This window comes from Microvirga sp. GCM10011540 (genome assembly GCF_042650665.1).
Taxonomy (GTDB): Bacteria; Pseudomonadota; Alphaproteobacteria; order Rhizobiales; family Beijerinckiaceae; genus Microvirga; species Microvirga lenta.
Map to the genome: position 1 here is coordinate 221780 of NZ_JBHSBQ010000005.1, position 55280 is coordinate 277059.

Annotated in this window: 54 protein-coding genes and 1 tRNA gene (2 of these 55 running past the window's edge); 42 read left to right on the forward strand and 13 right to left on the reverse strand. The window is 66.5% G+C overall.

The annotated features are described in order from the left end of the window. Positions 1–335, forward strand: the 3' portion of a protein-coding gene (locus tag ACFOYU_RS01700; RefSeq protein ID WP_377032202.1) for a carboxypeptidase M32. Its footprint begins 1189 nt before the window's first position; only the last 335 of its 1524 coding nucleotides appear in the window; the start codon falls outside the window, past its left edge; its stop codon occupies positions 333–335. 5 nt (positions 336–340) lie between these two features. Here the strand turns inward: ACFOYU_RS01700 and ACFOYU_RS01705 are convergent, their stop codons facing one another. From ACFOYU_RS01705 to ACFOYU_RS01720, 4 genes are read right to left on the reverse strand one after another with little or no spacing between them, the layout of a single operon-like run. Beyond that, entirely contained in the window at positions 341–1099 is a 759-nt protein-coding gene (locus ACFOYU_RS01705; RefSeq protein ID WP_377032203.1) for a HugZ family protein, read from the reverse strand. A 38-nt stretch (positions 1100–1137) separates the two neighbouring features. Then, entirely contained in the window at positions 1138–1614 is a 477-nt protein-coding gene (hutX, locus tag ACFOYU_RS01710; RefSeq protein WP_377032480.1) for a heme utilization cystosolic carrier protein HutX, read from the reverse strand. Positions 1615–1667: 53 nt separating this feature from the next. Further along, the gene (locus ACFOYU_RS01715) at positions 1668–2006 is read right to left on the reverse strand and encodes an antibiotic biosynthesis monooxygenase (RefSeq protein ID WP_226737850.1); all 339 of its coding nucleotides are present in this window, start codon (positions 2004–2006) and stop codon (positions 1668–1670) included. Positions 2007–2040: 34 nt separating this feature from the next. Continuing rightward, positions 2041–4194, reverse strand: coding sequence for a TonB-dependent hemoglobin/transferrin/lactoferrin family receptor (locus ACFOYU_RS01720; protein ID WP_377032204.1), 2154 nt, complete (start codon positions 4192–4194; stop codon positions 2041–2043). A 242-nt stretch (positions 4195–4436) separates the two neighbouring features. On the opposite strand from ACFOYU_RS01720, the gene hemP reads away from it, so the two are divergent. The 4 genes from hemP to ACFOYU_RS01740 are packed head-to-tail and all read left to right on the forward strand — an operon-like array spanning position 4437 to position 7362. Continuing rightward, positions 4437–4607: a hemin uptake protein HemP gene (hemP, locus tag ACFOYU_RS01725; protein WP_226737846.1), complete on the forward strand. Its 171-nt coding sequence runs from the start codon at positions 4437–4439 to the stop codon at positions 4605–4607. A 9-nt stretch (positions 4608–4616) separates the two neighbouring features. Beyond that, entirely contained in the window at positions 4617–5498 is an 882-nt protein-coding gene (locus tag ACFOYU_RS01730; protein ID WP_377032205.1) for a hemin ABC transporter substrate-binding protein, read from the forward strand. Then, on the forward strand, positions 5495–6574 hold the full coding sequence (locus ACFOYU_RS01735; protein WP_377032206.1) for a FecCD family ABC transporter permease: 1080 nt from the start codon (positions 5495–5497) through the stop codon (positions 6572–6574). The genes ACFOYU_RS01730 and ACFOYU_RS01735 overlap by 4 nt, the downstream gene beginning before the upstream one ends. Continuing rightward, the gene (locus tag ACFOYU_RS01740) at positions 6571–7362 is read left to right on the forward strand and encodes a heme ABC transporter ATP-binding protein (RefSeq protein ID WP_377032207.1); all 792 of its coding nucleotides are present in this window, start codon (positions 6571–6573) and stop codon (positions 7360–7362) included. The genes ACFOYU_RS01735 and ACFOYU_RS01740 overlap by 4 nt, the downstream gene beginning before the upstream one ends. Positions 7363–7368: 6 nt before the next feature. Here the strand turns inward: ACFOYU_RS01740 and ACFOYU_RS01745 are convergent, their stop codons facing one another. Further along, the gene (locus ACFOYU_RS01745; RefSeq protein ID WP_377032208.1) at positions 7369–7878 is read right to left on the reverse strand and encodes a GAF domain-containing protein; all 510 of its coding nucleotides are present in this window, start codon (positions 7876–7878) and stop codon (positions 7369–7371) included. 114 nt (positions 7879–7992) lie between these two features. After that, positions 7993–9057, reverse strand: coding sequence for an endo-1,4-beta-xylanase (locus ACFOYU_RS01750; protein WP_377032209.1), 1065 nt, complete (start codon positions 9055–9057; stop codon positions 7993–7995). Positions 9058–9130: 73 nt separating this feature from the next. Between ACFOYU_RS01750 and ACFOYU_RS01755 the strand changes: the two genes are divergently transcribed. From ACFOYU_RS01755 to ACFOYU_RS01765, 3 genes are read left to right on the forward strand one after another with little or no spacing between them, the layout of a single operon-like run. Then, positions 9131–11125, forward strand: a complete 1995-nt coding sequence (locus tag ACFOYU_RS01755; protein WP_377032210.1) for a SpoIIE family protein phosphatase — start codon at positions 9131–9133, stop codon at positions 11123–11125. Beyond that, on the forward strand, positions 11112–11447 hold the full coding sequence (locus ACFOYU_RS01760) for an STAS domain-containing protein (protein WP_226737831.1): 336 nt from the start codon (positions 11112–11114) through the stop codon (positions 11445–11447). The genes ACFOYU_RS01755 and ACFOYU_RS01760 overlap by 14 nt, the downstream gene beginning before the upstream one ends. Before the next feature lie 25 nt (positions 11448–11472). After that, positions 11473–11916: an ATP-binding protein gene (locus ACFOYU_RS01765; protein WP_226737829.1), complete on the forward strand. Its 444-nt coding sequence runs from the start codon at positions 11473–11475 to the stop codon at positions 11914–11916. 14 nt (positions 11917–11930) lie between these two features. Here ACFOYU_RS01765 and ACFOYU_RS01770 read toward each other — a convergent pair whose 3' ends face one another. After that, on the reverse strand, positions 11931–12395 hold the full coding sequence (locus ACFOYU_RS01770; RefSeq protein WP_377032211.1) for a hypothetical protein: 465 nt from the start codon (positions 12393–12395) through the stop codon (positions 11931–11933). Positions 12396–12540: 145 nt separating this feature from the next. Then, on the reverse strand, positions 12541–14385 hold the full coding sequence (locus ACFOYU_RS01775; protein ID WP_377032212.1) for a glycosyltransferase: 1845 nt from the start codon (positions 14383–14385) through the stop codon (positions 12541–12543). A 200-nt stretch (positions 14386–14585) separates the two neighbouring features. Here ACFOYU_RS01775 and ACFOYU_RS01780 point away from each other — a divergent pair, with 200 nt between their 5' ends. From ACFOYU_RS01780 to ACFOYU_RS01790, 3 genes are all read left to right on the forward strand, one after another. Further along, positions 14586–14939, forward strand: coding sequence for a hypothetical protein (locus ACFOYU_RS01780; RefSeq protein WP_377032213.1), 354 nt, complete (start codon positions 14586–14588; stop codon positions 14937–14939). 84 nt (positions 14940–15023) lie between these two features. Then, positions 15024–18098 (forward strand): tetratricopeptide repeat protein, encoded by a 3075-nt coding sequence (locus ACFOYU_RS01785; protein WP_377032481.1) that lies wholly within the window; start codon positions 15024–15026, stop codon positions 18096–18098. A 75-nt stretch (positions 18099–18173) separates the two neighbouring features. Beyond that, positions 18174–19466 (forward strand): amidase, encoded by a 1293-nt coding sequence (locus tag ACFOYU_RS01790; RefSeq protein ID WP_377032214.1) that lies wholly within the window; start codon positions 18174–18176, stop codon positions 19464–19466. Positions 19467–19511: 45 nt separating this feature from the next. On the opposite strand, the gene uxuA is transcribed toward ACFOYU_RS01790, so the two are convergent. Continuing rightward, on the reverse strand, positions 19512–20702 hold the full coding sequence (gene uxuA, locus ACFOYU_RS01795) for a mannonate dehydratase (RefSeq protein WP_377032215.1): 1191 nt from the start codon (positions 20700–20702) through the stop codon (positions 19512–19514). A gap of 91 nt (positions 20703–20793) precedes the next feature. Here uxuA and ACFOYU_RS01800 point away from each other — a divergent pair, with 91 nt between their 5' ends. The 8 genes from ACFOYU_RS01800 to ACFOYU_RS01835 all read left to right on the forward strand — a co-directional run bounded on the left by ACFOYU_RS01800 (position 20794) and on the right by ACFOYU_RS01835 (position 28553). After that, positions 20794–21801 carry a LacI family DNA-binding transcriptional regulator gene (locus ACFOYU_RS01800; RefSeq protein WP_226737814.1) on the forward strand — a complete coding sequence of 336 codons (1008 nt, stop codon included), beginning with the start codon at positions 20794–20796 and terminating at the stop codon, positions 21799–21801. Between the two features lie 68 nt (positions 21802–21869). Beyond that, entirely contained in the window at positions 21870–23153 is a 1284-nt protein-coding gene (locus tag ACFOYU_RS01805) for an extracellular solute-binding protein (RefSeq protein ID WP_377032216.1), read from the forward strand. 63 nt (positions 23154–23216) lie between these two features. Beyond that, positions 23217–24068 (forward strand): carbohydrate ABC transporter permease, encoded by an 852-nt coding sequence (locus ACFOYU_RS01810; RefSeq protein WP_377032217.1) that lies wholly within the window; start codon positions 23217–23219, stop codon positions 24066–24068. Next, the gene (locus ACFOYU_RS01815) at positions 24065–24925 is read left to right on the forward strand and encodes a carbohydrate ABC transporter permease (RefSeq protein ID WP_226737807.1); all 861 of its coding nucleotides are present in this window, start codon (positions 24065–24067) and stop codon (positions 24923–24925) included. Before ACFOYU_RS01810 ends, ACFOYU_RS01815 begins: the two co-directional genes overlap by 4 nt. Before the next feature lie 11 nt (positions 24926–24936). Further along, positions 24937–25986: an ABC transporter ATP-binding protein gene (locus tag ACFOYU_RS01820; protein ID WP_377032218.1), complete on the forward strand. Its 1050-nt coding sequence runs from the start codon at positions 24937–24939 to the stop codon at positions 25984–25986. Positions 25987–26006: 20 nt separating this feature from the next. After that, positions 26007–27311, forward strand: coding sequence for a trehalase family glycosidase (locus ACFOYU_RS01825; protein WP_377032482.1), 1305 nt, complete (start codon positions 26007–26009; stop codon positions 27309–27311). Then, a complete protein-coding gene (locus ACFOYU_RS01830) occupies positions 27308–28123 on the forward strand; it encodes an SDR family oxidoreductase (RefSeq protein WP_377032219.1) in 816 nt (271 codons plus the stop codon). Before ACFOYU_RS01825 ends, ACFOYU_RS01830 begins: the two co-directional genes overlap by 4 nt. A 154-nt stretch (positions 28124–28277) precedes the next feature. Beyond that, positions 28278–28553 carry a DUF4242 domain-containing protein gene (locus ACFOYU_RS01835; RefSeq protein ID WP_226737801.1) on the forward strand — a complete coding sequence of 92 codons (276 nt, stop codon included), beginning with the start codon at positions 28278–28280 and terminating at the stop codon, positions 28551–28553. A gap of 395 nt (positions 28554–28948) precedes the next feature. Here the strand turns inward: ACFOYU_RS01835 and ACFOYU_RS01840 are convergent. Further along, positions 28949–29024: transfer RNA gene (locus ACFOYU_RS01840), tRNA-Ala, on the reverse strand. Between the two features lie 177 nt (positions 29025–29201). On the opposite strand from ACFOYU_RS01840, the gene ACFOYU_RS01845 reads away from it, so the two are divergent. From ACFOYU_RS01845 to folD, 3 genes are read left to right on the forward strand one after another with little or no spacing between them, the layout of a single operon-like run. Beyond that, a complete protein-coding gene (locus tag ACFOYU_RS01845) occupies positions 29202–29492 on the forward strand; it encodes a YggT family protein (protein ID WP_226737792.1) in 291 nt (96 codons plus the stop codon). Between the two features lie 8 nt (positions 29493–29500). Beyond that, a complete protein-coding gene (locus ACFOYU_RS01850) occupies positions 29501–29815 on the forward strand; it encodes a DUF167 family protein (protein WP_377032220.1) in 315 nt (104 codons plus the stop codon). After that, positions 29812–30717 carry a bifunctional methylenetetrahydrofolate dehydrogenase/methenyltetrahydrofolate cyclohydrolase FolD gene (gene folD, locus ACFOYU_RS01855; RefSeq protein WP_377032221.1) on the forward strand — a complete coding sequence of 302 codons (906 nt, stop codon included), beginning with the start codon at positions 29812–29814 and terminating at the stop codon, positions 30715–30717. Before ACFOYU_RS01850 ends, folD begins: the two co-directional genes overlap by 4 nt. A gap of 3 nt (positions 30718–30720) precedes the next feature. Here folD and ACFOYU_RS01860 read toward each other — a convergent pair whose 3' ends face one another. Then, positions 30721–31608 (reverse strand): LysR family transcriptional regulator, encoded by an 888-nt coding sequence (locus tag ACFOYU_RS01860; protein WP_377032222.1) that lies wholly within the window; start codon positions 31606–31608, stop codon positions 30721–30723. A 202-nt stretch (positions 31609–31810) separates the two neighbouring features. Here ACFOYU_RS01860 and sdhC point away from each other — a divergent pair, with 202 nt between their 5' ends. From sdhC to ACFOYU_RS01880, 4 genes are all read left to right on the forward strand, one after another. Beyond that, complete coding sequence (gene sdhC / locus ACFOYU_RS01865; protein ID WP_226737782.1) at positions 31811–32206, forward strand: succinate dehydrogenase, cytochrome b556 subunit; 396 nt, start codon at positions 31811–31813, stop codon at positions 32204–32206. A gap of 12 nt (positions 32207–32218) precedes the next feature. Next, entirely contained in the window at positions 32219–32635 is a 417-nt protein-coding gene (gene sdhD, locus ACFOYU_RS01870) for a succinate dehydrogenase, hydrophobic membrane anchor protein (protein WP_226737780.1), read from the forward strand. Between the two features lie 62 nt (positions 32636–32697). After that, entirely contained in the window at positions 32698–34521 is a 1824-nt protein-coding gene (sdhA, locus tag ACFOYU_RS01875; protein ID WP_377032223.1) for a succinate dehydrogenase flavoprotein subunit, read from the forward strand. A 13-nt stretch (positions 34522–34534) separates the two neighbouring features. Next, positions 34535–35317, forward strand: a complete 783-nt coding sequence (locus ACFOYU_RS01880) for a succinate dehydrogenase iron-sulfur subunit (RefSeq protein ID WP_226737776.1) — start codon at positions 34535–34537, stop codon at positions 35315–35317. A gap of 145 nt (positions 35318–35462) precedes the next feature. Here the strand turns inward: ACFOYU_RS01880 and ACFOYU_RS01885 are convergent, their stop codons facing one another. Continuing rightward, the gene (locus tag ACFOYU_RS01885; RefSeq protein ID WP_319004811.1) at positions 35463–35618 is read right to left on the reverse strand and encodes a hypothetical protein; all 156 of its coding nucleotides are present in this window, start codon (positions 35616–35618) and stop codon (positions 35463–35465) included. Between ACFOYU_RS01885 and ACFOYU_RS01890 the strand changes: the two genes are divergently transcribed. The 10 genes from ACFOYU_RS01890 (at position 35617) to ACFOYU_RS01935 (ending at position 47759) form a co-directional block, all read left to right on the forward strand. After that, the gene (locus ACFOYU_RS01890; RefSeq protein WP_319004810.1) at positions 35617–36078 is read left to right on the forward strand and encodes an AprI/Inh family metalloprotease inhibitor; all 462 of its coding nucleotides are present in this window, start codon (positions 35617–35619) and stop codon (positions 36076–36078) included. The two genes, ACFOYU_RS01885 and ACFOYU_RS01890, sit on opposite strands and share 2 nt — an antisense overlap. 41 nt (positions 36079–36119) lie before the next feature. Next, positions 36120–37304: a cell division protein ZapE gene (gene zapE / locus ACFOYU_RS01895; protein ID WP_377032224.1), complete on the forward strand. Its 1185-nt coding sequence runs from the start codon at positions 36120–36122 to the stop codon at positions 37302–37304. Next, positions 37301–37933, forward strand: a complete 633-nt coding sequence (locus ACFOYU_RS01900; RefSeq protein WP_377032225.1) for a TetR/AcrR family transcriptional regulator — start codon at positions 37301–37303, stop codon at positions 37931–37933. Before zapE ends, ACFOYU_RS01900 begins: the two co-directional genes overlap by 4 nt. Positions 37934–38161: 228 nt before the next feature. Further along, positions 38162–39124 carry a malate dehydrogenase gene (gene mdh / locus ACFOYU_RS01905; protein WP_226737768.1) on the forward strand — a complete coding sequence of 321 codons (963 nt, stop codon included), beginning with the start codon at positions 38162–38164 and terminating at the stop codon, positions 39122–39124. Between the two features lie 66 nt (positions 39125–39190). After that, the gene (sucC, locus tag ACFOYU_RS01910; RefSeq protein WP_377032226.1) at positions 39191–40390 is read left to right on the forward strand and encodes an ADP-forming succinate--CoA ligase subunit beta; all 1200 of its coding nucleotides are present in this window, start codon (positions 39191–39193) and stop codon (positions 40388–40390) included. 12 nt (positions 40391–40402) lie between these two features. After that, positions 40403–41290: a succinate--CoA ligase subunit alpha gene (sucD, locus tag ACFOYU_RS01915; RefSeq protein WP_226737764.1), complete on the forward strand. Its 888-nt coding sequence runs from the start codon at positions 40403–40405 to the stop codon at positions 41288–41290. 62 nt (positions 41291–41352) lie between these two features. Continuing rightward, a complete protein-coding gene (locus tag ACFOYU_RS01920; protein WP_377032227.1) occupies positions 41353–44313 on the forward strand; it encodes a 2-oxoglutarate dehydrogenase E1 component in 2961 nt (986 codons plus the stop codon). Positions 44314–44374: 61 nt separating this feature from the next. Beyond that, positions 44375–45604 carry a 2-oxoglutarate dehydrogenase complex dihydrolipoyllysine-residue succinyltransferase gene (odhB, locus tag ACFOYU_RS01925; RefSeq protein WP_377032228.1) on the forward strand — a complete coding sequence of 410 codons (1230 nt, stop codon included), beginning with the start codon at positions 44375–44377 and terminating at the stop codon, positions 45602–45604. Between the two features lie 121 nt (positions 45605–45725). Continuing rightward, entirely contained in the window at positions 45726–47126 is a 1401-nt protein-coding gene (gene lpdA, locus ACFOYU_RS01930) for a dihydrolipoyl dehydrogenase (RefSeq protein WP_377032229.1), read from the forward strand. 9 nt (positions 47127–47135) lie between these two features. After that, a complete protein-coding gene (locus ACFOYU_RS01935) occupies positions 47136–47759 on the forward strand; it encodes a thymidine kinase (protein WP_226737755.1) in 624 nt (207 codons plus the stop codon). A 3-nt stretch (positions 47760–47762) separates the two neighbouring features. On the opposite strand, the gene ACFOYU_RS01940 is transcribed toward ACFOYU_RS01935, so the two are convergent. Next, positions 47763–48671, reverse strand: coding sequence for a tyrosine recombinase XerC (locus tag ACFOYU_RS01940; protein WP_377032483.1), 909 nt, complete (start codon positions 48669–48671; stop codon positions 47763–47765). A gap of 193 nt (positions 48672–48864) precedes the next feature. On the opposite strand from ACFOYU_RS01940, the gene ACFOYU_RS01945 reads away from it, so the two are divergent. The 6 genes from ACFOYU_RS01945 to ACFOYU_RS01970 all read left to right on the forward strand — a co-directional run. Then, on the forward strand, positions 48865–49524 hold the full coding sequence (locus ACFOYU_RS01945; RefSeq protein WP_377032230.1) for a class I SAM-dependent methyltransferase: 660 nt from the start codon (positions 48865–48867) through the stop codon (positions 49522–49524). Further along, a complete protein-coding gene (locus ACFOYU_RS01950) occupies positions 49524–51686 on the forward strand; it encodes a primosomal protein N' (protein WP_377032484.1) in 2163 nt (720 codons plus the stop codon). The genes ACFOYU_RS01945 and ACFOYU_RS01950 overlap by 1 nt, the downstream gene beginning before the upstream one ends. Then, positions 51683–52270 carry a histidine phosphatase family protein gene (locus ACFOYU_RS01955; protein WP_377032231.1) on the forward strand — a complete coding sequence of 196 codons (588 nt, stop codon included), beginning with the start codon at positions 51683–51685 and terminating at the stop codon, positions 52268–52270. Before ACFOYU_RS01950 ends, ACFOYU_RS01955 begins: the two co-directional genes overlap by 4 nt. A 216-nt stretch (positions 52271–52486) precedes the next feature. Next, positions 52487–53059 (forward strand): F0F1 ATP synthase subunit delta, encoded by a 573-nt coding sequence (locus ACFOYU_RS01960; protein ID WP_377032485.1) that lies wholly within the window; start codon positions 52487–52489, stop codon positions 53057–53059. Next, positions 53059–54588 carry a F0F1 ATP synthase subunit alpha gene (gene atpA / locus ACFOYU_RS01965; protein WP_226737748.1) on the forward strand — a complete coding sequence of 510 codons (1530 nt, stop codon included), beginning with the start codon at positions 53059–53061 and terminating at the stop codon, positions 54586–54588. Before ACFOYU_RS01960 ends, atpA begins: the two co-directional genes overlap by 1 nt. 37 nt (positions 54589–54625) lie before the next feature. Beyond that, a protein-coding gene (locus ACFOYU_RS01970; protein ID WP_377032232.1) for a F0F1 ATP synthase subunit gamma crosses the window boundary here: on the forward strand, positions 54626–55280 show its 5' portion. Its footprint extends 218 nt past the window's final position; the window shows 655 of its 873 coding nt (coding positions 1–655); its start codon is at positions 54626–54628; its stop codon lies off the right edge, out of view.

Here is a 55280-nt window from a genome sequence, read left to right on the forward strand (position 1 = left end):
CAATCAAGCGCGACCTCGATCTCGTCGTGCCCGACGATGCCCGCGGCGTGCTGCAGGATGTGCACTGGTCGACCGGCTATATCGGCTCATTCCCGACCTACACCATCGGCAACGTGATGGCGGCCCAGATCATGGAAACCCTGCGCCGGGAGGATACCTCCCTCGACGCGGCCATCGCGGCCGGCGACTATGCCGGATTGGCGGATGCGCTGCGCAGCAAGGTCTGGCAGCATGGCCGCCGCTTCATGCGGGACGAATTGCTCCAGCGGGAAACGGGACGCGGCCTCGATCCTGCGCCATACCTCGCCTATCTCGACGCGAAGTACGCCCGCTAGGGGCCTCAGTCGGCCGTGCTCCGGTTGCGCGCGTCCTGCGCCAGCCTCACGAGCATGGGGCGCAACTCTTCCGGGCCCGTCAGGGGTTCCGGAAAGGTGAGGCGCACGATTTCGTCCCCGAGGGCCAGCAGAAGTCCCTCGGGATCGATGCCGGTGAGCCTCCAGGCGCCGTCGCGAGCGCCGCACAGCCTCGTGGCATAGAGGGCTACGGCCTCGGAATGGTCGGCGTTCATGTGCTCCACCGCGTCCGCTTCCAGGTCGAGGAGACCGTCGAGGCCGTCCATGGGCGCCAGCACGTCGGCCCGGCCCATCCTGTAGGCCCGCCCGAAGCCGCCATTGAGGCTCGCAGACGCGATATCGAGGCGCCAGAACGCGAAGTCCGGAAAGTCCACATAGAGTGAAGCCTTCGGCTGATGCGCCAGATAGCGGCGCCGGATGCGTTCTCCTTCCGGCGAGCTCCGTTCCACGCGTCGGGCCTCCGCAAGCAGCGTGACGCGCGGATGGGCGAGCGGGTCGCCCTTGCCGGAGGAGGAGAGCAGCAGGGAGCAGCGGGCATCCGCCTCCAGAAGTTTGGTATGGGCCGAGAGCTGCGACGTGAGGATCAGCGGGGAGCCGTCCACGTCGGTCGCTACCGCCACGAGGCTGGCGAAGGGAACGCCGCCGGCCGCGTCGTTGGTGGCGAGCGCTCCCGATCGGGCCGTCCGCATCAGGTGCTTGGCGATCTGGCGGGCTTCACCATCCACCGGCAGGATCGGGTCCTTCATGCTCTCCATCCCTCGCGACGACGTTGAATCGACAGGCATCATATGATGCCTGCCGTCCGATCGCGCAAAGCCTCGAACCGGGCGACCTGATCCGCCTTGAGGCTTCGGTCTTCGTTCCGGCCGACGAAGACCTTGAACATGGCCTCGCCCGTCTTGTTGATGAACTGCACGGAGCAGGAACGCTTGCCGAAGAACGGGCGGTCCACGAAATAGATCCACCGGCAATTCTCGGCCCTGATGTGGCCGCCGATGGGGCTGTCCCCATGGATGTTGAAATAGCCCCGCCCGAAGGTTCCGGGCGGGATGCCGCCCTTGCATTCGAACACGCCGTCGCGGGTGTGGACCACGAAGGTGATGTCGCCCCAGGTCGTCAGGTCGCTCCAGACATCCTCGAAGGCGCCGCCATCGGCACGAAGGGCGGCGCCCGGGGGGAGGCAGTCGAGGACGTTCTGCAGCGAAACGTCGAGATCGGCCGCAATCGCTTCGAGAACGCCGTCGGGCTTTGCGGCGAGCATGTCCCGGATGCGGGTCTCCGAGGGTGCAGGTTCTGACAGTGCCGTCACCGCCTTCACTCCGCGGCCTTCGGCAGGCGTCCGATGGTCTGGATCACCTCGAAACCCTCGAATTCCGGGTGTCCGAGGGTCAGCGGCTTGTTGGCACCGGTGCTGGCGCGGGTGTGCGAGGCGCGAAACTGGTCGGAGCGGGTCCATGCCTCGAAATGAGCCTTCGAGGCCCATACTGTGTGCGAGGAGTAGAGCACGTGATCCTCGCGCTCCGGGCCGCGCAGCATGTGGAATTCGACGAAGCCGTCGAGTTCGTGAAGATAGCTTTCGCGTGAAAGCCAGCGCTCCTCGAACTCGGCCGTTGCGTCCTTCAGGACCTTGAAGCGGTTCATGGCGATGAACATGGAAACGAACTCCTTTCCGATCTGGCGCGGCAGGCTACCGGCTTGCGAACTTGACGGTGAGGCCGAACTTGGCTGTCAGGCCCGGGCTCGCATTGCTGTTCAGGTATTGGGTGTATTGCCTGTCGAACAGGTTCTGGATGCTGATGTCGCCGCTGATGTTCTCATCATAGCGGTATGAGGCGAAGAGATCGACCAGTCCGTACCCCCTGGTCGGATTGGTAACCGTCGGCTTGGTGTCGTCGACGAAGGTCAGGCGCGTGCCGATGGTGAGCTTGTCCTCGAGGAAGCGGAAGCCGAGCGTGGTGCTGATCCGGTTCGGGACGACGGAGTTGAGCGGATCTCCCGTGATCTCGTTCCGGCCGCTGATGATCGTGCCTGCGAGGCTGACGAAGCCTCCGCCCCAATCGTAGGCCGCTTCGAGCTCAGCTCCCTGCAGGCGCGCCTGGGCGATGTTCTGGTACTGCTGGTCCTGGACGCCGATCTGGCACAAATGTGGTGCGAACACGCACGCGCTGGCCGGCATGCCGGGAATGAACGGCACGTTGTAGACGGGCCCGACCGCGACGGTATCGATAAAGTCGTCGATCTCGTTGTGGAACGCCGCCACCTTGGCACGGAAGCTGTCGCCGGTCTTGAGGAGGTCGTCGTACTGGATGTTGACGCCGCCTTCCAGGTTATGGGCGACTTCGGGACGCAGCGTCGGGTTCGGCAGGATGTTGAAGATCGGGAAGGGGTGGACGCCCTGGATCAGGGTTTCGGTGATCGACGGCGCGCGATAACCTTCAGCGTAGGTGCCGTAGAACTCGATTCCCTTGAAGGGCTCCACGCCCACGGTGATCTTGGGAGAGACGCGCGATCCGTCCGAGCTGACGCCCCCGCCGTTCAGTTCGTAGCTGTCGAACCGAAGGGCGCCTATGGTGCGCAGCCATGGCGTGATCCGCACCTCGTCCTGAATGAAGCCGCCGAACAACCTGCGCTCGCCGGAGGGCGTGAAGGCCGCTCCATAGCCGCCGGCGCGGTCGCTGGTCTCGCCCTGGTCCTGCGCGCCGTCGATGCCGAGGGTCAGAGCGTGGCCGAGCCCGAAGGTGTCGAACCGCGCCGTGTTGTGGATGTCGAAGCCCGCCGTTTCCATGCTGTAGGTCAGGGGAGCGCCCGGCCGCACGCCAAGCGAGCCGTAGGTCGAGCTTGGCGTTACGACGCGCTTCCGGTCCTCTGTCGTGGTGTAGTAGCCCTTCACGCTCAGGTCGAACCACTGGATGTCGGGCCGGCTGAAGCGGTAGCCGAGCGTATAGGTATTGGCCGTGACGTCGTTCTTGAACCTCGTGCCTCTCCCGGTATCGCCGTTGTTCGTGAAATCGTAGTTCTGCAGCAGGGCGGATGCGCTCACCGTGTGCCCGTCGGCCGGGTAGAGGTTGAACTTGAACAGACCTGCGGTCAGCTCGGAATCGGAATCCAGGATCTTGTTGTCGTCGCCGTCGCGGTAATTGTTGGTGTTGCGATACAGAAACTGGCCGAACACGTCCGCAGCCGTTCCGATGCGCGCGCCGACCATGCTGTTGGTGAGCACGCCCGCTCCGTTCGTGCCGATGCCGAGCTTCTGCACGGCGCCGTACGTCTCGTCAGGGTTCAGGATGTCGTCGATATTCCTGGTCCGGAAGGACACGACGCCGCCGATGGCGCCCGAGCCGTAGACGGTGGAGACCGGTCCGCGCACCACGTCCACCTGGCCGATCAGCTCAGGGTCGAGGTAGAACGTGCCGTTCGCTCCATGGCCGCTCACCTGGTAATCCTGCCGCGCACCGTCCACGAGCACGTTCACGCGGCCGAAATCCTGAAGACCGCGAATGTTGACGGCCTGCCCCGGATCCGTTCCGGTTTCCTGCACCGCCACACCGGGCACGCCCTGAAGGACGTCGGACACGCGCGAGGATTGGAGAAGGTCGATCTGCCGGCGTGTGACGACGCTCGATCCCGCCAGATCGTTGATCACCCTGTCCTCGGTTTTGCCGGAGGTCACCGTGATCGTATCGAGCATCAGGGTATCACCCTCGCTCTGCACGACGGGCTCGGAAGAGGCGCTCTGCGCCTGGGCGACCGAGGCCAGAGGCGTGCCGGCGAGCGGCGCGAGGACGAGAAGGGCGAGAGGCGAGGTGGACGCGCGAAGGCCTTCGCGCAGGAAGGTAATCATCCTGACGATCCCAGTCTTTCATGATGTTCTTTTTCGTGACTGGCTGGCTCGCGGAGAAATCGAACTCACGCTGGCTGGCTAACGGCCCGCTTCCATCGAAGAGGGTTTGCATCCGATACTCAAATAGAGTAACCGCGTCAATATCAGCTGTCGAAATCGCAGTTTTACATGTTTCTAAACTGCGAATACATGAGACGGTTGCAATTGCTGCAATTTAGAAAAAGTAAAATCTGGAGATCATCGTGCAGAAAGCGCCTCCGTCGCCTGACCGCGCTGGGACATCCTCCACCGTCGCCAAGGAAATCGACGTGATGACCCTGATCGGAACCGGCCGTGAAGTGGTGCTCCTTCACCGCGGGGAGCGCTACCGGTTGCGGGTCACGGCGAACGGCAAGCTGATCCTCACGAAATAGGAGCCTCCCATGACGTCGATGTCCCGCCGCAGCCTCATCCTGGTCTCGGCTCTCATGCTTGCCTCCGTTCCTTCCAGGGCCGCATCCCCGCGCCGGATCGTCAGCATCGGCGGGGCCGTGACCGAAATCCTCTATCGCCTCGGCCGCGAGAGCGAGATCGTCGGTGTGGACACCACGAGCCTGTTTCCCGCCGAGGCGCTCAAGACGAAAGCCAATGTCGGCTATGTTCGCGCCCTGGGGGCGGAGGGCATTCTGTCCCTTGATCCGTCCCTCGTCCTGGCGACCGAGGGAGCCGGGCCGCCCGATGCCATGCGCCTGATCGAGCAGGCGGGCGTTCCGATCGTCCGTGTCAACGACGAGCCGAGCCCCGAGGGAATCGTGCGGAGAATCCGCGACATCGCGAAGGCCGTCGATGCCGGCGAGGCCGGAGACGCACTCGTCCGGGAGGTCGAGCGCGGCTTCGCCCAGCTGTCGCGAAACCGCGCCCAGGTGACGCGCCCCACGCGCGTCCTGTTCGTTCTGTCGCTGCAGAACGGCCGTCCCCTCGTGGGCGGCAAAGGCACGACGGCCGATGCGATGCTGGCCCTCGCAGGTGCCGAGAATGCGGCATCCTCGCTTCAGGGATGGAAGCCCTTGTCGGACGAGGGGCTGATCGCAGCCGCTCCGGAGGCCATCGTCATGATGAATCACGGTCCGGACGGTGCGGCGCACGATCCGTTCGCGCTTCCGGCCTTTGCCGCCACGCCGGCCGCCGCCAAGCGCAGGCTCGTCGTGATGGATTCCCTCTACCTTCTGGGCTTCGGCCCGCGCACGCCTTCCGCCGCCCAGGATCTGATGGTCGCGCTCCATCCCGATCTGCCGGCCTCGGCCCGGTGGGTGGCACAGCCATGACGGCCCTTGCGGTCCGCGCGATGTCCCACTCCCGTCCTGCCGGGCAGAAAGGAATGCTTCTGACGGGGCTCGCCGTTCTGCTCCTCGTCACGGGCCTTCTTGCCATGAGCAGCGGAGCAACCGGCATTCCCGTCGCGCGGGTCCTGGCGGTTCTCTCCGATGCCTTGGGCGAGTCGGATTCAATCCAAGGCGGGGATGCCCTCATCATCCTGCAGGTTCGCCTGCCGCGCCTTTGCCTCGGGGTCTTGGTCGGTGCGGCGCTCGCATCGTCGGGCGCCCTGATGCAAGGGCTGTTTCGCAACCCGCTTGCGGATCCCGGACTGGTGGGCGTTTCGGCCGGTGCGGCCCTCGCGGCCGCCGCGACGATCGTGCTGGGCGATGCCCTTCTTGCGCCGCTGATCGGCCCGCTTCCCTTCGGCGCCCTTCCCATCGGCGCCTTTGCGGGCGGGCTTCTCACGACATTCGGTCTCTATCTCGTCTCGACCCGCGGCGGGCGCACCTCCATCGCCACCATGCTGCTGGCAGGCGTCGCCTTCGGGGCTCTGGCCGGAGCGGTCATGGGGCTCTTCTCCTATCTCAGCGACGATCGGCAGCTGCGCGATCTCTCCTTCTGGTCCCTGGGCTCCCTGGGCGGCGCCAGCTGGACCAAGGTGATGACGGTCGCGCCTCTCGTCCTTCCCATGCTTCTCACATCGCCGTTTCTCGCGCGGGGCCTGAATGCTCTCGCGCTCGGCGAGGCGGAGGCCTTCCATCTCGGCATCCCCGTGCAGAGGGTGAAGGCTCTCGCCATTCTCCTGGTCGCCGTCGCGGTCGGCGCTTCGGTCGCGAGTGCGGGAATGATCGGCTTCGTCGGCATCGTGGTCCCCCACGTGCTGAGACTGATGGCGGGGCCCGATCATCGCTTCCTGTTGCCCGCCTCGGCCCTGCTCGGCGGCGCTCTGCTGCTGGCAGCCGACACCGTGGCGCGCACCGTTGTGGCTCCGGCCGAACTGCCGATCGGCATCCTGACCGCCGCCATCGGGGCGCCGTTCTTCCTGTGGCTTCTCCTGCGCCGGCCGGGCGGCTTCTCCCTATGACGGCCATTCTTGAAGCAAAAGGCATGAGCTATCGCGGCGGCGGGCGCCTGCTGGTGAACCGGGTCGACTTCACGGTCGACGCCGGCTGCTTCACCATCGTCGTCGGTCCGAACGGCGCCGGGAAATCGACCCTTCTGAAACTGCTGTGCGGCGAGCTCGCACCCACGGAGGGTGATATCGTGCTGGGCGGCCGCCCGCTCCGGTCGATCCCGCCGTGGCAGCTGGCGCATCTTCGCGCCGTCATGCCTCAGGCGTCGGAACTCGGTTTCCCGTTCTCGGTCCTCGAGGTGGCGAGCCTCGGGGTCGAGGGCATCGGGCGGGGACTGTCCCGCAGCGACCGCCGCCGCATCGCGGAGCAAGCCCTGGAGCGGGCCGATGTCGCCCATCTGGCCCATCGCAACTACCAGACCTTGTCGGGTGGCGAACGCCAGAGAGTTCATTTCGCCCGGGTCCTGGCCCAGCTGGGGGCAGGCCGAACTTTCGAGGACCGCCAGATCCTCTTCCTCGACGAGCCGATTTCAAGCCTCGATTTGAAGCATCAGCTGGCGCTGCTCGAAGAGGCACGCCGGTTGGTGCGGGAGGGGATCGCCGTCGTGGCGGTCCTGCACGATCTGCAGCTTGCCGCGGGACTGACGGATGACTTGGCTCTCATGGACGAGGGCCGGTTGGTCGCCAGGGGGGCGCCCGACCGGGTGCTGACCTCCGAGCGTCTTGCCGCCGTCTTCGGGGTCGGCCTGGTGATGGAAAGCCTGCCGCCCCATCCCTGGGTGCTCGCCGGCAGATCGTGACGGCTCTCACTCGTGCGAGGGATGCAGGGTGAACTCGCGGGCTGCGATTTCCGCCACTACCCTCTCGGCATAGATCTGAAGCTCAGCCCTGTCGCCCCGGGAGAACGTACGGGGCTTCGTGTCCAGAAGGCACAGGGCGCCCAGACGGATGTTCTTCATATAGATCAGGGGAGCCCCCGCGTAGAACCGGATGCCCATGTCGCCGGTCACAGCGGGATTGCTCTTGAAGCGATCGTCGGCCCTGGCGTCCTCGACCACGAAGACCTCGTCGCTGAGGATCGTATAGTTGCAGAAGGCGATGTCCCGCGGCGTTTCCGGAAGGCAGATCCCTTGAGCGGACTTGATCCACTGTCGGTCGCGGTCGAGCAGGGTCACCAGGCACATGGGCACGTCGAAATGACGCTGGGCCTCTCCGGTGATGGCGTCGAAGGCCGGATCCGACGCCGTATCGAGAATGCCGGTTTCCAGGAGCGCCGTCAGGCGCTCCTCCTCATGGGGACCGACGGGATAATCCATCGATGAATGTCCTTTGAAAAATTGTTCCGGGAAATAATCCGGCTCGCTATCACTATACGACCGTAAGGGCCGCATCACCTCGGAATATGGGCTTCGGACCCGGCGGCCACCACTTCAGTTAATTTTTCCCTTGGGGAAGGCGGGTTCAACCCCACCATCCGGGTTCCTCGCCGAGAGCAGGGCGCTTTTCACCGCGTGCCAGGCAGGCTTTCGTCTCAGGGCTCGATCCAGGAGCATCGGCCGCACGGCGGCCCCGTCGGGTCGCTTCCTCGCCGTCGCGAGCCAGGTCCTGTCGTCGGATAGACCCCACGTGCTCACGCCGAGGGAGCGGCTCTCCTCGAGCACCAGTTCGAGATAGGCCCGGTAGGTATCCGCGACCATTCCGTCCCGCAGGCGGCGATCCCGTGGGCAGTTCTGGTCGCTCACGTCCATCTCCGTGATCATGACCTTCAATCCCAAGCCGTCGATTTCCCGCAGGAACGCCCGGAGTTCCGGGTGGCGGCGGGGCTGGTCGGCCGCATCGAGGTGGGATTGGATCCCAAGGCAGTGGATCGGGGCTCCACGGGCGAGTGCCCGTTCGAGAAGGGCCAGCATGGCCCGGCGTTTCCGTTCGGCGCCGGGCGAGGCATATTCGAGGCCCATCTCGTTCAGGACCAGCACCGCCTCGGGGTCGATTTCGGCCGCCCGTCCGAACGCGACTTCCAGATAGGTCGGCCCGAAAGCCCGGAGAAAGCGCGAGTGGCGCAGGCCATCGCGGCGGCCATGGTCCGTCTCGAGCGGTTCGTTCACGACATCCCAGGAATACACGCGCCCGGCATAGCGCCGGACCACCCGCGTCAGGTGCTCCATCGCGGCTTCGGCAAAACGCGCATCCGAGGCCTCCCCCAGGTCCTGCGGCACCGATTCGTGCCACCAGAGCGTATGGCCATGAAAGGCGAGGCCGTTCTCGACCGCAAAGGCGACGAGCCGGTCCGACGCCCGGAAGTCGGGGGCATCCGCTCCCCCGATCCGGTCCCACTTCATCTCGTATTCGGGCGTGATGATGCTGCACTCGCGAAGAATTGTGTCGCAGCGCCGTTTCTCCGTCAGATCGGATGTGCAAAGAGCCGTCCCATAGAGTAAATGCCGGTGGGCGGCGGCATCACGGAGGCTGTCGGTTTCAAGCTTGAGCGGTTCCATCGTCCCATGCCGGTATGAGATATCGGCGGTTCTGTCACAATAAAGCGTTCGCTGCCGTCATATCTCGTCCCCCATGAAAATTCGCTACATCCTGCTGACCCTGACGATCTTTCTCGGCGTGGCTCTGCTCGTGGCGGTTTCGGTCCAGATCCGGACCGAGATCCTGCAGCATCAGGCGGCCCAGCGCATGGTCGCGTCCAATGCCGTCCGGGAGCACCTCCTGCTCAACGCCAACGCTCTTGCCCAGGAGCGAAGCCGAACCGTGAGGCTTCTCGTCTCGGGCGAGGCCGATGCCAGGCACCGGGAGGAACTGCAGGAGGCGCGCGCCCGCGTGGATGCCACGCAGGAGGCGGCCGAGCAGGAAATCGTCGAGCGGAGCTCCGACCTGCGTGACCCGGCCCGCAGCCTGGCTTCGCTCTCGGGCGTGGCCCGCGATCTCGACGCCCTGAGACAGCAGGCCGACGCCTATCTGTCGGCCGCCCCGCAGGACCCTGGCTCGGAACCCGTGCAAAGATGGTTCCGGGAGGCGACGCGCCTGATCGACGAGGTCCAGTCCTTCCGCCTCACATTGTTGCAGCAGGAGCGGCCCCAGGATCCTGCCCTGCGCGCCGAGGCGGTTCTGCGGACCTATGGCGGCGTCCTCAGCGAGAGCATCGCCCGAAATCAGGCCATCCTCACATGGGCCCTGTCTCGTCCCGGCGAGATCAACCCGGCCGAGCTCGAAGCCGTCGGCCGCAATGTCGGGCGGGCGGATCTCGCCTGGGAGCTGATCCAGAGCCAATTGACGGCACCCTTGAGCCCGAGCGTCAGGGAGGCCATTTCGGCCGCTCACGCGAAGTACGACACGACGCTGAGCCCTGTTCAGCAAACGTTGTCGAACGCACTTCAAAGCCAGACCCGCCCCGCCATCAGTGCCCAGGAATGGTACGAGATCGCCCGGCAGGGCTTGCGCAGCATCGCCAACATGCAGCAGGAACTGCTGCGCAGCTCGCGGGACCGTCTCGATCTGGAGCTCGCTCAGTCACGGCGTTCGGTGTTCCTGTGGAGCATTCTTCTGCTCTGCGGTTTCGGGGCCGTTCTCGCCAGTGCTCTCGTCGTGCGCCTGCGGGTCGTCCGGCCGCTGGAGGCCCTGAGCAGCGCCATGCTGCGGCTGGCGGAGAACGACCTGTCGGCTCCGCTGCCCCGCCAGACCCGGTCCGACGAGATCGGGGAGATGAGCGATGCCCTGCGCGTCTTCAAGGCCAATGCGATCCGGCGGCAGCGCTCTCAGCAGGACAAGCAGATGCTGCACGCCCGCCTGAAGGACGCCTACCGTCAGCTGCGAAAGGACCTCGAGGCGGCGGCCGTGATTCAGACCACGATGCTGCCGCCTCCTTCGACCCTGGGAGACGTTCGGTATTGCGGTCTGTTCCGGCCATCGAGCCTGGTTGCCGGCGACACCTACAATGTCGTGCGGCGCAGCGACGGCGGAATCGGCTTCTTCCAGATCGACGTGGCGGGGCATGGAGCGCCCGCGGCTCTCGTCTCCGTCGCGTCGCATCAGATCCTGTCCCAGGCGATCCTGACGAGGCCCGACGGAATGCGCTTGGAGACCCTGGTGGAGCGGATCAATGCCGACTGGCCGGAGGGGCTGCCGTATTTCACCATGGTCGTCGGCGAGATCGACGTTGGCGCGCAACGCGCGGCGATCATTCAGGCCGGACATCCGGCCCCGCTCCTCCTTCGGGCGGACGGGATCGTGGAACCGATCGGCGACGGCGGGTTTCCCGTCGGCATGATCTCTTCGGCCACATACGAGACGCTGGAATTCGACTTCCGGCCCGGCGACCGCCTCCTGGTCTATTCGGACGGTCTCGTGGAGGCCGAGAACCGGGAGGGGGAGCAGTTCTCGGAAGAGCGGCTGCGCGGGCTTGTTCACGAGCATGCCGAAGGGTCGACGGGCATTCTCCTCGACAGCCTCGACCGGGTCTTGCGGAAATGGCGCGGCTCTGAAAGGCTCGATGACGATCTGAGCGTTCTGATGCTGGAACGGTTAAGCGAAAGGGCAAATGTCGATGCTCACCTCTGAGCTCCGGAACAATGTGCTTGTCGTCCACGTCACCGAGAAGCGCGTCGACGCCAGCAAGGCACCGCTTTTCAAGGACGAGATGACGAGGTGCATCGACGACGGGCACCATCAACTCGTTCTCGATCTCAGCGGCGTCGACTTCGTCGACAGCTCCGGCCTCGGTGCCATCGTGTCCTGTCTCAAGCGCCTCGGTCCGAGGGGAAGTCTTGCCGTGGCCGGCGCCAAGGGGGCGGTCAGCCGCCTCTTCACCCTCACGCGCATGGACAAGGTCTTCGCCCTGCACGACACGGTCGATGCCGCCGTCGAGCAGCTTTCGGCCTGATGCCTATGTGAGCCGAGAAACCGGAATGGCCCCATCCATCAGCCTTCTGATCGACAGCGATCTCGACAAGGTGGCGCATATCGCTCGCGCCGTCCGCGGAGTCTGCACCGGCCTCCTTGCTGCGGAGGAGGCGGATGCGGTCGAACTCAGCGTCGTGGAGGCGATCAACAACGTCATCAAGCACGGCTACCATGGGCAGCCGGGCCAGGACGTCCAGGTGATCGTCGGCCTTCATCCGGACCGGGTCGTGATCGAGATCGTCGATCACGCGCCGCCGATGCAGGCGGGCCTCATCGAGCAGGCCTCGGAGGACCTGTTCTCGTTCGACGCAACCAATCTCGACGATGTTCCCGAGGGCGGCATGGGGCTGGCGCTCATCCGCATGAACATGGACGAGGTCGAATACAGCGCGGGCAGCGGCGAGAACCGGCTGCGCATGGTCAAGCGGGTCGAGGCGCCCGCAGGTTGAGGCGTTCCCGGGCGCTATGAGGCGGGCGAAAGACGCGCGATGCGGTCCTGCAACGACGGGAAGGTTGCAGCCGCTAGGCCCAGCGCCGAAATGAGCGAGGCGCTCAATTCGCCACGGTTCTGCTCCATCTCGTCGAGGATCTTCTGGACCTGGGAGAGGCCATCGCCCGGCTCCATCACGCCCAGTTGCACGGCGGCAGCGAAAGACGTGAGCAGTCCGGCCCTGGCCTCGTCGGCGCGGGGCTCCCGCGCGTAGACCTCTTCGGACCGGCGCAGGGCCGACCGGACCGCCGCCTGAAGAGCCGGAGGGGCGGATGCCGAAGCCGCATTGCGTTGCGCCAGTTCGGCGGCGACCCGCGCCTGGATCCGCTGTTCCGTGTCCAAAGCCTCGAGATAGATGATGATGCCAGTGGAAATCGCCAGCGCCAGAACGAAGGTGATCTGTCCGCGCGCCTTGAGAAGACCGTCCTTGAAAGTCACCGTATCGTCTCCACCGGAAGGAGGCTCCGGAAGCCAGGGCAGGGAATTCGGCTGGGATCCCGCAGGCCTTGCCGCCGCTGCGGGGTGGGTAGCATGGCGGAATCGATGTCTCCAGGGTCCGTGACTGGGAAAAGCTCCTGCCGGATCACGATGTTGCTCCCTCCACGATTGCGGCTTCGTAGACCAGGTCCGGCTGCCAGAAGGCGGCTTTGATCATTGGAACCATCGCCAGCGCGTTGCTGATGCCCCATACGGTGTTGGCGATCATGGCCCCGAGCGAATAGCCCTCCCGTCCGGCGGCGAACGCGCTCCAGCCCCAGATCAGGCCGGTCAGGGTCAGCACGACCACCGCGATCTGCCATTTCACGAGGCGGGGATAGCTTCCCACCTGCCGATCCTTGGGCGTGACCGGGAACGAGATCTTCTTGCCCCGGACTACCGTCCACAGAGCCTGGAGGTTCAGCGGGAACATGGCGAGATACCAGGCCCGCCCCTTGGCGTTGGAATTGCCCCACAGCGCCACGAGCTGGGAGAGCTCGTTCAACAGCAGGAACGGCGCGATGTGGATGAAGAAGTCGAGGGAGTAGCCGGAGACGGGCGGGACGCCGGAGAAAAGAAAGACGATCGGCGAGAACAGGAAGACCACGTTCCACAGCGGCGACAGGTACGAGTAGAACGTCGAACCGTACATGAGCCGCTGCGGAAGCGACAGGCCCCCGCGCCGGAACAGCGGGTTGTCGTGGGCCATGATGTCGAGGGTGCCGCCCGCATATTTGAAGCGCTGGATGGTCCAGCTCAGAAGGTCGTTGGGCGACAGCATCCTGGCCTGCACCTTCGGATGCAGGACCGACTTCCACCCGCGCTCGCGGTCGGCGTGGAGCACGATGGAGGTGTAGATGTCCTCCGATACGTGGAACTTGTAGGGCTGGAATTCCTCCTCCAGCGCACCCTGCCAGCGCATCGTGTCGCGGATGGAATCGGCGATGGCCTCCTCGCCGGTCAGGCGGCGGGCGGCGGCCTCGTTGCGGCCCGCGGCTGCGGTGACCTGATCCGACCACTGCCGGAGAGCCGCCTCCATGACGGCTTCGCGCCGATGGATCGATCCGGCCCCGCAGCAGAAGCTGGCATTGGCCCAGTTCCGCCGGCGCAGGATCACGTCGAAAAAGAGCTGAGGGTCGTTGGCGAAGGGATCCTCTCCGATCTGAACCGGACCGAAGATGCGCTCGAAACCCTTCCCCAGGACGCGTCCGGCGCCGCCCAGCCACCGTTCGAGGGCGGCGGGAAGCGGCACCCCGGGCGGAACGTCGTAGAACCATTGTGGGGTCTGCACCCAGGCCACCTTCGGATCGCGGAAATAGCCGAGGGTCTCTTCCAGGAAGGTCGGAAAGGGCCGCATGTCGGCATCGCAGATCAGGATGAAGTCGCCCGAGGTCGAGGCCATGGCGTTCCTCAGGTTGCCGGCCTTGAACCCCACATTGTCGGAGCGGGTGAGGTAGTTCACGCCCTCCTCTTCGGCGACGGCCTGCATGGCGGGCCGCTTTCCGTCGTCCAAAACGTGGATCTGGATGTCGATGGGGTGAGGGTAGGTGAAGGCCTTGGCATCGCGCAGCCCCAGGCGCACCAGCTCGGGATCCTCGCTATAGGTGGCGAAGAACACGTCCACCGTCACCGGCCGGTCGGGCATGTCGGGGTCGTCCGTACAGTCCCGGATGCTCGCGGGCAGAGGGCCGGGCACCGGAGACTTCGCGGACCACAGGTTGATGGTGAACAGGACAAGGCCCAGGAAGGCCCCGGTCTCCGCGATCAGGAGCGGCACCGAGAACCACAGTGCATCGAAGTTGATCGACCCGAGCCATCGCCATCCGATGTACCAGGTGCCGAACACCAGGCTCGCCGTCGCCAGGAACTGCCACAGGGTTTCGTGCCAGGGCGAATAGGGGAGGGGCGTCCACGGGGTCTGTGTCTGGAAACGCGAGGCGGGGCGGGACAAGCAACAGGTCTCCGGAAAGCGAAAATTCACGAGAGGCCGCCCTCTCCAACGAAGAGGGATATAGGCGCTCTTCAGGTTATGGAAGAAATCTGTCTGGACCAATCGGCAGGGAGAACTAAATTTTACCTGTTATAAGCGCCAATTCCAGATAACTGGAAATCCAGACCTTCCTTCTGCTTCGCGATTCGAGATCCCGATCTATGTTTCCATGTAGGCCCGCCCTTCGCACCCGAATCGCGTGCCTGCTCGTGCTTCTGGGGTTGGGGCTCACGGCTTCCCCGGTCTTCGCGCAGTCTCCCGAGGAGATCGTGGAGGACGCGCGCAGGGCCGCCGGCACGAACGACAACAGGGAGGCCGCCCGGCTTTTCGAGCAGGCCATCGGCCTCGCTCCCGGGCGTCGCGGCGAGTGGCTTGTCGAATATGCGGATCAGCTGGCCTATTCGGGCCGGCCCGCCGAGGCGGTTCCCCTGTACCGGGAGCGCCTGGCCGATCAGGCCCTCGACCAGGACACGCGGCGGAGAATCGAGAAAAGCCTGGCTTTTGCCCTCCTCTGAAGCAGCCAGTTCGAGGAGGCCGTCGAGGCGTGGGAGCGGATCGCCGCCGCCAATCCGGGCGATGCGGAGGCACGCACCGCCTTGGTGGACGCCGTCATCGGGGCGGCCCGCGCGGCTGCGGAGCGGGGCGAGAGCGGAGAGGCCGTGGCGTCGTTCCGCCGTGCGCTCGAACTCGATCCTGCCAGGCGACAGCAGATCGGCCGCGAATATGCCGACCAGCTCGCTTATTCCGGCAAGCCGCAGCAGGCCGTTCCGATCTATCGCGAAATCCTCGGCAGGCCCGATCTGCCGCCCGAGGAACGGCAGCGCACGACGCGCAATCTCGCCTTCGCGCTCCTGTGGAGCAGTCAGTTCGAGGAGGCGATCCGCGCCTGGGAGCAGATCGTGCAGGCCGCTCCCGGCGACGCCGAGGCGCGTAAGGCGCTGTCGGATGCCTTCGTCGGCGCGGCGCGTCAGGCGGCGGAGCGCTCCCGCAATGCGGACGCCGCCGGATTTTTCCGGCGCGCCATCGACACGGCGCCGCAGCGTCGGCCGGAGCTGCTTCCCGAATACGCGGATCAACTGGCCTATGCCGGCCAGCCGGCGCAGGCGGTGCCGCTCTACCGGGAGGCCCTGTCCCAGGGCAGCCGGTCCGAGCAGGAGCTGCGGCGGATCCGGCGGGGTCTTGCCTTCGCCCTCCTCTGGAGCGGCCAGTTCCCGGAGGCCGCCGCCGCCTTCGAGGAGGTGGTGCGGCAGGCACCCGACGACCCGGAGGCTCGGAAAGGTCTGGCGGATGCGCAGGCGGGGGCGGCGCGACCGCCCGCCGCTGCCGGCGGCGGCACCGGGCCGGCTCCGGCAGGTTCCGGAACGCCGGGCGCGACAGCCGACGCGGCGCGAACGCCGTCTCCCGCGCAGCCGACGCCTGCCGAGGCCGCCATTGCCGCCGCACGGGCGGCCGCGGGCCGCGGCGCCAACAAGGAGGCCGTGTCGCAGTTCGAGCGGGCCATCGCCCTCGATCCGTCGAAGCGGCGCGAGATCGCGCGGGAATATGCCGATCAGCTCGCGTATTCCGGCGAGCCGGGCAAGGCGGTCCCGGTCTACCGGGACGTGCTGTCCCGTGGGGATCTCTCGTCCGAAGAGCGTCGGCGGACGACCCGCGCGCTGGCCTTCGCGCTCCTGTGGAGCAGCCAGTTTCAGGAGGCGATCGAGGCCTGGAACGACATTCTGCGCGCGAACCGCGACGATGCCGAAGCGCGCAAGGCGCTTTCCGACGCCTATATGGGCGCGGCGCGGCAGGCGGCCGAGCGCTCCCGCAATGCCCAGGCGGCGGACTTCTTCCACAGCGCCATCGATACGGCGCCGCAACGCCGGCAGGAATTGCTGCCGGAATACGCGGATCAGATCGCCTATTCCGGGGAGCCCGCCAGGGCCGTGCCGCTGTACCGCGAGGCGCTGCGCTCCGGCGATCGCAGTCCGCAGGAAAATCAGCGCCTGCGGCGCGGTCTCGCATTCGCCCTTCTGTGGAGCAACCAATACCGCGAGGCGATCCCGGCCTGGCAGGCGATCCTGCGTCAGAACCCGCGGGACAGCGAGGCCCGCAAGGCCCTGTCCGACGCTCTTGTCGGGGCGGCCCGGCAGACGGCGGGGCAGGGGCGCAGTGCCGAGGCCGCGACCCTGTTCGAGCGCGCCTTCGCGGTCCTGCCGGCGCGCCGGCAGGAGCTGCTGCGGGAATATGCCGAACAGGTGCTCTATGCCGGTCAGCCGGCGCGAGCCATCCCGCTGTTACAGGAAATCCTGCAGCGACCGGATCTGGATCCCAAGGAGAGGCGCGATGCGCAGCTCGGCTTCGCGCGCGCCCTGGCCTGGAGCGGCCAGCAGGCTGCGGCGATTCCGGTGTTCACCGAGATCCTCCAGGCCTTCCCGAACGATGTGGAAGCCCTGATCGGCCGGGGCAATGCCCTCAACGACATCACGGAGCACAAGCCGGCGCTGGCGGATTTCGAGGCCGTGCTGCGCCTCCAGCCGGCGAACGCGGATGCGCTCCGCGGCGCCGCGACCGCGGAGCGGTCCATGGGCCGCCCACGGGCCGCCCTGGCGCGCATCGAGCCTCTCCTGGCGGCGGGGGATCGCAATCCCGCGACACTCATGATCGCCGCCCAGGCGCGGCGCGAGATGGGGCGTCCGGACCTGTCGCAGAGCTATGCGGAAACGCTTCTCGCGCGTAAGCCCGGCGACGAGGGTGCCCAGAGACTGCTCGAACAGCTCTTCCTCGAACGCCGCCCGCTGACCACCATCGAGGCATGGCACGCGCGCCGTTCGGACGACCTCGCGATCTCGACCCTGCTGCTCTCTCACGAGCTGACCTTCAACAACGGCCTGACGAAGTTCGGGCCGCAGGGGCGAATCATGCACTTCGAGGGCGGGGACTTTCCCACCGTCGATATCTACAGCATCGGACTGGCCGGGCGGCATCGGTTCGACGATTTCCTCGAGTTCAAGTCGTCGTTCTTCCTGAATATTGAGGACGAGCCCGACGATCAGGACGTGATGTTCACGCACGAGACGACCTTCAGCCTGATCCCGTCCGATGCCCTCCGGCTCGACATCAACCTGGCCCGGCGCTACCCGGACGAGAACTCGCGTTCCATCGTCAACGACGTCTTTGCGGACGATTTCGGGTTCGCCGTCGACTACACCCCCGACAACGCGTTCCGCGTCAGCGGCCGCGGCATCTACAGCCATTATTCCGACGGCAACGAGCGCCTCTGGGGGCAGGCGGAAATCGCCAAGCGCCTCAGCGCCGATCCCTACCTGTGGATCGGCGCCCGCTACACGGCTTTCGACTTCGCGAAGGTGCTCGACAACGGCTACTGGAATCCGGACCGGTACCAAGCCCTCGAAGCGAGCATTCAGCTCTACGGCACATTGGCGGAGCGCTGGACGTACGATCTTCAAGGGGCAGCCGGCTATGGCTGGAGCGAACCCGGGACCGGAGGTTTCGTCTCGTATGCATCGGCGCGCCTCGCCTACGAATTCGCTCCGCAGGCGTCGTTCGCGCTCTATGCCAACCACACCCTGTCCTATGCCCGCTCCTCGGACAACGACGCTTTCGCCCCGGCGCAGGACGATGAGCCGTGGAGCCGGTTCGCGGTCGGCGCCCAGTTGCGGCTGCGCTGGTAGCGGGAGGCTTGACAGCCCCGTGGCCGCCTGGATGCTAGCCGACTTCGATCACCCGAGGCGGCAGGTCCCATCGTCATGACGAGCGTCAGAGAGCGACTCGAAGAGATTCTCGCGCGGTTGAACCGGCGCGCGTCCGAGGAGCGGGTCTTCCTGCGCATCTACGACGAGTCCGCAGGCATTGCCGCCGATGCCGCCGACGCCCGCAGGAGGGCCGGGCTGTCCCTCGGTCCGCTCGATGGCGCCATCGTCTCGATCAAGGATCTGTTCGACGTGGCGGGCGAGGCCACCACGGCCGGATCGATCGTTCTGAAGGACGCCCCTCCCGCGCAGCGGGATGCGGCCATTGTCCGGAGATTGCGGCAGGCCGGCGCGGTGATCATCGGCAAGACCAACATGGTCGAGTTCGCCTTCTCCGGTCTCGGCCTCAACCCGCATTACGGCACGCCCGGCAACGCGGCGGATCCCGACCGGATTCCCGGCGGTTCGTCCTCCGGCGCCGGCGTGAGCGTGGCCGAGGGGACGAGCGACATCTCCATCGGCAGCGACACGGGCGGTTCCGTCCGGATCCCGGCGGCGCTCAACGGCGTGGTCGGCTTCAAGCCCACGGCCCGGCGGGTGCCGCTGGACGGCGCCTTTCCGCTCTCGCCCAGCCTCGACTCCATCGGGCCGCTGGCGCGAAATGTTCAGGATTGCGCCGATGCCGACGCGATCATGGCCGGCGAGGAGCCTCGGACCGTCAGGGCCTTTCCGCTCGCGGGGCTCCGAATCGGCGTGCCGCGCGGCAGGCTGTTCGACGAGCAGGAGCCGATGGTCGGGGATGCCTTCGAGGCGAGCCTGCAGCGCCTCGCAAGGGCGGGCGCGAGAATCGTCGAGCACGACATCGAGGATCTGCTCGCAGCCATGGCGGAGACCACGGTTCACGCCTCGATCGCTTCCATCGAGGCGGCAGAGGTCCATGCCGACTGGCTCGATGACAGGGCCGAGATGATCGATCCGCGGGTGCGGTGGTGGATTGCCCGAAGCGGCAAGGTCCCGGCGCCCGTCTACATTCGCATGATCCGGCGCCGGCGCGCCCTTGTCGCCGCCATGGACGAGCGGCTCGCTTCCATCGATGTGCTGGCCCTGCCGACGACCACCATCTCGGCTCCTCTGACGGCGCCGCTGCTGGACAACGACAAGCTCTACAACCACACCGACTGGCTGGTCCTGCGCAACACGATGTTCGGCAACCAGTTCGATCTGACCGGCATCTCGCTGCCGATCCAGGGCCATGCGCGGCCGGTCGGTCTCATGCTCGTGGCCCGGCATGGCCATGACCATCGGCTGCTGGACATCGCGGCAGGCGTCGAGCGCGAATTGCAGGGCTGATCCGGAGAGACGGGCGCCCGTCGGCCCGGCCCTCCGTTGCTTTTGCTAATGCGTGCGTTCGAGAGCACGGATGATCCCGCGCAGCTCGGCCAGTCCCTTGAGACGGCCGATGGCGGTATAGCCCGGATTGACGCGCCGGTTCGGGTCGAGATCGTCGAGCATGCGATGGCCGTGATCGGGACGGAAGGGCAGGGTCTCGTTTTCCGGCCGGCGACGGTCCTCCGCGAGAAGCGCCTCGATCACCGCCACCATGTCCACGTCGCCGTCGAGATGATCGGCCTCGTGGAAGCTCAGGCCGTCCGCATCGCGGCGCGTCGCCCGCAGGTGCACGAAGTGAATGCGCTCCGCGAACTGGCGCACCATGGCGGGCAGATCGTTGTCGGCGCGAACGCCGAGGCTGCCGGTGCAGAAGCACATGCCGTTCGAGGCGGATGGGACCGCCCGGAACAGCTGGTCGTAATCATCCGCCGTGGAGGCGATCCTGGGCAGCCCGAAGAGCGGGCGCGGCGGGTCGTCAGGGTGCAGGGTCAGCTTCACCCCCAGGCGCTCCGCCGCAGGTGTCACCGCCTCCAGGAAGCCGATCAGATGAGCGCGAAGCCGGTCCGGCGTGATGTCGCCATAAGAGGCTAGGCGGTCGCGGAAGCCGTCGAGGTCGAGAACGTCCGTCGTCCGTCCCGGCAAGCCCGCCGCCATGGTGCTGGTGAGCGTTTCCGCCTCGTCGTCGGTCAGGGCATCGGCGATGACCTTTGCCCGGGCCCGGGTGGCCTCGTCGTAATCCGCCTCGGCGCCTGTGCGCTTCAGGATATGGAGGTCGAAGGCGGCAAGACGGGCCTGATCGAAGCGGAGGGCCGTCGCACCGGTCGGAAGCGGCCAGTCGAGGTCGGTGCGCGTCCAGTCGAGCACCGGCATGAAGTTGTAGCAGACGATCTTCAGCCCGGCGGCTGCCACGGCCTCGAGGCTGGCGATCCAGGTCTCGATGGAGCGGGTGGCGTTCCTGCCCTGGCGCTTCACGTCGTCGGGCACGGGGATGCTTTCGACGACGCTCCAGGTGAGCTTCGTGCGTCCCTGCGGCGTGGCCTCGATCAGGTCGCGGTGGCGTTCGACCTCGGCGCGGGTCCACGCCTCTCCCGGAGGAAGATGGTGCAGGGCCGAGACGATGTCCGTGGCGCCTGCCTGCCGGATGTAGTCGAGTTTCACCGGATCGTCCGATCCGAACCAACGCCATGCCTGCCGCATCGTATCCTCCTTTGTTCACCGGGTTGTTAGCACAGCCTTATTGACTTCCCAAAACGTTTCGGCTGCACTGAAGGCAGGAGATCTGCTCACAGTGTCGAAGCTGAAGCAACTTGCGCAAACGCTGGGTCTGTCGATCACGACCGTGTCGCGGGCGCTCGACGGCTATTCCGATGTGGCTCCCGCCACTCGCGAGCGTGTGCGCGCTGCGGCGCAGGCGATCAACTACCGGCCGAATTCCGCGGCCCGCAGCCTGAGGCGGCGCAGGGCCGAGGCTATCGCGGTCACTCTGCCGCTGGAGCCGGGCCGGTTCGGGCCGGCGGTCTTTCTGAACATGCTCGCCGCCTGCAGCCAGCGCCTGGCGGAGGAGGGGCTCGACCTGATGCTCCTGCCCACGGCGAGCCGCGCGGCGGAGATGGAGACTTATCGGCGGCTGATCGAGGGCGGACGCGCGGATGCGGTCATCGTCGTGCGTACCCGTCTCGACGACGAGCGCGTCGCCTTCCTGAAGGAGCGCGGCATTCCTTTCGTCACCCACGGGCGCACGGGCCGTTCCGAGGAACATGCCTATATCGACGGCGACGGAGCGGCCGGGTTCCGCGAGGCGACACGCCTGCTCGCATCCATGGGGCATCGCCGCATCGCCCATATCGCGGCGCCGCAGGATCTCACCTTCGCTCACCTGCGCCGCAGCGGATGGCTCGCCGGTCTTGCCGAGGAAGGACTGACGGATGCGCTCGAACGCGCCTCCCAGCCGACCGAGGCCGGCGGCTACGAGGCGACCCTGTGGCTTCTGGACCAGCCGACGCCGCCGACGAGCATCCTTTGCGCCACCGACAGCATCGCCATCGGCGCCTTGAGTGCGCTCAAGGACAGGGGCCTCGCCGCCGGACGCGATATCGCCGTGATCGGCCACGACAATCTGCCGTCGGCCGCATTCACGGATCCGCCGCTCTCCACCATGGAGATCGCCACTCCCGATGTGGGGCGGCAGCTCGCCGAAATGCTGATCGCCCGTCTGGGCGGCCGCGACCCGCGCGAGCTTCAGACGATTCTGCCGGTTCGGCAGGTTCCGCGGGCGACCCACGGAACACCGAACTGACGTGAGAGGCTCTCGGCCTCCCGGACCCGGGCCGAGCGCTGCAACGAAGGGGCCGACGGAGGAAACACATGACGCATCAGGTGCCTTTACGCGCCATCGCCGTCGCGGCTGCCTTTCTCGGAGGGCTCGCCGCCGCGCAGGCGCAGGAAACGATCTTCTACTCGACCCAGCTTCGTCCGATCGAGGAAGCCACCAAGGTGCGCGAGGTGCTCCTGGAGGGCCTTTCCGGCAATGTCACCTACGTGGTGGACGAGCCTCCGGCCTTTGCCGTGCGCATGAAGGCCGAGACGCAGGCGGGCAAGCGCACCGCCAGCGTGGTGGGCGCCCTGCACGGCGAGCTCCAGCCGCATGTTCCGGACGACATCCAGCCCATTGACGACGTGGTCGCGAAGGTGGCCGGCCGCGGCATCCCCGCGAGCCTCATGGATCTCGGCAAGCTCGGCACGGGCAAGCAGCAATACATCCCGTGGATGCAGGCGACCTACGTGATGGTCGCCAACAAGCAGGCCCTGCAGTACCTGCCGCAGGGCGCAGATGTGAGCACGCTCACCTACGAGCAGCTCCAGCAATGGGCCAAGAACATCGCCGACAAGACCGGGCAGCGCCGCCTGGGCTTCCCGGCCGGTCCGACGGGGCTCATGCCGCGTTTCTTCCAGGGATATCTCTATCCGTCCTTCACCGGCGGCGTCGTCACGACCTTCAAGTCGCCCGAGGCCGAGGCGGCCTGGAACGCCATGAAGGAGCTGTGGGCGGTGTCGAACCCCAACTCCACCAACTACAACTTCATGCAGGAGCCCCTGCTCGCGGGCGAGGTCTGGATCGCCTGGGACCACATCGCCCGCGTGAAGGAGGCGCTCACCCTGCAGCCCGACCAATACGTGGCGTTCCCGGCCCCTGCCGGCCCGAAGGGGCGCGGCTACATGCCCGTGATCGCAGGTCTGGCGATCCCGAAGGACTCGCCGAACCGTGAAGGCGCGGTGGCCGTGATCGACCACATGACCAAGCCGGAAACCCAAATCCTGACGGCGACCGAGGTCGGCTTCTTCCCCGTGGTGAAGGCGGAACTGCCGGCCGATCTCGCTCCCGGCATCAAGCAGCTCGCCGCAGCGGTGGACGCGACGCAGAACGCGAAGGATGCACTCGTCTCCCTGTTGCCCGTCGGCCTCGGCGCCAAGGGCGGCGAGTTCAACAAGGTCTATTCCGACACGTTCCAGCGCATCGTACTGCGCAACGAGCCGGTCCGGACCGTGCTGCAGGAGCAGGCGAAGACGCTCGAAACGCTCATGAAGGAGACCGGCGCACCGTGCTGGGCGCCGGACAAGCCGAGCCAGGGCGCCTGCCCCGTCAACTGATCAGCCTCCGGCCCCGGCGGATGCCAATCCGCCGGGGCTTCACCCTGCGGTCGGAGCGGATTCATGCCTGCGCGCACGTCCTGGATACCCTATGCCCTCATCGCGCCGTCGGTCGTCTTTCTCGGTGCGTTTTTTCTCATCCCGCTCGTCCAGACCATATGGTTGTCGTTCTCGGCGGGCGATGAGCTGTCGCTCGCCAATTACGAGCGCATGGTGAACGACCTGAACTTCTCGCTGGCCGCGCGCAACACGTTCCTGCTGACGCTCGTGGTCGTCCCCGTACAGGTCGTGCTCGCCCTGGCCATGGCGACGATGGTGTCCAAGCTGGAAAAGGGGCGCGACATCGCGCTCTGGATCCTCACCATTCCTTTGGGCATCTCCGATCTGGCGGCGGGCCTCGCCTGGCTCGCGCTTCTGCAGAACACGGGCTACCTGAATTCCGCGCTCTATGCCCTGGGGCTCATTCCCGGACCGGTGGGCTGGCTCTCCCAGGAGACGCCCTGGAGCCTCTTCTTCGCCATCGCGGCCGCCGAAGTCTGGCGCGCGACCGCCATCGTTCTCGTGATCCTGATTGCCGGTCTCCAGCTCATTCCGAAGGAATTCTCCGAGGCCGCCGAAATCTTCGGGGCAAGACCCTGGACGCGCTTTCGCAGGATCACGCTGCCGCTCCTGAAGCCCAGCCTGCAATCGGCGCTCATCCTGCGCACCGTGCTCGCCTTCGAGGTCTTCGCCGTCGTCTATGCCCTCGGCGGGCGCAATTTCCCCGTTCTCGCCGGCGAGGCCTATACCTGGCAGAACGAGAACCAGAACTACGGCGTTGCGGCCGCCTATGCGGTCCTCATCATGGCGATCTCGTTGGCCGCGACCGCCGTCTACCTGCGTGTCCTGCGCACCCGTCCGGAGCAGCTGCCATGACAGCCACCACATCCGAACTTCGGCAGCCCGCATCGGCACGGGGCGCGACGCTCCCCTCGGCGCGGCGCCTGCTCCTCTGGACCGGGATGGCCGTGCTCCTGGCATGGGTCCTCGTGCCGATCTACTTCGTGGCGCTCGGCGCCTTCGGCGGCAGGCTCGGGGTCTTCCGCTGGCCCAAGACTATCTTCCCGGCCGACTTTTCCGTCGCCTCCATGATGCAGTTCCTCGCCATCGAGGGCGTCCTCAACGCGCTGATCAACTCGCTCATCGCGGCGGGGCTGACGGTGCTCTTCTCGGTGCTCCTCGGTGCGCCGGCAGGCTACGCGCTCGCGCGCTACAGCTTCCGCGGTCAGAACGCCTATCGGCTTCTCGTCCTGCTCACCCGCGCCTTTCCCTTGGCGATCCTGGCGCTGCCGCTCACGGTGTCCTTCATCCGCTTGGGTCTATACGACACGCCTTTCGGCGTTTCCCTCATCCACACGGTGCTGGCGCTGCCCTTCGCGGCCCTGGTGACCCAGAGCCTGTTCATGGGCATTCCGCGCGAATACGAGGAGGCGGCCTGGGTCTTCGGCTGCACGCGGTTCCAGGCCTTCCTGAAGGTGGTGCTGCCGCTGGCCCTTCCCGGGCTCGCCGCCACGGCGATCTTCGCCTTCGTGATCTCCTGGAACGAGGTCTTCGCCGCGTCGATCCTGACCGTGCGCGAACGGACGTTGACCGCCTATCTCCTGAGAATCCTCGCCGAGAGCCCGCTGCATTACCGCTTTGCGGGCGGCTTCATTCTCATCATCCCATCCGTGCTCTTCATCTTCGCGGTCAGGAAATACCTGTTCGCGGTGTGGGGCATCGCGAGCAAGTAACGGAGCCTCTCATGGCCGACATCGTCATCGACCGCGTCGTGAAGGAATTCGGCTCCTTCCGCGCACTTCAGGAAGTCTCCCTCACCGTCCGCGACGGCGAGTTCGTCGCCCTGCTCGGCCCATCGGGCTGCGGCAAGACCACCCTTCTGCGCATCATTGCCGGGCTGGAGAAGCAGAATGCCGGCCGCGTCGTGATCGGCGGGCGCGACGTGAGCGACCTGGCGCCGCGCAGGCGCGGCCTTGCCATGGTGTTCCAGAACTACGCCGTTTTCCCGCACATGACCGTGTTCGAGAACGTGGCTTTCGGCTTGCGCATGCAGAAGGCGCCGCAGGCGGAGGTGAAACGCAAGGTGGAGCGGACTGCTTCGCTGCTGCATATCGACAGCTACCTCGACCGTTATCCGGCGAAGCTCTCCGGCGGACAGCGCCAGCGCGTGGCGGTGGCCCGCGCCCTCGCCGTCGAGCCCGCGGTGCTGCTCATGGACGAGCCGTTGTCGAACCTCGATGCGCTGCTGCGGCTCGAAATGCGTACGGAGCTGAAGGCCGTCCTGCGCGAGGCCGGCACGACCACGATCTACGTGACCCACGACCAGACCGAGGCCATGGGCCTCGCCGACCGGATCGCAGTGATGTACGGCGGCAAGATCGATCAGATCGGCACGCCCCTCGAAGTCTATGCGACGCCGGCAACCCGGTTCGTCGGAGGCTTCCTCGGCAGTCCGCCGATGAACTTCATCAAGGTGCGCTGTGCGCAAGGCATGGCGCGGATCGGCGAAGCCGCCGTGCCGTGCCCGCCTGCGGACGGAGAGCTGGAACTCGGCCTGCGCGGCGAGGATGCAAGCCTCGACCCAGGCGGGTCGGGCATTCCCTTCGATGTCCGGGTGGTAGAGCCCATGGGGTCGCATCTGCTCCTGACCGGCTCCATCGACGGGCAGCTCGCCCGGATCGTTGCGCCCCCCACCGCCCACGTAACCGCCGGGGAGCGCGTCGCCCTGACCGTCGACCCCTCCCGCCTGACCTGGATCGACGGCGCAACGGGCCGCGCCCTCGCCCGAGCATGAATGGAACGACCATGGACGATATGATCAAGCTCGACAGGGACGAGGCCGCAAGGGCGATCCTCGCCCGCAACGATCGCGGCGGCTACACGGTCCCCACCGACCGGCTCTACCCCTTCCAGTGGAACTGGGACTCCGCCTTCGTGGCCATGGGCTTCGCCACCTTCGACGCCGACCGCGCCTATCGCGAGCTGGAGCGGCTGATCGAGGGGCAGTGGGACGACGGGATGATCCCGCATATCGTGTTCCACGCGCCGAGCGACACCTATTTCCCCGGCCCCGAGGTGTGGGGCACGCGGCACCGGATCGCGACCTCGGGCATCACGCAGCCGCCGGTCTTTGGCATGGCCCTGCGTCATGTGCACGAAGCGGCGGTCGAGGCGGGTCTGCCGAATGCGGCGGAGCGCACCCGCAATCTCTTCCAGGCCGCCCTGCGCTCCCACCGCTGGTGGCTGCGCGCGCGCGACCCGGACGGTCTCGGGCTCGTGGCGATTCTTCATCCATGGGAGAGCGGCAGCGACAACTCGCCCGCCTGGGATGCGGCCCTCGCGCGGGTTCCCACCAGCACGACCACGGCCATCCGGCGCAAGGATACCGGCCATGTGGACGCCGCCATGCGGCCCCGGGACGAGGACTACCAGCGCTTCATCCATCTGGTCGATACCTACCGCGAATGCGGCTGGGACCCGCAGCGGCAATGGGCGGTCGCACCCTTCAAGATTGCCGATGTGCAGATGACCGCCATCCTTGCCCGGGCGACCGCCGATCTGATTCATCTGGCCGAAGATTTCGGATGGGAAGCGGAGCGCGCGGAGCTGTCGGAGATGCATGACAGGCTCACTGCAGGCCTCGCCCGCCGCTGGCGGTCCCATCTCTCCCGCTTCGTCTCGCTCGATCTCGTCTCAGGCGAGAATGTGGAGGCTCCGACCCAGGCCTGCTTCATGCCGCTCGTGGCGCTGCGGATCGACGATGCGCAGCGCCAGGCCGTTCAGTCCGAGATCGAGCGCTGGCACGAGGGCATGGTCGTGGGCCTGCCCTCGACCGCTCCCTTCTCGCCGGCCTTCGAGCCGAAGCGCTACTGGCGCGGGCCGGTCTGGGCGGTGGTCAACTGGCTCATTGCCGATGGCCTGCGCATGAACGGTCTCGAAAACCTCGCCCAGCGGATCGAGCAGACAACCGTCCGGGCCATCGAGCGGGCCGGCTTCTGCGAATATTTCGATCCCACCACGGGCGAGGGTCTCGGAGGCGACACGTTCTCCTGGACGGCCGCCGCCTACCTCGTGCTGGGCCGGCGTGCGAAGGCGTCCGCCTCGGGAGCGCGCCGATGACGGTCCATGCTCGCCTGGAGGGCCGCTTCGCGCTGATCACCGGTGCGTCCCGAGGGATCGGTCGTGCGGTGGCGGAGCGCTTCGCTGCCGAGGGCGCGACGGTGGCCATCAACCATGTCCGCGACGCAGCCGAAGCCGAGGCCGCTCTTGAAGCCTGCCGGGCGGCTTCGAACGATGCCGGTCATGGGGAGCGGCCCCACGCGGTCATCGAGGCCGATGTGAGCTCGGCGGCGGCCGTGGATGGAATGATCGAGCGGGCCATCCGCGGCTTCGGGCGTCTCGACATCCTGGTGAACAATGCCGGCATTCAGTCCGAGACCCCCGGCGACGCCTATGATCCGGCGGTCCTGGAGCGGATCATCGCGGTCAATCTGCTCGGCGCGGCTCACTGCGCCCGGGCTGCCATCCGCCATTTCCTCTCCCGGCCCGGGGGCGGGGTCGTCATCAACACGTCGAGCGCACACGAGGTCATCCCCAAGCCGGGCTTCCTCGCCTATTCCATGAGCAAGGGCGGCCTGGGCAATCTCACCCGCACGCTGGCTCTTGAATTTGCCGATCGCGGCATCCGCGTGAACGGCGTCGGCCCCGGTGCGACCCTCACGAGCCTCAATGACGCCTGGCGCAACGATCCGGCGCGCCTGAAGAGCGTCGAGAGACACATCCCGATGGGCTATGCGGCGGCGACGGAGGCAATTGCACCGGTCTTCGCCTTCCTGGCCTCGGATGAGGCCGCCTATGTGACGGGCCAGACCCTGTTCGCGGATGGCGGCCTGACGCTTTACGGGGACTTCAAGGAAAACTGGTCGTCGTGATCGGGCCGGTCAGCCTTTATTGACGTTGACACCTCCGGCCCCTGGGCGAAGCTGGTGCGGCTGCGGAGAGCGGGCCGGAGCGTTCTCGACGGCTCTGTCGGCCCGGCCTGCCGCTCTTGGCGTTCGCGGTCATTCAGCCAGCGAGGAGACAGCCATGCCGAAATTCGTCATCGAACGTGAAATGCCCGAGGTCGGCCATTTGTCGGACGCGGACTTCAAAGGCGCGGCCCAGAAATCCTGCGACGTGCTGCAGGCCATGGGCCCGGAGGTGCAGTGGATCCAGAGCTTCGTCACCGAAAACAAGATCTACTGCGTCTACCACGCCGCCGACGAGAGCCTCATCCGCGAGCACGCGGAGCGCAGCGGCTTCCCGGCCAGCAAGATCAGCAAGGTCGAGCGCGTGATCGATCCGGCCACCGCGGAGGCCTGACCCAGGGTGGCGGCACCTGATGACGAGGCCTCCATTGTGGCCTGCGCATCCTCCGGAGCGGCGGGCATCCGTCATGGCGGCCGGAGCCTGACGGCTTCGTCAAAGCCGTGATCGGCCTAGCCGGGATCCATCCCGGTTTCCTTGTCGTGATTTGCCCTGGGATTCTGGAACAGCTTCCGGACATGCCCGATCGTCCAGTCGGCAATGCGGGGCGCGAATGCAGCCTTCATCGCGGTATTCGGAGCCACGCTCCACGGACGAGCGCGATCTTCGACCCACACGATTTCGCTTCCCAATCGTCTGAAAGGCAGCACCCTGGGCGGTCGTGCTGATCCTGGATGCGGCAGAGTTGTTCTCAGCCTTCCATAATCCGTGGAGAGCCAACCTGCGCCGGTTGGTGGAGCTGAGGGGATTCGAACCCCTGACCTCTGCAGTGCGATTGCAGCGCTCTCCCATCTGAGCTACAGCCCCGGCCGGTTGTAAACGACCAAGCGGCGGCGTTTTTAGGCCCGCGGGGTTCGGTCTGTCAATCGGAATGCGGTGCATCCGGTCATTCTTTTGCGAGCGGAGCGGTTCGGCTTCATTCCTGGGTTGTTCGGGCCTGCCAGTAACGCTACATGAGCACGGTCCGATCCTGACAGGTTTCCCATGCGCGCACTGCTCGAAGTCATCCTGCTGGCCCTGCAGCTCTACGTCTACCTGATCGTCGCCTCGGCGATCCTGAGCTGGCTGGTCGCCTTCAACGTCGTCAACACCCGCAATGATTTCGTCCGGTCGATCTGGAACTTCCTGGATGCGGTGACGGAACCCGCCCTGAGGCCGATCCGGCAGATCCTGCCGAACCTCGGCGGCGTCGACATCTCTCCGGTCATTCTGATCCTGCTGATCATCTTCATCCAGAAGCTGATCGTGGATTACCTGCTGCCGGCGGCCTTCTGAGGCCTGCCGTGCCCTGGCGGGTGCGCCCGGACGGGCTCGAGCTGCGCGTGCGGGTCACGCCCCGGGGCGGCAGGGACGCCATCGATGGGGTCGAGACCCTCTCCGACGGAAAGAGGGTTCTGAAGGTCCGGGTGCGGGCCGTGCCGGAGGACGGGGCCGCCAACGAGGCGGTCCGGCGCCTCCTGGCCAAGGCGCTCGGCTGCTCCGCTTCGGCCGTGAGCCTGGAGGCGGGTGCCACGGCCCGGGTGAAGACATTTGCGATTTCAGGCGATGCCCGGGCCCTGACCGGGAGGGTCGCCCTCTTGACGGGACAGGACCCATGAGCGCCACGATCATCGACGGAAAAGCCTATGCGGCGGGCCTGCGGGCCCGGATCGCCGAGGCGGTGGAGGATTTGACGCGCCGGGGCGTGACCCCGGGATTGGCCGTCGTGATCGTCGGCGAGGATCCGGCGAGTCAGCTCTACGTGAAGAACAAGGCGCGTCAGACCGTCGAGGTGGGAATGCGCTCGTTCGAGCACGTGCTGCCGGCCTCCACCGGCGAGGCGGAGCTTCTCGCGCTCGTGGCCCGGCTCAATGCCGATCCGGCGGTGGACGGCATCCTCGTCCAGTTGCCCCTGCCGAAGCAGATCGACGCCCAGAAGGTGATCGAGGCCATCGATCCGGCCAAGGACGTGGACGGCTTCCATCCCATCAATGCCGGCAAGCTGATGACCGGCGTGCCCGGCCTGGTCTCCTGCACGCCGCTCGGGTGCCTTTTGCTCCTCCAGTCCGTGCGCCGGGACCTCGCCGGGCTCGACGCGGTGGTCCTCGGGCGGTCCAACATCGTCGGCAAGCCCATGGCACAGCTCCTCATCGGGCAGAGCTGCACCGTGACGGTGGCCCATTCGAGGACGCGGGATCTGGTCGAGGTCTGCCGCCGGGCGGATGTCCTCGTGGCGGCCGTCGGGCGGCCCGAGATGGTCCGGGGCGACTGGATCAAGCCCGGCGCCATCGTGATCGACGTCGGCATCAACCGGGTGCCCAACCCGGCCGCGGGCGAGGGCAAGACCAAGGTGGTCGGCGACGTGGCTTATGCCGAGGCGGCCGAGGTGGCTTCGGCCATCACGCCGGTCCCGGGCGGCGTCGGGCCCATGACCATCGCCTGCCTGCTGCGCAACACCCTCGAGGCAGCCTGCCTGCGGCGGGGGCTGGCGATGCCCTCTCTGGACGTGCGAGCGGCCTGATCGTCAGGCCCCCTTCCGCAAGTGCTCCACGAGCTGCCGGGCCGACGGCGGCAGGTCTTTGAGCGAACGGATACACAGGGTCAGGTCGCGGGCGGCCCAGGGATCCTCCAGGGCGATGGTCGCGATCGCCATGGTCCGGGCGGCGCGCTGGGCCGTGGTCTCGGGCACGACGCCGAGGCCCACGCCTGCCTCCACCATCCGGCAGACCGCATCGAAGCTGCGCAGCTGCACCCGTAGGCGTAAGGGGCGACCGGTGCGGCCCGCCTTTCCGGCGAGAAAGCGCTGCAGGGCGCTTGCCCTGTCGAGGCCGACGAAATCGTGGCCCAGCACCTCGTCGAAGGCGATGGCGGAACTCGCCGCAAGGGGATGGTTCTGTGGCGCGACCAGGACGAACCGGTCGCTGCGGAACGGGTAGGTCTCGAGCCGCCCCGTATCGACCGTGCCGGCCACGATGCCGAGATCGCCCACGCCCTCCGCGATCAGGCCGACGATCTCGTCGCTGAGGCGCTCCTCCAGATCAATGCTGACCTGGGGATGCTCGGCCAGGAAGGCGCTGAGCGCCTCCGGCAGGAACTCGGTGAGGGCATTGGTGTTGGAGAGGATGCGGATCTGCCCGGCCAGTCCGCCCGTATAGGTGCCGAGATCCTCCCGCAGGCGCTCGGCCTGGGTCAACAGGACGCGCGCGTGCTGGAGCAGGGTCCGGCCGGCGGGCGTCGGCACGACACCCTGGCGATTGCGCAGGAGAAGGGGGGCTCCCAGGGATTTCTCCATGTTGCGGATGCGGGTGCTGGCCGCCGCCAGCGCCAGATGGGCGCGCTCCGCCCCATGGGTAATGCTCCCGGCCTCCACCACGTGGCGGAACAGACTGAGGTCGGTCAGGTCGAACTGCATGAATGATCCTTCGTCATCCGCGAAGGTAGATGAGAATAATTACAAATTGCGCAAGGTGCGAGCTTAAAGCACATTTCGCGGCTGACGAAGTGTGTCTGTTGTATCGGATGATCGCAGAACGCCCGTTGCGGCGACGCCGCGCTTCAGATACGAACCGTTCCAAACAAGGCGCAGCCTGCGCCGGCGATCAGGAGCTCATCCCATGGCTGAGGCGAAAGTGGCCCCGAGGCCCTTGTCCCCGCATCTTCAAATCTACCGGTGGTCATGGACCATGGCCATGTCCATCTTCCATCGCGCCACGGGCAGCGCCCTCTATCTCGGCATCGCCCTCTTCGCCGTCTGGCTCGTGGCGCTCGCCTCGGGTCCCGGGCCGTTCGAGACCGTGCAGTGGTTTTTCGGCTCCCCGATCGGGATCCTGATCCTCTTCGGCTATACCTGGGTGCTTATGCACCACATGCTGGGCGGCGTGCGCCATCTGGTCTGGGACTTCGGCCACGGCATGGAGCCGGCCCAGCGGATCAACATGGCCCGCTTCACCCTCATCGGCTCGATCGCGCTCACGGTGCTGATCTGGGTCGTCGCTTTCATCGCTTTCTGAGGAGACCGGACCATGGCCGACAACAGGGCTGATACCCGCGTTTCCATGCGTACCCCGCTCGCCCGCGTGAAGGGCCTGGGCGCCTCCGGGCACGGGGTCGAGCATTGGTGGATCCACCGCATGACGGCGGTGTCGAACGTTCCTCTCATCGTCGCCTTCGTGATCATCGTGGCGGCGCTCGCCGGCAGCGACTACCCGCAGGCGCTCGCCATCATTTCCCATCCGCTCACCGCGATCATCCTCATCCTGGCGGTCATCTCGGTGGCGAACCACATGCGGCTGGGAATGCAGATCATCATCGAGGACTACGTCCACGACAAAGGCCTGAAGATTGCAGCCCTCATCGCGAACAATTTCTACGCGGTCATCATTGCAGTCGCCTGCCTCTACGCGATCCTGAAGGTCAGCCTCGCGCGGATCCTGGTTTAGAGCGAAACAGAACGGAAAGAGGAGCACGAGCCCATCGGGGCCTGCTTCGAAGGAGTTTTCACATGGCCCAAGGAACGAACGGCGCCGCCGTCAACGGCAAGGCCTATCAGATCGTCGACCACACCTTCGACGTGGTGGTGGTGGGCGCGGGCGGCGCGGGGCTTCGCGCCACCGTCGGCTGCTCCCAGGCCGGTCTTCGCACCGCCTGCATCACCAAGGTGTTCCCGACCCGCTCGCACACCGTCGCCGCGCAGGGCGGCATCTCCGCCTCCCTCGGCAACATGGGGCCGGACGACTGGCGCTGGCACATGTACGACACCGTGAAGGGGTCCGACTGGCTCGGCGATCAGGACGCCATCGAATATCTCTGCCGCAATGCGCCTGCCGCGGTCTACGAGCTGGAGCATTGGGGCGTGCCCTTCTCCCGCACGGAGGAAGGCAAGATCTACCAGCGCCCCTTCGGCGGCATGACGACCGATTACGGCAAGGGCACGGCCCAGCGCACCTGCGCGGCGGCCGACCGCACGGGCCACGCGATCCTGCACACCCTTTACGGGCAGGCGGTCCGCAACCAGACCAACTTCTTCATCGAGTATTTCGCCCTTGACCTGATGATGGACTCGGACGGCCGCTGCATCGGCGTCGTGGCCCTCAACCAGTCGACCGGCGAAATCCATCGCTTCCGCGCCCACATGACCATCCTGGCCACGGGCGGCTACGGACGCGCCTATTTCTCGGCCACCTCGGCCCATACCTGCACGGGCGACGGCAACGCCATGGTGCTGCGCGCCGGCCTGCCGCTGCAGGACATGGAGTTCGTGCAGTTCCACCCGACCGGCATCTACGGCGCGGGCTGCCTCATCACGGAGGGCGCGCGCGGCGAAGGCGGCTATCTCACCAATTCCGAGGGTGAGCGCTTCATGGAGCGCTATGCGCCCTCGGCCAAGGACCTCGCCTCCCGCGACGTGGTCTCCCGCGCCATGACTATGGAGATCCGCGCCGGCCGCGGCGTGGGCAAGAACAAGGACCACATCTATCTCCACCTCGACCACCTCGACCCGAAGATCCTGCACGAGCGCCTGCCCGGCATCTCGGAGAGCGCGAAGATCTTCGCGGGCGTCGACGTGACGAAGGAGCCGATCCCGGTCCTGCCGACCGTGCACTACAACATGGGCGGCATCCCGACGAATTATCACGGCGAGGTGCTGACCCTGAAGAACGGCAACCCGGACACGGTGGTGCCCGGCCTGATGGCTCTCGGCGAGGCGGCCTGCGTCTCCGTGCACGGCGCCAACCGCCTCGGCTCCAACTCGCTCATCGACCTCGTGGTGTTCGGCCGCGCGGCCGGCCTGCGCTGCGCCGAGATCCTGGAGCCGAATGCGCGGCATGCGGATCTGCCGAAGAACGCCGACGAGCTCGCGCTCTCGCGCCTCGACAAGTTCCGTTACGCCAACGGCTCGACCTCGACCGCCGAGCTGCGCCTCCAGATGCAGAAGACCATGCAGAACAACTGCGCGGTGTTCCGCACCGGCGAGGTTCTGGCCGAGGGTCAGAAGCTCATTCACCAGGTCTGGAGCGGCGCCGCCGACATCAAGGTCACGGACCGCTCGCTGATCTGGAACACGGACCTCCTGGAGACGCTCGAGTTCGACAATCTGATCGGACAGGCTGTCGTCACCATGGAGGGCGCGCTCAACCGTCAGGAATCCCGCGGCGCCCACGCCCGCGAGGACTTCTCCGAGCGCGACGACAAGAACTGGATGAAGCACACCCTCGCCTGGCTCGACGACGCCTCCCACAAGGTGACCCTCGATTACCGGCCCGTGCACACCTACACGATGTCGAACGACATCCAGTACATCGAGCCGAAGGCTCGCGTGTACTAAGGAAGAACGCAAGATGGCTCAGTTCACGCTTCCCAAGAACTCCAAATACACCGAGGGCAAGGCTTGGCCGAAGCCTTCGGCATCCGGCAACGTCCAGGAATTCCGCATCTACCGCTGGAATCCGGACGACGGCGCCAATCCTCGCATCGACACCTACTATGTCGACCGGGACGATTGCGGCCCGATGGTTCTCGATGCCCTCATCTGGATCAAGAACAACGTCGACTCGACCCTGACCTTCCGCCGCTCCTGCCGCGAGGGCATCTGCGGTTCCTGCGCCATGAACATCATGGGCAAGAACACGCTGGCCTGCACCCTCGGCATGGACGATTGCGACGGGGACACCATCAAGATCTACCCCCTGCCGCACATGCCGGTTCTGAAGGACCTCGTGCCTGACCTCACGAGCTTCTTCGCCCAGCACGCCGCAATCGAGCCCTGGCTGCAGACGGAGACCGCCGAGCCCGAGACCGAATGGCGCCAGACTCCCGAGGAGCGCTCCAAGCTCGACGGCCTGTACGAGTGCATTCTCTGCGCCTGCTGCACCACCTCGTGCCCGAGCTACTGGTGGAACGGCGACCGCTTCCTGGGCCCCGCGGCCCTGCTCCAGGCCTATCGCTGGCTCATCGATTCCCGCGACGAATCCACGGGCGAGCGCCTGGACAACCTTCATGACCCGTTCCGGCTCTACCGGTGCCACACGATCATGAACTGCGCCAACACCTGCCCCAAGGGCCTGAACCCGGCCAAGGCCATCGCCGAGATCAAGAAGATGATGGTCGCGCGGGCGGTGTGACGCTTCCTCGCAACACTTCATCGAAAAGGCGCCTCCGGCGCCTTTATTTTTTGGCCTGCCTCCATACTTTGAGGTCCCGGCGCGGACCCGTCTCCTAGGCACACCCTCCAACCTGTGCTTGAAACGTGTCCGCCCATGGGCAATGTCACATACGGCCAAGCATGAGGACGATGATGAAGAGCACCACCTGGATCATGACCGCAACGCTATGCTCCGCGTTGGCGCTCGGCGCATGCTCCTCGGCCCGGATCGGCGGCTTCGGATCGTCGCCCGTCCGCAGCGCGAACGCAGCGCCCGTCATGACGCCCGATCCTGTCGAGGCCGTCCCCTCGGGGCCGATCACGTCCTCTCCGCTGCCGCCCATCGACGGCCAGCCGCTGCCTCCTCCGGAAGGCGCGCCCGGAACCATGATGCCCGGCGGGACCGATGTGGCGGGCCTGCCGCCCGCCGCGGCGCCGGCTCCCGCGCCGGCCGCTCCCGCGAGCCGCACTTCCATGGTCGGCGGCTGGACCGCCCGGGACGCCTCCGGCGGAACCTGCCGCGTCCAGCTTTCGAGCACGCCCGCCCTGGATCTCTACCGGGCCTCCACGTCAGGATGCTCCAACCAGGACCTAGCGCGGATCAACGCGTGGGACTACCGGGACGGTGAGGTCTATCTCTACCAGACCGGCGGCTCCGTCGCGGCGCGCCTGCGCGGCTCGTCGGGTTCGCTGAGCGGCGTTCTGGCGAAATCCGGCGCTCCCCTTTCCTTGGGACGATAAGGCATTTGCCCTTGGGGCATGACGGCGGTAACGGTCGTCTTGTGAACGACACCCAGCACCCATCGCCCAGCTCCATCACGGCGCGCTACGAGGCTCTCGTGGCCGCCGAAGCCATCGAGCGCGACCCCGCCCAGGTCGCGCTGCTGCGGCATTTCGAGGCGCTCGCGCAGAGCCTCGAAGGGATGCGGCTGGCGCGCAAGCCCAGCGCCCTGGGCCGCCTCTTCGGCAAGCGCAGTCCGCCACCCCCTAGGGGCCTCTATGTCTGGGGCTCGGTCGGGCGCGGCAAGACCATGCTCATGGACCTCTTCTTCGAGGCGCTGCCGGTCAGGCGCAAGCGCCGGGTCCACTTCCACGCCTTCATGGCCGACGTCCACGAGCGCATCCACCTCTGGCGGCAGAAGCTCAAGTCGGGCGAGGTGAGGGGGGACGACCCCATCGGGCCCGTGGCCGAGGTCCTTGCCAACGAGGCCTGGGTCCTGTGCTTCGACGAGTTCACCGTCACCGACATCGCCGACGCCATGATCCTGGGACGCCTCTTCACGGCGCTTTTCGCCCATGGGGTGGTGGTCGTCGCCACCTCCAACGTGGAGCCGGACCGGCTCTACGAGGGCGGCTTGAACCGCACTCTGTTCCTGCCCTTCATCGCGCTGCTGAAGGAGCGGATGGAGATCGTCCGCCTCGATGCCCGCACGGATTTCCGCCTGGAAAAGCTGGCCGGAAGCCCGGTCTACTACACCCCCGCCGATGCCCGCTCCCACGAGGCGCTGACCCTGGCCTTCCGCCGGCTCACCGGCCGCCCGCAAGGCGAGCCCGTGACCCTCACCGTGAAGGGGCACCCGGTCGAGGTTCCCCAGGCCGCGGGCGGCGTCGCACGCTTCGGCTTTGCGGATCTCTGCTCCAAACCCCTCGGTGCTGCCGACTACCTGACCATCGCCAACGAGTTCCACACGGTCATCCTCGAGGACATCCCCCGCATGGGGTTAGAGCGGCGCAACGAAGCCAAGCGGTTCATCACGCTCATCGATGCTCTGTACGATGCCCATGTGAAGCTTCTCGCCTCCGCCGAGGCCGAGGCGCCGGACCTCTACAAGGCCGAGACCGGACGCGAGGTGTTCGAGTTCGACAGGACCGTCTCGCGCCTCATCGAGATGCGCTCGGAGGAGTATCTCGGCCAGCCGCACGGTCGCCCGGATACCGGGCACTCGACCGGACTCGTCGAGACATGAAGCGGCCGAGGGGCGGCTCCGCGCGCCTCGCCGAGGCGGCCACCCCGCCCGACAGCCGCCTGCTCGCCATCGCGGCCGATCATCTGAAGCGCTTCGGCCCGCGGCAGATCACCGTGGTCGATATCGCCGACGCCGCCGGCATGACTCATGCCAACGTCTATCGTTACTTCACCTCCAAGGCCGCCCTCATCGATGCGGTCGCCGGGCAGTGGCTCAAATCCCTTGAGGCCCTGATCGCCGGCATCGCCGATGCGCCCGATCCGGCCGACGACAAGCTGGAGCGCATCATCCATGCCTGGTCCCAGATGCACCGGGACCTCCTGATTGAAAACCGCCACCTTTTCGACGTCTATTGCACCGCCACGGAGACCTCCCGCCCCCTCGTGCGCAAGCACCGGGCGCGGATGCGCCAGCTCATCGAGCGGGTGATCGACGAAGGAATCGCCACGGGCAAGTTCGAGCCGCGCGACCGGGAGCGCGCCATCGGCTTCGTCAGCGATGCCGCTTATCGCTTCATCAATCCCTTGAACGTCAGACTGGACGTCGACGTCCCGAAGGACATCCTCGACCTGCGTCTGGCGGCCGTCGTGCGGGTTGTCCAGCGGACCCTGTCGCATGGTATCTTGTGACGCGAATGACAAATTAAGGAATTTGTAACACATTAATCCCGACGTGGTTACGATCCCTAACCCCTTGCCTTCCCACGGGAAATTGCCGCGCTCTGCCCGTTCGAAGGGGCCCAGGGGGCGCAAGTCCTTGCGCTTTAACCTTTTGTTGGCTTGAAGCAGACCCATTTCTGAGTCAAACAGCGCCACCCAAACGAGGCTCGCGCCTTCCCCCTACCCAAGGATAAATCCATGGCTCGTCACAAGATCGCGCTCATCGGTGCTGGCCAGATCGGCGGTACTCTCGCCCATCTCGCTGGCTTGAAGGAACTCGGCGACGTCGTCCTGTTCGACATCGCAGAGGGCATTCCCCAGGGCAAAGGTCTCGACATCGCCGAATCCGCTCCCGTCGACGGGTTCGACGCGAAGTACAAAGGCGCGAACGACTATTCGGCCATCGAAGGCGCGGACGTGATCATCGTCACCGCCGGCGTGCCCCGCAAGCCCGGCATGAGCCGCGACGACCTGATCGGCATCAACCTCAAGGTCATGGAAGCAGTCGGCAACGGCATCAAGCAATACGCTCCCAACGCCTTCGTGATCTGCATCACGAACCCGCTCGACGCCATGGTGTGGGCGCTGCAGAAGTTCTCGGGGCTGAAGCCCGAAAAGATCGTCGGCATGGCCGGCGTGCTCGACTCGGCCCGCTTCCGCCACTTCCTGGCGGAGGAGTTCAACGTTTCGGTCAAGGACGTCACGGCCTTCGTGCTCGGCGGCCACGGCGACGACATGGTGCCGCTGGTGCGCTACTCCACCGTGGCCGGCATTCCGCTGCCCGACCTCGTGAAGATGGGCTGGACCACCCAGGAGAAGCTCGACGCCATGGTCGAGCGCACCCGCAAGGGCGGCGGCGAGATCGTCAACCTGCTCAAGACCGGCTCCGCCTTCTACGCGCCGGCGGCTTCCGCCATCGCCATGGCCGAGAGCTACCTCAAGGACAAGAAGCGCGTTCTGCCCTGCGCGGCCTATCTCAACGGCCAGTACGGCGTGAAGGACATGTTCGTCGGCGTGCCGATCGTGATCGGCGAGAACGGCGTCGAGCGCATCGTCGAGGTCGAGTTCTCCGGTGAGGAGAAGGCGATGTTCGAGAAGTCCGTCGCATCGGTGCAGGGCCTCGTGGACGCCTGCAAGCAGATCAACTCGGCGCTGGCCTAAGAGCCTACACGGATAACGGTCCCCGTTTGCCTCGGGCTCTCGCGGGACGACGGAAGAGAAAAGCTCATGAACATCCATGAATACCAAGGCAAAGCCATCCTGAAGGAGTTCGGTCTGCCGGTCTCCGCTGGCCGGGCCATCTTCTCCCCCGATGAGGCCGAGGCTGCAGCCAAGGAGCTCGGCGGTCCGCTCTGGGTCGTGAAGTCCCAGATCCATGCGGGCGGCCGCGGCAAGGGCAAGTTCAAGGAAGCCAATGCCGGCGAGAAGGGCGGCGTGCGCCTCGCCAAGTCCGTGGACGAGGTGAAGCAGTTCGCGCAGCAGATGCTCGGCAAGACGCTCGTCACCATCCAGACGGGCGAGGCCGGCAAGCAGGTCAACCGCCTCTACATCGAGGACGGCTCGGACATCGAGACCGAGCTCTATCTCTCCATGCTCGTCGACCGCGCCACGGGACAGGTCGCCTTCGTCGTCTCGACGGAAGGCGGCATGGACATCGAGCAGGTCGCCCACGACACCCCTGAGAAGATCCTGACCTTCTCGGTCGATCCGGCCACCGGCGTCATGCCCCATCACGGCCGCACGGTCGCCAAGGCGCTCGGCCTCAAGGGCTCGCTCGCCAAGGAAGCCGAGGATCTGGTCACGAAGCTCTACACGGCCTTCATCGCGAAGGACATGGAGATGCTCGAGATCAACCCGCTCATCGTCACCAAGGACGGGCACCTGAAGTGCCTCGACGCGAAGATCTCGTTCGACGGCAACGCCCTCTACCGTCACCCGGACGTCCAGGAACTCCGCGACATCACCGAGGAGGACGAGAAGGAGATCGAGGCGTCCAAGTACGACCTCGCCTACATCGCTCTCGACGGCACCATCGGCTGCATGGTCAACGGCGCCGGTCTCGCCATGGCGACCCTCGACATCATCAAGCTCTACGGCGAGGAGCCGGCGAACTTCCTCGATGTCGGCGGCGGCGCATCGGAGGAGAAGGTCACGGCGGCGTTCAAGATCATCACGGCCGATCCGAACGTGAAGGGCATCCTCGTCAACATCTTCGGCGGCATCATGAAGTGCGACGTCATCGCCCGCGGCGTGCTCGCGGCCGTGAAGGCGGTCGGCCTGCAGGTTCCGCTGGTGGTGCGCCTCGAGGGCACCAATGTCGAGGAAGGCAAGAAGATCATCCGCGAGTCCGGTCTCAACGTCATCCCGGCGGACGACCTCGACGACGCCGCCCAGAAGATCGTCAACGCCGTGCGCGGCGGGAAGTAAGGTTTCGAGCTGATGTCCATCCTGATCGACAAGAACACCAAGGTCATCTGCCAGGGCTTCACCGGCAAGAACGGCACCTTCCACTCCGAGCAGGCCATCGCCTACGGCACCAAGATGGTCGGCGGCACCTCGCCGGGCAAAGGCGGCTCGACGCACCTCAACCTGCCCGTCTTCGACACGGTCATGGAAGCGCGCGAGAAGACCGGCGCCGACGCCTCCGTCGTCTACGTGCCGCCTCCGGGCGCCGCGGATGCGATCTGCGAGGCCATCCAGGCCGAGATCCCGCTCATCGTCTGCATCACCGAGGGCATTCCGGTGCTCGACATGGTGCGCGTGAAGCGTGCGCTCGAGGGTTCCAAGTCGCGCCTCATCGGCCCGAACTGCCCCGGCATCGTCACGGCGGGTGAATCGAAGATCGGCATCATGCCGGCCAACATTTTCAAGCCCGGCTCCGTCGGCATCGTGTCGCGCTCCGGCACGCTCACCTACGAGGCCGTGTTCCAGACCACCAACGAGGGCCTCGGCCAGACGACGGCGGTCGGCATCGGCGGCGACCCGGTGAAGGGCACCGAGTTCATCGACGTCCTCGACATGTTCCTGTCCGACCCCAAGACCGAGTCGATCGTCATGATCGGCGAGATCGGCGGATCGGCCGAGGAAGAGGCGGCCGAGTTCATCGCCCGCGAAGCCAAGAAGGGCCGCAAGAAGCCGATGGTCGGCTTCATCGCGGGCCGCACCGCTCCTCCCGGCCGCCGCATGGGCCATGCCGGCGCCATCATCTCGGGCGGCAAGGGCGGCGCGGAAGACAAGATCGCAGCCATGGAGGCCGCGGGCATCCGCGTCTCCCCGTCCCCGGCACGCCTTGGAAAAACCTTGGTTGAGGTGCTGAAGGGCCGATAAGGAAAATAGGCCGCCCCGCAAGGCCGGGGCGGCCAATTCGCACATTTGAATCGAGCATTGCCATGGCACGCCAGGACGCCAACGAAACGTTCCTCAACACCGCTTTCCTCTATGGGGCGAACGCGCCCTACATCGAGGATCTCTATGCCCGCTACGAGAAGGATCCATCTTCGGTGGACGCCGAGTGGCAGGCTTTCTTCGGCGCATTGAAGGACGACAAGCAGGCGGTCGAGAAGAACGCCCGCGGCGCCTCCTGGAAGCGGCCCAACTGGCCCATCCCGGCCAATGGCGAGCTCGTCTCCGCCCTCGACGGCAATTGGGCCCAGGTCGAGAAGGCGGTCGGCGACAAGATCAAGGCGAAGGCTCAGGCCAAGGGCGCCGAGATCAGCCAGGCCGACGTGCAGCAGGCGACCCGCGACTCCGTGCGTGCCATCATGCTGATCCGCGCCTATCGCGTGCGCGGCCACCTGCATGCCAAGCTCGACCCGCTCGACATCAATCCGCGCCCGAACGATCAGGAGCTGCATCCGTCCCATTACGGCTTCACGGAGGCCGACTGGGACCGCAAGATCTTCCTCGACAACGTGCTCGGCCTCGAATTCGGCACGATCCGCGAGATCGTCGGAATCCTGGAGCGCACCTACTGCCACACCCTCGGCGTCGAGTTCATGCACATCTCCGACCCCGTCGAGAAGGCGTGGCTCCAGGAGCGCATCGAGGGGCCGGACAAGGAGATCACCTTCACGAAGGAGGGCAAGCGCGCCATCCTCAACAAGCTCGTGGAGGCCGAAGGCTTCGAGAAGTTCCTCGACCTGAAATACACCGGCACCAAGCGCTTCGGCCTCGACGGCGGCGAGTCGCTGATTCCGGCGCTCGAGCAGATCATCAAGCGCGGCGGCAATCTCGGCGTGAAGGAGATCGTGCTCGGCATGGCCCATCGCGGCCGCCTCAACGTGCTGACCCAGGTCATGGGCAAGCCGCACCGCGCCCTGTTCCACGAGTTCAAGGGCGGTTCCTTCGCGCCCGACGACGTGGAGGGCTCCGGCGACGTGAAGTACCATCTGGGCGCGTCCTCCGACCGCACCTTCGACGGCAACAACGTCCACCTCTCGCTCACCGCCAACCCGTCGCACCTCGAGATCGTCGACCCGGTGGTGCTCGGAAAGGTCCGCGCCAAGCAGGACCAGCACGGCTGCACGCCGGAGAACCGCACCCCGGTCATGCCGCTGCTCATCCACGGCGACGCGGCCTTCGCGGGCCAGGGCGTGGTCGCCGAGTGCCTCGGGCTCTCGGGCCTGCGCGGGCACCGCACGGGCGGCTCGATCCACTTCATCATCAACAACCAGATCGGCTTCACCACCGATCCGCGCTTCTCCCGCTCCTCGCCCTATCCGTCGGACGTGGCGAAGATGGTCGAGGCGCCGATCTTCCACGTGAACGGCGACGATCCGGAGGCCGTGGTCTTCGCCGCGAAGGTCGCCACGGAGTATCGGCAGAAGTTCCAGAAGCCTGTCGTGATCGACATGTTCTGCTACCGTCGCTTCGGCCATAACGAGGGCGACGAGCCGTCCTTCACCCAGCCGCTCATGTACCGCAAGATCCGGTCGCACCCGTCGATCGTGGAGCTCTATTCCCAAAAGCTCCTCGCCGACGGAACCGTGACGCAGGCCGAGTTCGACGAGATGAGGAGCGCCTGGCGCTCGAAGCTCGACACCGAGTTCGACATCGCTTCCAGCTACAAGCCCAACAAGGCGGACTGGCTCGACGGCCGCTGGGCCGGCCTCAAGGCGGTGCGCGAGGACATGGACGATCCGCGTCGCGGCCAGACCGGCGTTTCCGTCGAGACCCTGAAGGACATCGCGAAGGCGCTTACCTCCGTGCCGGAGGGCTTCCACGTCCACCGCACGATCCAACGCTTCCTCGACAACCGCAAGAAGATGATGGAGACCGGCGAGGGGCTCGACTGGGCCATGGCCGAGGCGCTCGCCTTCGGCTCGCTCCTGCTGGAAGGGCACCGGGTTCGCCTGTCCGGCCAGGACGTGGAGCGCGGCACCTTCTCGCAGCGCCACTCGGTCCTTACCGACCAGGAGAACGAGGAGCGCTACACGCCTCTCAACCACATCCGCGAGGATCAGGCCCGCTACGAGGTCATCAACTCGATGCTCTCCGAGGAGGCGGTGCTCGGCTTCGAGTACGGCTACACCCTCTCCGAGCCGAATGCCCTGACCCTGTGGGAAGCTCAGTTCGGCGACTTCGCCAACGGCGCCCAGGTGGTGTTCGACCAGTTCATCTCGTCGGGCGAGCGCAAGTGGCTGCGCATGTCCGGCCTCGTCTGCCTCCTGCCGCACGGCTACGAAGGCCAGGGTCCCGAGCACTCCTCGGCCCGCCTCGAGCGCTGGCTGCAGATGTGCGCCGAGGACAACATGCAGGTCGCGTACTGCTCGACCCCGTCGAACTACTTCCATGTCCTGCGCCGTCAGCTCAAGCGCGAGTTCCGCAAGCCGCTGATCCTGATGACCCCGAAGTCGCTGCTGCGCCACAAGCGCTGCGTCTCGCGCCTCGACGACATCGCGGAGGGCACCTCGTTCCACCGGGTTCTGCACGACGATGCGCAGCGCCAGGCCGAGGGCATCAAGCTCGTCAAGGACGACAAGATCCGGCGCGTGGTGATCTGCACGGGCAAGGTCTATTACGACCTGTTCGAGGAACGCGAGAAGCGCGGCATCGATGACGTCTACCTGATGCGCGTCGAGCAGCTCTATCCGTTCCCGGCGAAGTCGCTGGCGGCGGAACTCGCCCGCTTCAAGAAGGCCGACGTGGTATGGTGCCAGGAAGAGCCGAAGAACATGGGCTCCTGGACCTTCGTCGAGCCCTATCTCGAATGGGTTCTCAAGACCGCAGGCAGCAAGGTGGACCGTCCCCGCTACGTGGGCCGCGCCGCCTCCGCCGCCACCGCCACCGGCCTGATGTCCAAGCACCAGGCTCAGCTCCAGGCATTCCTCGACGAGGCGTTCGCGGCCTGAACGCCGCGAATTGCCTCAAACCTTTTCAACGGGCGAAAGCCCCCGAAGCGATAAGACGATCATGGCGACCGAAATCCGCGTACCCACCCTTGGTGAATCCGTCTCAGAGGCCACCATCGGCCGCTGGTTCAAGAAGCCCGGCGAAGCCGTCAAGGCCGACGAGCCCGTTCTCGAGCTCGAAACCGACAAGGTGACCCTCGAGGTGAACGCCCCGGCGAGCGGCACCCTCGGCGATATCCTGGCCAAGGACGGCGAGACGGTCACCCCCGGCGCCGTGCTGGGCTCCATCGTGGAAGGCGGCGCTGCCGCTGCCCCGGCGGCCGCCCCCAAGGCGGATGCTCCGAAGGCCGAAGCGCCCAAGGCCGCTCCTGCCCCGGCTCCCGCAGCTCCGGGCGCCGCGAAGGACCACGGTCCCGCCGTCGGCCGCATCGCGGCCGAGAGCGGCGTCGATCCCTCGCAGGTCCCCGGCACCGGCAAGGACGGCCGCGTGACCAAGGGCGACATGCTGGCGGCCATCGCCACCGGCGGCGCGGCGGCCCAGGCCCCGAGCGCTCCGGCCCAGATGCGCGCACCCTCCGCCCCGACCGACGCGGAGCGTGAAGAGCGCGTGCGCATGACCAAGCTGCGCCAGACCATCGCGCGCCGCCTGAAGGACGCGCAGAACACCGCCGCCATGCTCACCACGTTCAACGACGTGGACATGAGCGCGGTCATGTCGCTGCGCAGCCAGTACAAGGACGTGTTCGAGAAGAAGCACGGCACCAAGCTCGGCTTCATGGGCTTCTTCACCAAGGCGGTGATCCAGGCGCTCAAGGACGTTCCGGCGGTCAACGCCGAGATCGACGGCCAGGACATCGTCTACAAGAACTACTACCACATCGGCATCGCCGTCGGCACCGAGAAGGGCCTCGTGGTTCCGGTGGTGCGGGACGCGGACGACCTGTCGGTCGCCGGCATCGAGAAGAAGATCGCCGATTTCGGCCGCCGCGCCCGTGACGGCAAGCTCTCCATCGACGAGATGCAGGGCGGCACCTTCACCATCACCAACGGCGGCATCTACGGCTCGCTGATGTCGACGCCGATCCTGAACGCTCCCCAGTCGGGCATCCTGGGCATGCACCGCATCGAGGACCGTCCGGTGGTCAAGAACGGCCAGATCGTGGTGCGCCCGATGATGTATCTGGCGCTGTCCTACGATCACCGCATCGTCGACGGCAAGGAGGCCGTGACCTTCCTGGTCCGCGTGAAGGAAGCGCTGGAAGATCCGGCGCGCCTCGTCCTGGACCTGTAAGCCCGACCATCAATTTTCGCGTCGCGGCCGGGCTCCTCCCGGCCCTCCACGCCTTCGAACCCAGAGCCAAGACGTGGATGCCCGGATCAAGTCCGGGCATGACGTTAAGTGGAGACAAGAAATGTCCTACGATCTCATCGTCATCGGCACCGGCCCGGGCGGCTACGTCTGCGCCATCCGCGCCGCCCAGCTCGGCCTCAAGACGGCCGTCGTCGAGAAGCGCAAGACCCATGGCGGCACCTGCCTGAATGTGGGCTGCATCCCCTCCAAGGCGCTCCTGCACGCCTCGCACATGTTCGAGGATGCGCGGGACCACTTCGCCGATCTCGGCATCGGCGTGAGCGCCCCGAGCCTCGACCTCAAGAAGATGCAGGCCTTCAAGCAGGAAGGCGTCGACGGCAACACCAAGGGCGTCGAGTTCCTGCTCAAGAAGAACAAGATCGACGCCTTCGTGGGCACCGGACGCATCACGGCTCCCGGCAAGGTCGAGGTGAAGGCCGAGGACGGCTCCACCCAGACCCTCGAGACCAAGAACGTGGTCATCGCCACCGGTTCGGACGTCACCCGCCTTCCGGGCATCGAGATCGACGAGAAGGTCGTCGTGTCCTCCACGGGCGCTCTCGAGCTGGACAACGTGCCGAAGCGCCTCGTGGTCATCGGCGCGGGCGTCATCGGCCTGGAGCTCGGCTCCGTGTGGCGCCGCCTCGGCGCCGAGGTGACGGTGGTCGAGTATCTCGACCGCATCCTGCCCGGCATGGATGCCGAAGTGGCCAAGCAGTTCCAGCGCATCCTCGGCAAGCAGGGCTTCCAGTTCAAGCTCGGCGCCAAGGTCACGAAGGTCGAGAAGACCGGCAAGGGCGCCACGCTCACCTTCGAGCCCGCCGCCGGCGGCAATGCGGAAACCATCGAGGCGGACGTGGTGCTCGTCGCCATCGGCCGCGTGCCCTACACGGAAGGACTCGGCCTCGACGAGGCCGGCGTCGCCAAGGACAATCGCGGCCGCATCGTCACGGACGCCCATTTCGCCACCAACGTTCCCGGCATCTATGCCATCGGCGACGTGATCGTCGGCCCCATGCTCGCCCACAAGGCGGAGGACGAGGGCGTCGCGGTGGCCGAGATCCTGGCCGGCAAGGCCGGTCACGTGAACTACGACGTGATCCCGAGCGTGGTCTACACCTTCCCCGAGGTCGCCTCGGTCGGAAAGACGGAAGAGGAGCTTAAAAGCGCGGGCATCGCCTTCAATGCCGGCAAGTTCCCCTTCACGGCCAACGGCCGCGCCAAGGTCAACCGCACCACGGACGGCTTCGTGAAGATCCTGGCCGACGCCAACACCGACAAGGTGCTGGGCGTCCACATCATCGGTCCGGAAGCCGGCAACCTCATCCACGAGGCGGCCATCGCCATGGAGTTCGGCGCCTCCTCCGAGGACATGGCCCGGACCTGCCATGCGCACCCGACGCTTGCGGAAGCTGTGAAGGAAGCGGCGCTCGCCGTCGAAAAGCGCGCGATCCACATGTAGGATCGGCGCATGGCCAAGCTCCACTTCCTCTACTCGGTGATGAATGCAGGCAAGACGACCCATCTCCTGCAGGTTCGCTACAACTACATCGAGAACGGCGGCCACGTGCTGCTGTTCACGAGCCTGATCGACGACCGTTTCGGCGTCGGCAAGGTCAGGTCTCGCATCGGCATCGAGGCCGATGCGATTCCGTTGAGGAAGGATGAGGCCATCGACGCCATCGTGGCGGCCGAGCACGCCAGAAGGCCGGTCACGGCGGTGCTCATCGACGAGGTGCAGTTCATGACGGCGGACCAGGTCCGCCAACTCGCCTGGATCGTCGACGAGCTCAAGGTCCCGGTCATGGCCTACGGGCTGAAGAACAACGTGTACGGCACGCTCTTCAGCGACGCCATCGCCACCATCATGGCGCTGGCCGACGACTTCCAGGAGATCAAGCAGCTCTGCCATTGCGGGCGCAAGGCGACCATGATCCTCAAATACGACCGCAACGGCGAGGCCGTGCGTTCGGGCGAGGTGGTCGAGATCGGCGGGGAGGGCCGCTACGTCTCCGTCTGCCGGCCCCACTGGACCGCGGGCGAGATCGGGCCTGCCGCCCGGCAGCTGCTCGTTCCGGCGGTGGCGGCGGAGTAGAGGCTAGCCCTTCGTCCGCGCCCGGGGATGGGCCGCGTCGAAGGCATCCATCAACCGCGCGGCATCCACCTTCGTGTAGAGCTGGGTTGTCGAGAGCGAGGCGTGGCCCAGGAGTTCCTGAATGCCGCGCAGGTCGCCGCCCCGGGCCAGCAGGTGCGTCGCGAAGGAATGGCGCAGGGCGTGCGGTGTCGCGCTGTCCGGCAGGCCCAATGCTCCCCGAAGCTCCTCGACCGCGAGCTGGATGATACGGGGCGACAGCGGCCCGCCGCGCGCACCGACGAAGAGCGGCCCTTCCGGCGCCAGAACGTAAGGGCACAGGTGCAGATAGTCCTCTACCGCTCGCTGAATCGCGGGAATTACGGGCACGCTGCGCATCTTGCCGCCCTTGCCCGTCACCGTGATCGAATCGGTGCCATGGACCGGCGCGTCCCGACGCTGGAGGCCGAGGGCCTCCGAGATGCGCAGGCCCGCCCCGTAGAGCAGCGCCAGGACGGCCGCATCCCGCGCGAGGATCCAGGGCTTCCGGTCCCCGCCCGCCCGCAGCTCCGTGTCCGTCACCGCGACGGCGGACGAGGCGGACAGGGGGCGCGGCAGGTTCTTGTCCACCTTCGGGGTGCGAATCGCCGCGAAGGCCGAGGCGGTTCCGTGCCCCTCCCGCTCCAGGTGCCGCGCGAAGGAGCGCAGGGCGGCGAGCTGGCGCATGAGCGAGCGGCTCTGAACCGCCTCCATGCGCCGGGCCGCCAGGAAAGAGCGGATGTCGAGGGGCTTGAGCCCCAGGATCGCCTTCACGCCCGGCGGCTCCCCGAGGTGACCCGTCAGGAACGTCAGGAACTGCCGCAGATCCCGGGAATAGGCCTCGACGGTCTTCGCCGACAGGCGGCGCTCCTTGGCCAGGGAGGCGAGCCATTGCATGGCCTCCTGCCGGGTATCCGCCGCGCCGGGCAGGGCGAGTTCGGTCAATTGCGCTTGAGGTTTTGAGTCTGCCACCGGCCCAGGATCTGCTGTATGAGGTTGCGAGGAGACGGCCTCGATAGGCCGGAGCATAACGACGTCAGGACTAACGCTTCTTGAACGCCGTCACCGTGCTTTGCCCAGGGGAGGGGAAATGACCGACGCGACAGGACTGGTCCCGGGGACCGCCGGCTATGGCGACCAGGCCGATCTCCTGGCGGAACAATACGAGAGCGTGACCTTCGACGGAATCTACGGTCCCCTCACGGAATTCATCCCCGGTTCCGGCAGAGCACTCGACATCGGCGCCGGAACCGGCCGTGACGCGGCAGCTCTCGCGGCAAGAGGGTTCCAGGTTCTGGCCGTCGAACCGACGACCGAGTTGCGGGCGCACGGCCAGCGACTTCATCCGGACCCTAAGATCTCGTGGCTCGACGATTCCCTTCCGGAGCTCTCGAAGGTCCGTGCTCAGGACGGTCTCTACGACCTGATCCTCATGACGGCTGTATGGATGCACCTGGATACCGAGGAACAGGACAGGGCCCTTTCGCGGATCTCGTCGCTTCTGGCTCCGATGGGAAGCATTCTGATGTCGGTCCGCCGCGGGACCGTCCCGGCAGGCCGACGGATGTTCGAGGTGCCGGTGGATCCACTGATCGCCAAAGCTCACGGGCACGGGCTGACCCTGCTCGGAAGGCGTGACACCGGGGACATGTTCGGACGCAATGATGTCACCTGGTCAAAGCTCGCCTTCAAAAAGATGAGCTCCGCTCCGTCGTCTTCGTCGCAAACCACACCCATATCCGTACCTTGATGGTTTCAAGAATCGCCGATGTCCTCATCCCGCTGGCGCTCGATACGGCCTACAGCTACGCGGTTCCGGACGGCCTCGCCCTGAAGGAGGGCGACGTGGTGCAGGTGCCGCTGGCCACCCGCGAGGTGGCCGGGGTGGTCTGGAGCCTGCGCGAGGGGCAGGGCGCCAATTTCAAGAAGGTGACCGGCCTCATCGAGGCGCCCGCCCTGTCGCCGAAGATGCGGAAATTCCTGAATTGGGTGGCCTGGTATACCCTGGCTCCGAAGGGCTCGGCCCTCGCCATGGGCCTCAAGCTCGTGGACGGGGAGCGGCCGGAGGTCGTCCGCGTCGGCGTGAAGCTGGCCGACCGGCTGCCCAAGCGCATGACGCCCGCGCGCCAGAAGGTCATCGAGGCGGCACAGGACGGCGTCGTCAGGCTCAAGAGCGAACTGGCCCACATGGCCGGCGTCAGCGCCGGCGTCGTCGACGGCCTCATCGATGAAGGAACCCTGGAGACCGTCGCCCTGCTGCAGGAGCCGATTGCCGAGGCTCCAGATCCTGACTTCCGCGAGGCGGGTCTCTCGGACGGCCAGAGCGAGGCGGCGGCGGCGCTGATCGCCTCCATGGCCGAGGAGCATCCGCCCGTCACCCTCCTCGAAGGCGTCACCGGCTCCGGCAAGACGGAGGTCTATTTCGAGGCCGTGGCCGAAACCGTGCGCCAGGGACGGCAGGCGCTGATCCTGATGCCGGAAATCGCGCTCACCGCCCAGTTCCTCGACCGATTCGCCGCCCGTTTCGGCGTGAAGCCGGCGACCTGGCATTCGGGAATCACCGGCCGCAAGCGGGAACGCCTCTACGGCGCCATCGCCTCAGGGGAGGCGAAGGTCGTGGCGGGGGCGCGCTCCGCCCTTTTCCTGCCCTATGCCGATCTCGGCCTCATCGTGGTCGATGAGGAGCACGAGACCGCCTACAAGCAGGACGACGGGGTCCATTATCACGCCCGGGACATGGCGGTGGTCCGCGGGCGGATCGAGAACGCCCCCGTGGTGCTCGCCTCCGCGACGCCCTCCATCGAGAGCCGGGTCAACGTGCAGCGCGGACGGTACCGGCACGTGCGGCTGCCGGAGCGCTTCGGCGGCCGGCAAATGCCGCAGATCCGGGCCGTGGACCTGAGGCGGGAGACGATCCCGAAAGGCCGCTGGCTCTCGCCGACCCTGAACCTCTCGATCGAGGACACCCTGGGCCGGGGCGAGCAGGTGCTGCTCTTCCTCAATCGCCGGGGCTATGCGCCGCTCACCCTGTGCCGCGCCTGCGCTCACCGCTACGAGTGCCCCAACTGCTCGGCCTGGCTCGTGGAGCACCGGTTCCGCCGCGCCCTCGTCTGCCATCATTGCGGCCATGTGGAGCGGACGCCGCAGGCGTGCATCTCCTGCGGCAGCGTCGATTCGCTGGTGCCCTGCGGTCCGGGCGTCGAGCGCATCGCCGAGGAGGTGGCCGAGATCTTTCCGGACAAGCGCTGCATCGTCCTGTCGAGCGACATGCCCGGCGGCACCGAGCGCCTGCGCACGGAGCTCGCGGCCATCGCGGCGGGGGAGTTCGACATCGTCATCGGTACCCAGCTCGTGGCCAAAGGGCACAATTTCCCGCTCATGACCCTCGTCGGGGTGCTCGATGCCGATATCGGCCTCACCTCCGGCGACCCCCGGGCGGCGGAGCGCACCTTCCAGATGCTCCAGCAGGTGACCGGCCGCGCCGGCCGCGGCGAGAAGCCGGGGCGGGCCCTGGTCCAGACCTGGCAGCCGGACCATCCGGTGATCGCCGCCCTCGTGTCCGGCGATGCGGAGCGCTTCTACGAGGAGGAGATCCGCGTCCGGGAAATGGCCGGGCTCCCGCCCTTCGGCCGGCTCGCCTCCCTCATCGTGTCGGCGGCCGAGCGCGAGGCGGCCGAGGCCCATGCCCGCGCCATGGCGCTGGTGGCGGAGCCTCCGCCCGGCGTGACGGTCCTCGGCCCCGCCGAGGCGCCGCTCGCCCTGATCCGGGGACGCTACCGCTACCGGCTCCTCGTCAAGACGGAGCGGGAGGTCGACCTCCAGGCCTACCTACGCGACTGGATGTCCCGCTGCCCCAAGGTCAGGGGCAACACGAAGGTGGCGATCGACGTCGACCCGCAGAGCTTCCTATGAACGAGAATTTTTCCGAGAGCGCCATGACCAAGACCATTCACTGCATCCGCCACGGGCAATCCACCTTCAACGCCCATTACGAGCTCGAAAGAACAGATCCGCTCCATTTCGACGCGACGCTTTCCGAGCTCGGGCACCGGCAGGTGGCGGAGGCGGCGGCGCATGTGCGGGACGTACCCTACGAGCTCATCGTCACCTCGCCCCTGACCCGGGCGATCCAGACCACGCTCGGCCTCTTCCGGGATCACCCCTCGGCTTCCCTCATCCGGGTCGAGTGCCTCCACCGGGAGCATCTGGGCAACAGCTGCGATGTCGGCCGCTCGCCGCTCGCCCTGATGGAGGACTTTCCCGGCCTCGCCTTCGACCACCTCGACGAGGTCTGGTGGCACAAGGCGGGCGAGGCCGACGAGCGGGGCATCGTGGTCGAGCCGGAGGAGGTTCTGGTCGAGAGGGTGGACCGGTTCCGCTCCTGGCTGGCGGAGCGCCCGGAGCGCCTGATCGCCGTCGTCGGGCACGGAATGTTCTTCTATCACCTGACCGGCCGGCATCTGCGGAATTGCGAGATCGCAACGCTCGAGTTGTGAGTCCTTCCGGCGGCCGTTCGGGCTCTTCCTCGAACTGTTCGGCCGCACCGGGCCTAGCTCTCCTTGCGCCTGCGGAAAACCCATGCTAGTGCACCCCCGCCTGACGGGCGGAGAGACGTCCCGCTTTGGCTCATTTCCACCGACCTGACGGGTTTCCCGACAGCCCCCAACGGACTGCCGGTTTGAGACCCTTAGGATTTGAGAGAGACGATTGACGTGGCGCAAAGCGGTTCGAATGAAGGACCTCTCCTGTCGGGCGTAGCCTTACGCTACGCCACGGCGCTCTTCGAGCTCGCTCGGGAATCGAATGCCGTCGATGCCGTTGCCGACGACCTCGGCCGCTTCAACGAGCTGATCCAGGGCAGCGAGGACTTGCAGCGCCTGATCCGCAACCCCATCTTCACGGCGGAAGAACAGTCGGGCGCCGTCGATGCCATTCTGAACCGGGCCGGCATTTCCGGCTTGGCCGGCAACTTCATCCGGCTGGTCGCCTCCAAGCGCCGCCTCTTCGCCCTTCCCGACATGATCCGCGCCTACCAGGATCGGGTCTCGGACGCAAAAGGCATCGTCCGGGCGCAGGTCATTCTCGCCGAGACGCCTTCCGACGGCGTGCTGAACGAAATCAAGGCGGCGCTGCGCGACGTCGCCAAGGCTGACGTCTCCGTCGACGTCAGGATCGACCCGAGCCTCATCGGCGGCCTCATCGTGAAGATGGGCTCCCGCATGGTGGATGCCTCGGTGCGCACCAAACTCAATTCCATTCGTCTAGCGATGAAAGAGGTCCGCTGATGGACATTCGAGCCGCTGAGATCTCCGCGATCCTCAAAGAGCAGATCAAGAACTTCGGCACCGAGGCCGAGGTCACCGAAGTCGGTCAGGTCCTGTCCGTCGGCGACGGCATTGCCCGTTGCTACGGCCTCGACAACGTCCAGGCCGGCGAGATGGTCGAATTCGAGAGCGGCGTGCGCGGCATGGCCCTCAACCTCGAGACCGACAACGTCGGCGTCGTGATCTTCGGTTCCGACCGCGAGATCGCCGAGGGCCAGACCGTGAAGCGCACGGGCGCCATCGTGGACGTGCCGGTCGGCAAGGGCCTGCTCGGCCGTGTCGTCGACGCCCTCGGCAACCCGATCGACGGCAAGGGTCCGATCCAGTCGACCGAGCGCCGCCGCGTGGACGTGAAGGCCCCCGGCATCATTCCGCGCAAGTCGGTGCACGAGCCGATGGCGACCGGCCTCAAGGCCATCGACGCCCTGATCCCGGTTGGCCGCGGCCAGCGCGAGCTGATCATCGGCGACCGCCAGACCGGCAAGACCGCCATCGCCCTCGACACGATCCTGAACCAGAAGCCGCTGAACCAGGGCAACGATGAGTCGCAGAAGCTGTACTGCGTCTACGTGGCCGTCGGTCAGAAGCGCTCCACGGTGGCCCAGTTCGTGAAGGCGCTCGAAGAGAACGGCGCGCTGGAGTACTCCATCATCATCGCGGCCACCGCCTCGGACCCGGCCCCGATGCAGTTCCTGGCTCCCTTCTCGGGCTGCGCCATGGGCGAGTTCTTCCGCGACAACGGCATGCATGCCGTGATCGTGTACGACGACCTCTCCAAGCAGGCCGTCGCCTATCGCCAGATGTCGCTGCTTCTGCGCCGTCCGCCGGGCCGCGAGGCCTATCCGGGCGACGTGTTCTACCTGCACTCCCGCCTGCTGGAGCGCGCCGCGAAGCTCAACGACGACAACGGCGCCGGCTCGCTCACCGCCCTGCCGGTCATCGAGACCCAGGCCAACGACGTGTCGGCCTACATCCCGACCAACGTGATCTCGATCACCGACGGTCAGATCTTCCTTGAGACGGACCTGTTCTACCAGGGCATCCGCCCGGCGGTGAACGTCGGCCTCTCGGTGTCCCGCGTGGGCTCCGCGGCCCAGACGAAGGCGATGAAGAAGGTCGCCGGCAAGATCAAGGGCGAGCTGGCCCAGTACCGCGAGATGGCGGCCTTCGCCCAGTTCGGCTCCGACCTCGACGCCACGACCCAGCGCCTGCTGAACCGCGGCTCGCGCCTGACCGAGCTCCTGAAGCAGCCGCAGTTCTCGCCGCTGAAGATGGAAGAGCAGGTCGCGGTGATCTATGCCGGCGTGAACGGCTACCTCGATCAGCTTCCGGTCAACCGGGTGCGCGCCTTCGAGGACGGTCTCCTCAGCCTGCTGCGCGGCAAGCACGCCGACATCCTCGAGTCCATCCGTGCCTCGAAGGACCTGTCGAGCGACACGGAAGCGAAGCTCAAGGACGTCGTCCAGTCCTTCGCCAAGTCGTTCTCGTAAGATCCAGCCGGGATACCGGAGAGGGTAGGGCCGCTCGATGCCGAGCTTAAAAGACCTTCGTAACCGCATCGCCTCCGTCAAGGCGACGCAGAAGATCACCAAGGCCATGCAGATGGTGGCCGCCGCGAAGCTGCGCCGTGCGCAGACCGCGGCGGAAGCCGCGCGTCCTTACGCGCAGCGCATGGCCGAAGTGCTCGGCAACCTCGCGTCCGGCATCACCGTCGGGCCCGAGACGCCGCGTCTCCTGGCCGGCACCGGTTCCGACCGCGTTCACCTGCTGATCGTGTGCACCGCGGAGCGTGGGCTCTGCGGCGCCTTCAACTCCTCCATCTCCCGTCTCGCCCGCGAGCATGCCACCCGGCTCATCGCCGAGGGCAAGACGGTCAAGATCATCTGCGTCGGCAAGAAGGGCTACGACATCCTGCGTCGCCAGTTCTCCCAGCAGATCATCGAGTTCGTCGACCTGCGCTCCGTGCGCCAGATCGGCTTCGAACAGGCGGACATGATCGCCCAGAAGGTGCTCGGCCTGTTCGAGCAGGGCGAGTTCGACGTGGCGACCCTGTTCTACTCCCAGTTCCGCTCCGTCATCGCTCAGATCCCGACCGCGCAGCAGATCGTGCCGACGCAGATCGAAGCCACGGGCGCCGCCTCGGACGCCGTCTACGAGTACGAGCCCGAGGAAGGCGAGATCC

What these genes read in the sequence shown, in the direction of transcription:
- ACFOYU_RS01705 (WP_377032203.1), bottom strand. Translation starts at nt 1,099, where the DNA reads ATGAAGGACCCGATCCTGCCGGTGGATGGTGAAGCCCGCCAGATCGCC.
- hutX (WP_377032480.1), bottom strand. Translation starts at nt 1,614, where the DNA reads ATGCTCGCCGCAAAGCCCGACGGCGTTCTCGAAGCGATTGCGGCCGAT.
- ACFOYU_RS01715 (WP_226737850.1), bottom strand. Translation starts at nt 2,006, where the DNA reads ATGTTCATCGCCATGAACCGCTTCAAGGTCCTGAAGGACGCAACGGCC.
- ACFOYU_RS01720 (WP_377032204.1), bottom strand. Translation starts at nt 4,194, where the DNA reads ATGATTACCTTCCTGCGCGAAGGCCTTCGCGCGTCCACCTCGCCTCTC.
- ACFOYU_RS01730 (WP_377032205.1), top strand. Translation starts at nt 4,617, where the DNA reads ATGACGTCGATGTCCCGCCGCAGCCTCATCCTGGTCTCGGCTCTCATG.
- ACFOYU_RS01735 (WP_377032206.1), top strand. Translation starts at nt 5,495, where the DNA reads ATGACGGCCCTTGCGGTCCGCGCGATGTCCCACTCCCGTCCTGCCGGG.
- ACFOYU_RS01740 (WP_377032207.1), top strand. Translation starts at nt 6,571, where the DNA reads ATGACGGCCATTCTTGAAGCAAAAGGCATGAGCTATCGCGGCGGCGGG.
- ACFOYU_RS01745 (WP_377032208.1), bottom strand. Translation starts at nt 7,878, where the DNA reads ATGGATTATCCCGTCGGTCCCCATGAGGAGGAGCGCCTGACGGCGCTC.
- ACFOYU_RS01750 (WP_377032209.1), bottom strand. Translation starts at nt 9,057, where the DNA reads ATGGAACCGCTCAAGCTTGAAACCGACAGCCTCCGTGATGCCGCCGCC.
- ACFOYU_RS01755 (WP_377032210.1), top strand. Translation starts at nt 9,131, where the DNA reads ATGAAAATTCGCTACATCCTGCTGACCCTGACGATCTTTCTCGGCGTG.
- ACFOYU_RS01760 (WP_226737831.1), top strand. Translation starts at nt 11,112, where the DNA reads ATGCTCACCTCTGAGCTCCGGAACAATGTGCTTGTCGTCCACGTCACC.
- ACFOYU_RS01765 (WP_226737829.1), top strand. Translation starts at nt 11,473, where the DNA reads ATGGCCCCATCCATCAGCCTTCTGATCGACAGCGATCTCGACAAGGTG.
- ACFOYU_RS01780 (WP_377032213.1), top strand. Translation starts at nt 14,586, where the DNA reads ATGTTTCCATGTAGGCCCGCCCTTCGCACCCGAATCGCGTGCCTGCTC.
- ACFOYU_RS01790 (WP_377032214.1), top strand. Translation starts at nt 18,174, where the DNA reads ATGACGAGCGTCAGAGAGCGACTCGAAGAGATTCTCGCGCGGTTGAAC.
- uxuA (WP_377032215.1), bottom strand. Translation starts at nt 20,702, where the DNA reads ATGCGGCAGGCATGGCGTTGGTTCGGATCGGACGATCCGGTGAAACTC.
- ACFOYU_RS01805 (WP_377032216.1), top strand. Translation starts at nt 21,870, where the DNA reads ATGACGCATCAGGTGCCTTTACGCGCCATCGCCGTCGCGGCTGCCTTT.
- ACFOYU_RS01810 (WP_377032217.1), top strand. Translation starts at nt 23,217, where the DNA reads ATGCCTGCGCGCACGTCCTGGATACCCTATGCCCTCATCGCGCCGTCG.
- ACFOYU_RS01815 (WP_226737807.1), top strand. Translation starts at nt 24,065, where the DNA reads ATGACAGCCACCACATCCGAACTTCGGCAGCCCGCATCGGCACGGGGC.
- ACFOYU_RS01820 (WP_377032218.1), top strand. Translation starts at nt 24,937, where the DNA reads ATGGCCGACATCGTCATCGACCGCGTCGTGAAGGAATTCGGCTCCTTC.
- ACFOYU_RS01825 (WP_377032482.1), top strand. Translation starts at nt 26,007, where the DNA reads ATGATCAAGCTCGACAGGGACGAGGCCGCAAGGGCGATCCTCGCCCGC.
- ACFOYU_RS01830 (WP_377032219.1), top strand. Translation starts at nt 27,308, where the DNA reads ATGACGGTCCATGCTCGCCTGGAGGGCCGCTTCGCGCTGATCACCGGT.
- ACFOYU_RS01835 (WP_226737801.1), top strand. Translation starts at nt 28,278, where the DNA reads ATGCCGAAATTCGTCATCGAACGTGAAATGCCCGAGGTCGGCCATTTG.
- ACFOYU_RS01845 (WP_226737792.1), top strand. Translation starts at nt 29,202, where the DNA reads ATGCGCGCACTGCTCGAAGTCATCCTGCTGGCCCTGCAGCTCTACGTC.
- folD (WP_377032221.1), top strand. Translation starts at nt 29,812, where the DNA reads ATGAGCGCCACGATCATCGACGGAAAAGCCTATGCGGCGGGCCTGCGG.
- ACFOYU_RS01860 (WP_377032222.1), bottom strand. Translation starts at nt 31,608, where the DNA reads ATGCAGTTCGACCTGACCGACCTCAGTCTGTTCCGCCACGTGGTGGAG.
- sdhC (WP_226737782.1), top strand. Translation starts at nt 31,811, where the DNA reads ATGGCTGAGGCGAAAGTGGCCCCGAGGCCCTTGTCCCCGCATCTTCAA.
- sdhD (WP_226737780.1), top strand. Translation starts at nt 32,219, where the DNA reads ATGGCCGACAACAGGGCTGATACCCGCGTTTCCATGCGTACCCCGCTC.
- sdhA (WP_377032223.1), top strand. Translation starts at nt 32,698, where the DNA reads ATGGCCCAAGGAACGAACGGCGCCGCCGTCAACGGCAAGGCCTATCAG.
- ACFOYU_RS01880 (WP_226737776.1), top strand. Translation starts at nt 34,535, where the DNA reads ATGGCTCAGTTCACGCTTCCCAAGAACTCCAAATACACCGAGGGCAAG.
- ACFOYU_RS01890 (WP_319004810.1), top strand. Translation starts at nt 35,617, where the DNA reads ATGACGCCCGATCCTGTCGAGGCCGTCCCCTCGGGGCCGATCACGTCC.
- ACFOYU_RS01885 (WP_319004811.1), bottom strand. Translation starts at nt 35,618, where the DNA reads ATGACGGGCGCTGCGTTCGCGCTGCGGACGGGCGACGATCCGAAGCCG.
- ACFOYU_RS01900 (WP_377032225.1), top strand. Translation starts at nt 37,301, where the DNA reads ATGAAGCGGCCGAGGGGCGGCTCCGCGCGCCTCGCCGAGGCGGCCACC.
- mdh (WP_226737768.1), top strand. Translation starts at nt 38,162, where the DNA reads ATGGCTCGTCACAAGATCGCGCTCATCGGTGCTGGCCAGATCGGCGGT.
- sucC (WP_377032226.1), top strand. Translation starts at nt 39,191, where the DNA reads ATGAACATCCATGAATACCAAGGCAAAGCCATCCTGAAGGAGTTCGGT.
- sucD (WP_226737764.1), top strand. Translation starts at nt 40,403, where the DNA reads ATGTCCATCCTGATCGACAAGAACACCAAGGTCATCTGCCAGGGCTTC.
- ACFOYU_RS01920 (WP_377032227.1), top strand. Translation starts at nt 41,353, where the DNA reads ATGGCACGCCAGGACGCCAACGAAACGTTCCTCAACACCGCTTTCCTC.
- odhB (WP_377032228.1), top strand. Translation starts at nt 44,375, where the DNA reads ATGGCGACCGAAATCCGCGTACCCACCCTTGGTGAATCCGTCTCAGAG.
- lpdA (WP_377032229.1), top strand. Translation starts at nt 45,726, where the DNA reads ATGTCCTACGATCTCATCGTCATCGGCACCGGCCCGGGCGGCTACGTC.
- ACFOYU_RS01935 (WP_226737755.1), top strand. Translation starts at nt 47,136, where the DNA reads ATGGCCAAGCTCCACTTCCTCTACTCGGTGATGAATGCAGGCAAGACG.
- ACFOYU_RS01940 (WP_377032483.1), bottom strand. Translation starts at nt 48,671, where the DNA reads ATGCAATGGCTCGCCTCCCTGGCCAAGGAGCGCCGCCTGTCGGCGAAG.
- ACFOYU_RS01945 (WP_377032230.1), top strand. Translation starts at nt 48,865, where the DNA reads ATGACCGACGCGACAGGACTGGTCCCGGGGACCGCCGGCTATGGCGAC.
- ACFOYU_RS01950 (WP_377032484.1), top strand. Translation starts at nt 49,524, where the DNA reads ATGGTTTCAAGAATCGCCGATGTCCTCATCCCGCTGGCGCTCGATACG.
- ACFOYU_RS01955 (WP_377032231.1), top strand. Translation starts at nt 51,683, where the DNA reads ATGAACGAGAATTTTTCCGAGAGCGCCATGACCAAGACCATTCACTGC.
- atpA (WP_226737748.1), top strand. Translation starts at nt 53,059, where the DNA reads ATGGACATTCGAGCCGCTGAGATCTCCGCGATCCTCAAAGAGCAGATC.